Origin of the sequence: Planococcus halotolerans, assembly GCF_003289955.1 — a bacterium.
GTDB classification, from domain to species: Bacteria; Bacillota; Bacilli; order Bacillales_A; family Planococcaceae; genus Planococcus; species Planococcus halotolerans.
This window is the reverse complement of sequence record NZ_QLZR01000004.1, coordinates 173,015-230,685: the sequence shown is the minus strand read 5'-3', so window position 1 is coordinate 230,685 and position 57,671 is coordinate 173,015. Positions and strand designations below refer to the sequence as shown.

Sequence of the window (57,671 nt, the reverse complement as noted above, 5' to 3'; positions counted from 1 at the left end):
CACTTCAGGGTCAGTTTTTTCGCTTTCCGGTATTTCCCCTTCCCCTAGACCTGAACAGGTTGGATGGGTCCAGCCCACAAATGTACAGGGCATGAATTGCATATGGCCTTCCGCTCCAACAGGTGATAATAATGGATCCATTGTAGAAAATCGCGTTTCCACCCTGTGGTGAGCTGCAAGCAACGTCCACGGCACCCCATAGACTTCAGCCGTTTCTTTATACAATGGTATATATTCCTCGGGAACTTCCATTTCCCTGAATAAATTCGGAGTTTCCTTCAACGCGGTCATCACTGTATCAGGGTTAAAGGAATAATACACGATGACAAACAACGTAATACTGACCAGCAGCGCCGGCAATAAGGTGATAAGGAACAAAAGTCTCAGTATGCCGCCTTTTTTAAGTTTTCTTTTTTTCTTTTTCATTGTGTCACGTCCAACTGCTCATTTTCTACAGTTTAGCATAAACAGCGCTTTAATTCTGTTGCTGCAAGCACTATCTTTTCTGTAAGCCCAAATGTAAAGTAAAAGATGGAGGTGAAAATTGTGTGGGAAGATTTTAAAGCTTTTGCGTTGAAAGGCAATGTACTGGATTTAGCGATTGCTGTGGTTATCGGGACCGCTTTCGGAAAAATAGTAACATCTTTGGTGGAAGACTTGATCATGCCTGCAGTAGGATTGCTGCTTGGCGGCTTCAGTATGGCAGGTGCAACCTATACAGTCGGCGATGCCTCCCTGGAATATGGAGCATTTCTGCAATCGGTATTGGACTTTTTTATAATTGCTTTTTCTATTTTTATAGTTATTCGGATATTTATGAAATTCCGCCGAAAAGAAGAAATGCCAGAAGAAGAAGCTGTGCCGGAACTGGACAAGAAAGAGGAATTGCTCGTCGAGATTCGGGATCTCCTGAAGAAGCAGCAGCTTTAAAGCTGAAAAAAGGCTTATTCCCGATTGGAATAAGCCTTTTTATAACTTTCGCCTAGCTTTTCTACTTATCAATCAACACTTTTAGATCTTCAACAATTTCCTCAACCGGAACATCACTATAGCCATCATAGTTATGGGCAACTTCCCCGTTTTTATCGATCAAATAAAAGCTGGTGCCATGCACCACCTGGTTACTTGAAGGGTCATTTTTCACAAATGATTTGAAATTGTCTTTAGCGTACTCAGCAATATAATCCTGGGAATAGCCGGTCAAAAGATGCCATTTCGATTCATCAGGCACATTGAATTTCCCGAGATAATCAGCCAATACTGCCGGTTTATCGGTCCCGGGATCCACTGAAAATGCAACAATTTTATATTCTTCGATGCCCTGTTCCAACAGTGCCTCCTGGATTGAGACCATATTAAAAGTCATGGGCGGGCATACAGTCGTACAATTAGTGAACACAAAAGTTGCCAGCCAGGGCGTTCCTTTAAGGCTTTCAAGTGTAATTTCTTCTCCGCGCTGATCGGTGTGCGAAAAATCTTCGATTGAGGAATCACCGCAAGCTGCCAGAAATAACACAAGGGCGATCACTGCAATTCCCATTAATTTTTTCATGTGGCGCCTCCATAATACATACTGCCTTCATATTAAATGAAGAAAGCAGACCAGACAACTGCATTACGCAACCCTTTGTCACGAAATTGTGAAGTTACAGCCTGATGGCGATCAATGCTTCGTGAATTGCCACAAGTTTTGTTTCCACTCTGTGCATCAGATAAAATGACACAAAAATAGGAAACCCGACTTCCTGTATCAACCGCATCCAATCTTCCATGTCTTTTCCCCCCTTCTTTTTTAAGAAGATAAAAAGCCCTCCAATTCAGGAGGGCTCCAGTTCTTAAACTTCGTAATCGACGACGTTGCGCTCGACTACACGTGCGCCTTTGGCAACCGCAAAAGGCGACCCTTGAATTTCAAAGATGTTCTGGGTAATAATCGTCTGCATACCAGTCGCGAGCTCTAGAGCCGTCAGGTCTTCTCTCGGTTCTTCCACAGACAGTACAACATCTTTTCCTGCCCCTGTTTCAAATATCAGTTCCAATGTCTTAGCCATTTCCTATTCCCCCTTAGTAGTATTATGCAAAGATTGATTGATTAGACTGCTTTTCCAAATCCATCAACGGTTTCATTCCGAACTCCGTCAATACGCGTGCTGTTTCGAAAATCTCAGTTGCAGCAGCTGTATCAGTAACATTGTGGTACGCTTTCACTTTCTTTCTCGGTTTCCCGAGTGCATCAAAGCCGTTATCGAAAGTCAGCCGGATGCTTGCCTTTTTAAAGTTGCTGTTAGCCATTTTGTTTCACCTCCTCTCACCCGCTATATAGACAGTTAGGGCAAAAAGGGATACATTTTTAATGAATTTTTTTTATTTTGCTCTTATAATGGAGATATTGGAAGGTATGAGGTGAATAACGTGGCGTTAGAAGGTTGGTTTTTATGGTTCATCCTATTTTGGGTAGTGGTCCTTGTCGGTTTATTTGCGATTGGCGGGTATTTTATGTTCAGGAAGTTCCTGAAATCCATTCCCAAGAAAGACGGACTGTCGGATTTGAATTGGGAAGAGTATTACGTCGGCAAAACGATCCATTTATGGGGAGACCGGGAAAAAGAGTTATTGAACGAATTGGTGCAGCCAGTACCTGATCTGTTCAGACCGGTCGCAAAACAAAAAATAGCGGGCAGAATCGGACAGATCCTGGTGGAAGAAAAAGTTTCGAAAATGGAACATGAACATATCATCAGAGGCTATATACAGGCGACGCCAAAACGTGACCATAAATTTTTACGGAAAAAGCTGGACGAACTCAATATTGATGTTGCTCCGTACGAACATTATTTTGAACAATGAAGAAAAGCGCAGCACCCGTCAACTGGGTACTGCGCTTTTGTTTTTTTCTGCAAGTTTTTTAAATTGAAGGTACATAGCAAGACGCCACGGGATTATCATCCCGAATGCGAGTATCCAGAACATGCCTGCCAGTTCACCGATATCGATGGTTGAGCTTAGAATCACTTTAGCAAGCAGACGGACCAGCAGTAAGCCAATCAAGATAAAAATAAAAGCCTTGGATTGCTTTAAATAGATCTCTCCATCTCTTTCCTCAAATTTCGAAGTCCATATCAGGACCACCGAAAAAATGATTCCTGCTGCCAATGCTTCAGCAATCTGGGGAGGTTCAACCCTGAAAAACGGAAAGATGAACATCAATGCTCCAGTGGACATGAATAACGGAGGCAATAGAATTTTTTTAACGGAAGCTGGTTTTTTAGCTGAACGGGACCTCACAAAGATTGCAAATATCCCCATAAAAACTGCTCCAATTGTCGTTATTACCAGATAAACCTCCGGTGGAATCTGTTCAAACATCCAATCCCTCCTCCAGTTCATCCAAACGGCTTCGCAATTCTTCGATGCGGATAAAACGCACAAATCGATGAATTTCGCTGCCTTCATGGAATATTAGTACGATTGGGGCTGAAAACAATAGAAGTTCCCCTGCCAACTCTGGAAATCTTGCGCCGTTCACCAAATAAAAAGGGATTTCATAATCATCTTCGAATAGTTCAATCTGGGGACGCAATCCTTCACAGACTGAACAATTATCGGTTTTGACAAACAGCAGAAAAGTTTCTGCGCTGCTGGTCAGTTGTCGGTATTCGTTCATGGAATTAATGGTTTTCATCGGTTTCACCTGCTTTAAGATCAATTAGAATCCCTGGAAGTCACCGAATATCGGGCTCAGAATGCGGATTAAGTAAGTCATTCCATCAAAGAACAGCAGAATTCCAACTGCAATCATGATGAATCCACCGACTTTCATGATGGTATTATTGTGCTTGCGCAACCAGCCGAGACGGGTTACGAAGAACGAAAGAACAAAGAATGGAATCGCAAATCCGAGTACATATGCAAGCATATACCAGACACCTGAGCCTGGATTTGCTGCCGCCAACGTATAGATGGCTGCTGTGATAGGCCCTGTACACGGTGTCCAGCCCGCGGCAAACGCCAAACCGATTACAAAAGTTCCGAGAAAACCCGATGGGCGGTTCTTAAATGAAAACTTTTTATCAGCCATCAGGAATTTCGGCTGGAAAACGCCGACAATCATCAATCCGAATACGACGATGAATATGGCGCCGACTTGGCGGATCAATTCATCATATCGGATAAACCACTCATAGAAGAATGATGTGCTGAAGCCGAGTGCGATAAATATAGTTGAAAATCCAAGCAGGAAGAAAAGCGTATGGAACATGCCTCTTCGCTGCATGACTTTCTTATCGTTTTTTATTTCATCAAGCGACATGCCGGTAATATAGGATAAAAATGCCGGATATAAAGGCAAAGTGCATGGTGAAATAAAACTTAGGAATCCTGCTCCAAAAGCCAGGAATAGATTAATGTCACTTGCCACTGTTTCCACTCCTTCATTATACTCATCCCATCTTATCAAATTTAACATGAGAAAACTGCCCTTTTGCCTGTGAACTCTTTGTGAATGAGCCGGACAAAAGTATTTTGTCCGGCTCATTTGCGACGAAGCTAGCGCAGCGATACAGGAGCACAGGTTTTAGACAATATTAATTTACTCTACCAGGTATAAGTCAGAATTCAGGGACCAAATTTACCCCCTATACAAAAACAGGAGAGAAAGATGGGTATCTTTCTCTCCTCAGGCTGTCCAGAAACATTATCTACTTCAATCATTTCGCTGCATATCTTTTAATGTCTCGAAGCTAGCGCAATATCGATTACTTCCCTTTTATCTTTCTCTGCTGTCTGAATCTCTGCTCTCTTCAATTCCTTCTTGCTTTTGATCTCGCAACAAAAATAATAACAGCCATGATAATCAGGACAACAATCATCAAAATGCGGCCGTCCAATAGAAGATTCATAAAATGGAACTTCGCTTTCTGGCTGTAAACAGCCTTCAAATATTCCCCTTCCACATCCACAGCTATCGCTTCGCTTGTGCCTGTGTCCTTTATCGCATAATAGACCGTACCGACGGGATAAAAATTGGATGTGTTGCCGTAATAATCGCCTGACATATCATTCGCCAATGTCGCCACGCGTCCAATCGCTTCAGCAATTTCACCTTCCGACAGCCGCTCTTCTTCTTTGACTTCGTAAAGGGTCCCCTCCCAAACCACAAAAGGATAAGCCCAGGATAGAGCTTGAGCCGTGCCGCAGAACATAAACAACATCAGCAAGCAAAAAGGAATGATTTTTTTCATGACAGCCTCCAATGTTCATTTTCACATTCAATTCATCAATTGCCGACGTTTTCCACGATGCCGTTTTGGAGCAGGTACATTTTATGGTAGAGACCGCGTGCGGCCAATAATTGCTGATGGGTTCCGCGTTCGACAATTTCTCCTTGATGCAGCACCAAGATCAGCTCTGCATCCTGAATCGTGCTTAACCTATGGGCAATTGCGATGGTTGTCCGGCCTTTGCGCATCCTTTCGAGACTCGTCTGGATGGCGACTTCCGTCTCCGTATCGATGTTAGCCGTCGCTTCATCCAGCACCAGAATCTTCGGATCTGCCGCCATTGTTCGGGCGAAAGCCAGTAATTGTCGCTGGCCGCTTGAGAATGTGGACCCTCTTTCCGTCACTTTATGGTCGTAGCCATCCGGCAATTGGGCAATGAATTTATCCGCTTGCACGAATTCAGCAGCCGCCCGGATTTCTGAAAAAGGCATTTCCGGATTATAGAGGCGTATATTGCTTTCAATCGTTCCATAAAATAAAAATGGATCCTGCAGGACCAGCCCCATTTTTTTGCGCAGCTCACTTGAACGATAATCTTTGACGTTGACGCCGTCTATCAAAATATCTCCTTTTTCGAATTCATAAAATCGCATCAATAAATTGATGATTGAACTTTTCCCGCTCCCCGTATGCCCCACAAGAGCGACAGTCTGCCCGGGTTCGGCAGTAAACGAAATGTTTTTCAAAACTTCAGCCTTGCCGTCATAGGAAAAGCTGACATTCCTGAGTTCGATGCGGCCTTCCGTGATGTCAGCTGCTGCTTCTTTTTGAGCCGGAGCTTCGTCTGTCTCATCCAATAAATCGAAGACACGCGACGCCGCTACAATCGCCTGCTGGAAAATCGACAGCCGCTGCATGACCTGATTGATGGGTTCAAAGAAACGATCGATATACGTTACAAAAGCATAAATGACCCCTACTTCAATAGTAGAATTGAATGAAGTGATGCCGAAATAACTGAGGAGCATAATCAACGCCAATGTATAAACCAGGTCAATCGCCGGCCGCAAAAGCAGCCCGTCAATTTTAATATTGCGTTTTCCGGCGTTCCAGTGTTTTTCATTGATTTCGTTGAATTCATCCTGCATCCGGCCTTCTTGGCTGAAAGCCTGGATCATACCCATTCCCTGCACCGACTCGGAAATTTTGGCGTTTAGCTGCCCGAGCCGCTCGCGCAGATCCTGGTAAAAAATCGAGCTGTATTTGCGGTAGATGTACATGATCCAAAAAAGGATTGGCAGCAGGATCAACGTAATCAATGCCAGGCGCAAATTCAGGAAGAACATGGCGATGTATACACCGATAATCAGGAATATACTCTGAATAAAGCCAATGAGCACAGTAACGAACATTTCCTTGATCGCCTCTGTATCGTTGGTGACCCGGGAAACAATGCCGCCTGCAGGTGTCCGGTCAAAATAACGCATTCCCAGGCTCTGCACTTTTGTAAAGACATCGATGCGCATTTGCTGAATGATTTTCAGCGCCGCCTCCTGGAATTTCAACAATTGAAAATAACTGATGATGACATTTGAAACCTGGATGAATAGATAACCCAGCGCCAGGCCGGTCACCGGACCTGTCGGGAAATTACCCGGTGTCAAATAGCCATCGATGAATGTTTTGATGATCAATGGCCCCAAAACATCGCCCAAAACGGTCAGTATCAGCAACAGCATGGCAATGGACAGCATTTTCTTATGCGGAATCAGGTAAAGGAGCAGTCTTTTGAAGACAAGCCACTGATCTTTGCCGGTCAGTTCTTTTTGCTTTTCCATCATTGTGTCTCGCCTCCCTGCTCGACGAGTGCTTCAAGTTGCTGCAGCTCATACATTTCATAATAGATTCCTTTTTTCTTCATTAACTGGTCATGTGAACCGATTTCCGCCACCGTGCCGGCATCCATCACCACTATCTGATGGGCATGCTGGATGGCACTCAGCCGGTGGGATGTAATAATTGTCGTTTCCCCGGTGCGCATCCGTTTCAGTGATTCAAGAATCGCTTCTTCCGTTTTGGCGTCCACTGCAGACAATGAATCATCCAGTATCAGCAGTTCAGGCCGCATCATCAAAGCGCGGGCAATCGAAATTCGCTGCTTCTGTCCGCCCGATAACGAAACGCCCCGTTCTCCGACTACGGTATTATAGCCCTCTGTGAAATTTAAAATGTCCTGATGGATATGCGCAAGCTGTGCCGCTTCAAAGATCTCCTCTTCCGTAGCCTCTGGCCGCGCGAAGGCGATATTCCCAGCGACAGTCGTTGAAAACAGGAAATGATCCTGCGGTACATAGCCGATTGCCTGACGCAGTTTTTTCTTTTTATAGTCAGTGATGGAGCGCCCGCCGAATGTTATCGTTCCGCGGTAATTTTCAAATTCGCGCAGCAGGAGCCTTAAAATCGCTGATTTTCCGGAACCTGTTTTCCCGACTATCCCCAGGGTTTCTCCGCGTTTGAGTGTAAAACGGACATCCCGTAGTGCCGCACGGTCGTCATCAGTGAATTTAAACTCTTCCAAATCAAATATAATATCCCCTTCCGGATGGATATCAAGCGCACCTTTCCGGTCGTCAATATCCGCCGGTTCTGCGAGCAGCTGGCGGATCCGGTCATATGAAGCTCTTCCGCGTTCTACGATATTGAAAAGCCAGCCGAATGCCAGCATCGGCCATACCAAAAGCCCAAGATATGCTGTGAAAGCGATCAAATCCCCGATTGTCATATCTCCGTTTGTCACAAAATAGGAACCGAATCCGATGGCGAGGAAGTAACAGATGCCTATAATTGCTGAAATGGTGGGGTCGAATAATGAATCGACCCTTGCAACCCGAATGTTTTCATCCACCACTTTTTTTGACAGAGCGCGGAAATCTTCCACGTCTTCTTCCTCCTGGCCGAACGTCTTGATCACTTTCATACCTGAAATACTTTCCTGTGTTTTATCGTTTAGACCCGAAAACGCCGCCTGTGCATCGTGGAAACGGAGATGCATCAGTTTGCCGTAATAATTAGTCAGATAAGCCATCAGCGGCAGAGGCAGCAAAACGATCAATGTCAGTTTCCAATCGATGGTGATTGCCATTGCAGCAATGACGAAGCCTCCTGTCGCCAGTGAATCAAACAATGTTAAAACACCAGCTCCTGCTGTCATCTGTACAGCCTGCAGATCATTGGTGGCATGCGCCATCAAGTCTCCCACCCGCCTCTTTTGATAAAATGACGGGGACATTTGAGTAAAATGATGGAACAACTGCCGGCGCAGATTCCGCGCCAGAATGATTGATGAGCCGAAAATCATCAAGCGCCATGCGTAACGAAGCACGTACATAATCATCGCTGACCCCGCCAGGATACCGAGCCACTTCATCAGATACGCAGGAGTCAATGTCCCCCTGCTAATCTCATCAACAACGAATCCGATGATTCGCGGCGGCAATACACCGAGCAGCGCAACAATCATCAACAGGAAAATGCCGATGGCGTATTGCTTTTTCCTCTCTTTAAAAAACCAGCCTAATTCCAAAAAAACACGCATGTAAGTCTTCTCCCTGCTGTATATAATTGTAAGTACCGAACTTTTTAAGTTTATCAAATGTTTCGATAAAATAGGAAGAAGTATTTCGTAAAATGAAATAAATCAGCCTTCTGGTTGAACACCAACGAAAAGCGGAAGCGCCTGTCCAGCTCTGAAAGGCATAAGACGAATCAGCTAAGTGGCGTTCTTTGCCACGCAGCTGGGGCGGCTTATGATCCGAAGAGCTAGGCGCAGGAGTCTGGACAGCGCTACACTCGTTTTCAAGAACCTTCTGATTAAAAAAGTTTTACTTCTTATCAAAAGCAAAAAAGCCAATGCAAAATTTTTTCTGCATTGGCTCTTCATATAGTTACCGTTTTTTAATGCTTAACCAGCGTTTTCGCCTGTTCCATTTGCTTATGCACCTGTCCGAAACCGGTGCCGCCCAATGAATTTCGGCGTTCAACAGCTGTGCGCGGTTTAAGCGTTTCATAAATATCTTCTTCGATTAACGGGCTCGCCGCCTTCATGTCATCGAATGGAAGATCCTTCAAATAATATCCGCGCTGGATGCACGTGAACACCAATTTACCGGTGACATCATGCGCTTCCCGGAACGGCATTCCTTTTGCCGCCAGATAATCTGCGAGTTCAGTGGCATTTGAAAAATCAGACGACACCGCTCTTTCCATGGAATCCGTGCGGACAGTCATCGTGCGGACCATGCCCTCGAATATCGGCAATGACCCCATGAGAGTATGGACCGTATCGAACATTCCTTCTTTGTCTTCCTGCATATCTTTATTGTATGCCAGCGGCAAACCTTTCAGTGTGGTCAATAAGCCGAACAGGTTCCCGTAGACACGGCCTGTTTTGCCGCGGATCAATTCCGCCATATCGGGGTTTTTCTTCTGGGGCATAATGCTCGAGCCTGTCGAAAATGTATCATCCAGTTCGATAAAACGGAACTCCTCACTTGACCAAAGAATTATTTCTTCAGCAAAGCGGGACATATGCATCATCAGCATTGAAGCGTTCGACAGGAATTCTACGATGAAATCGCGGTCACTGACTGCATCGATGCTGTTTGGATAAACGCCGGCAAAACCTAGATATTCCGCTGCCAGCTCACGGTCAATCGGAAAAGTCGTGCCGGACATTGCTCCCGCTCCCAGTGGAGACATATCGATGCGCTTCAGGGATTCGCTTAAACGCTCTTTATCCCGCTGCAGCATCCAAAAATACGTTAACAAGTGATGGCCAAATGAAATCGGCTGAGCTCGCTGTAAATGTGTGTAGCCAGGGACTATCGTTTCGACATGGCTTTCCGCTTGTTCAACAATTGCCTGCTGGAAATTATCAACTGCTTCAATTATTTCACCCACACGGTTTTTCAGGTATAGATGCATGTCTGTCGCGACCTGGTCATTGCGGCTTCTTCCGGTATGGAGCTTGCCGCCGACCGGACCGATTTCTTCAATCAGGAATCTCTCGAGATTCAAGTGGATATCTTCATTGGCCGAACTATAGGCAAGATCGCCGGCAGCTGCTTTTTCTTTCAGCGTTTGGAGCCCGGATAGAATCAGCGCCGTGTCATCTTCCGTGAGAATTTCGCAGGCGCCGAGCATTTTGACATGCGCTTTGCTGCCTTCGATATCTTCCATCACCAGCTTTTGGTCAAATTCGATTGATGCCCCGAACTCATCGACCCATTGTTCGGCCGATTTTTGAAAGCGGCCGCCCCAAAGCTTGGTCATGATTTCACCTCTTCTTTTACCTGTTCTGTGACAGGCACCGGTTTTTTATTGACCACCGCGTTGACGACTGTCGGAAGGCCCCATAATTCGATAAAACCGACTGCTGACTGATGATTGAATGTGTCATCCGTAGAATATGTCGCCAATTGCTCGCTGTACAATGAATTCGGAGACTTGCGCCCTTCAACGATTGAGTGTCCTTTGAATAATTTCACACGCACTGTGCCGTTGACAAAATCCTGTGTTTCCTTCAGAAATGCTTCAAGTGCTGTGCGCAACGGCGAGAACCATAAGCCTTCATAGATAAGTTCTGTCAATTTTTTCTCGATGACCGGTTTGAAATGCGCCATTTCTTTTACAAGCGTGATGTCTTCCAGCTCTTTATGCGCGGCAATTAACGTCATTGCTGCTGGAGCTTCATAGATTTCACGTGATTTGATGCCGACGTGGCGGTTTTCCACGTGGTCGATGCGTCCGACGCCATGTTTGCCTGCCAAATGATTTAATTCGAATATCAATTCTTTGAATGTATAGGCAATGCCGTCCAGTTTTACCGGTACACCTTTGACGAATTCGATTTCTACGATATCAGGAGTATCCGGAGTATCCTCCAATGCGTTTGTCAGTTCATAGGCATCAGCTGGAGGCGTAGCCCAAGGATCTTCCAGTATGCCGCATTCATTGGCGCGGCCCCAGAGGTTCATATCGATCGAGAACGGGCTGTCCAGATTTACGGGAATTGGCACATTGTGCTGTTTGGCATAAGCGATTTCTTCATCACGTGACCAGCCCCATTGTCTGACGGGAGCCACGACTTCCAACTCCGGATTCAGGGACTTGATCGATACTTCAAAACGCACCTGATCGTTGCCTTTTCCTGTGCAGCCGTGTGCAACTGCTGTCGCGCCGCATTGTTCAGCGATTTCAACCAGTTTCTTTGAAATCAGTGGACGGGATAGCGCAGAGACAAGAGGGTATTTCCCTTCATATAACGTATGTGCCTGCATGGATATTAATGCATAATTATCAGCAAATTCATCTCTGGCATCCACCATATAACTTTCAACTGCGCCAACCTGAAGCGCTTTTTGTTTAATAAATTCAAGGTCTTTGCCTTCTCCGATATCCAAGCATACCGCCACTACATCGTAGCCTTCTGATTTAAGCCACGGAATGGCCACCGATGTATCAAGTCCACCTGAATAGGCCAGAACAATTTTCTTATTCAATAGAAAAACCACCTTTGTATTTTTATACATTAATTAAAATTAATATACATACAATAACACGCATAAAAATTTCGTGCAAGTGGTAACGGTTAAAAATTTGCAGAAAAAAATACGGTGGAATCCGGCTCCACCGTATTGCTTTTAACTTGCGTCTTCTGTATTTTCTTCTTCTGGTTCTTCTTCGCCATTGCCTACCGTATATTCATGAGTATCCATGTTTATGCGGACTTCCTGCATTTTACCCGTGTCCATATTATTGAACAGGAAGCCGATTTCATTGTCCCGTACAATCGGCTGGCCAAGAATCAGAAGGCTTGCGATCTGTTCTTTATTGATATAGGCCTGCAGTGCTTCTGTTTGCTTAAGCGATTCTTCATCACTCAGGATTGTGATGCTGTCTGCTTCAGCCTGTAATGGAAAAGCCTGCTCCAGCGGCCCCTTATAAGCGATATCCACTTTCATGCCTGTCCGGATATCACTCACTACCGCTTCTTTATTTTCTGTGCCATCGGCAGTTTCCACTTCAACCTCTTCACCGACCGCGAAATAGATATTATTGACAAGTACTTTATCGTTGCGGATCTGCGTGATAAAACCGCTTTCCGTCATTTCCGTTTGTTCCTGCTCTACTGCCACTTCTTCTTTTTCTTCAGTTTCAGCAGGTTTTGCTTCTTCTTCTGAACATGCTGACAAGAACAACATTCCAGCTAATAATAAACCCCATTTTTTCAAATTGATTCATTCCTTTTCCTGTTAATCGTGATGGCAAAAACTTATTTACTGACGCGTTTATTTTACACGCTGCTGCAAATAGTTGCAATAGAAACAATTAGCAGTAAATTTAGGCTTCTTTATAATAGAAAATCCCTTTACTATCCATGCTTTCTGTAATGAGGCCATCTTCCAATAGATAATCAATTTGCCCGATTGTTTCAGAAAGCGTCAGCCCCAGTTCCTTTTCATAGGCATGCGGAAATAACTGAACCGTTAGTTCATAGACCGTTTTCTCTTCATTGCCTATCATCGCCAGCACTTTCATCGCCCGCTGGTGCTGTTTGGCCAGGCGCTCCGTGATGAGTTCATGGACGTTGCGGACTTCTTCGCCGTGGCCGCTGTAAATTATGTCGATCGGCATTTTTAACAGGCGGGAAAGAGATGCATTATATTGGAGCAGCGATTTCGGCCTTCCCATCGATGGATCGAGTGGCGGCTCAATCAAAGGATTGGAAGATACTTTTGCGATAACATGATCACCGCCGATCATCTCTTTTGTTTCTTTATTCCAGAATGAAAGATGGCTTTGGGCATGTCCCAGTGTTTCCATTACCGCCCAATCCGCGTGACCCGGCAGAACATCTCCTTCATTGATCGTCATATCAAGCGGACGGCTGCCCATCAGGCTGAGCGGACGCTTCATGCGCTTAATCCAAAACAATTGGTCTTCCGGGACACCTTCTTCTTTAAGGCGTTCGAGATAAAATGTATCGTGAAAATCGAAAAATGCCTGATCTCTCCGGAGCCAAAAATCATTATAGGGATGACCGAACAATTTGGCATTGTCAAATCCGTCAATCCAGCCGGCATGATCAGGATGATGATGGGTAAGGACAACCTGTTCGACGTCTTCCGGCCGGACGCCGGCTTCATTCAGGCCAAATTTTAGAGCCTCCCATGCTTCCGGTGTTTTCGGACCGGCATCAATAAGGGTCAAAGCATCGCCTTTTAATAGATAGGAATTTACATCACCGACCGCAAATGGGGTAGGAATAATGATTTTATGTATGTGGTTATTTATATTCAAAGCTTTTCTCCCCTTTAAAATGAATGAGTATTCATCTATCATAACCTGAAACAGGAGTGGCGTCACCTGGGAATGCTATTTGACATTCAATTGGGCTGTACGTATAATTTATAGACATATGTGAGCGATGATAAAGATCAGTACAAAAGGTGATGGTGTAAAGAGAGTGCCGCTGAAGCTGAAATGCGCACCCCCTCTCCCTTTTCGAACCTGCTTTTGAGCTGCCGTGGAAACACGGCCGTAGATCCGCGTTAAGGATATCGAGTGGTGTCTTAATTGGCAAAGCTAGGTGGTACCGCGGAAACGAAGCGTTTTCGTCCTTGATCAACAGGGATGATTGCGCTTTTTATTATGATAAAAGGAAGTGGAGAAAGATGAAAATTGTATGTGTAGGAGCAGGATCGATGGCTGAATCCATGATTCATGGATGGATCAACAAGAGGATAATGAAACCTGAGGAAATTTCGGTGATGAACAGATCGGATCAGGACCGTTTGGAATTTTTGCATGACGAATACGGCGTCAATATCGTCGACGAAGACAAAACCGAATTGAAAGATGCAAACTTCATCCTGTTGGCGATGAAGCCTAAAGATGTGGCAGCCGCACTTGGCGGCATCAAGAAAAAATTGACTGGCAACACGGTGATAGTTTCCGTAGCTGCCGGAGTCTCTATTGACACGATTCAGCGCCATGTCGGAAACTTCCCTGTCGCACGGGCTATGCCGAATACCTCTGCGCAGGTCGGGAAGTCCGCGACTGGAGTAGCTTGGAGCAAATACGTAACAAAAGAACAGCAGCATGAGCTGCGCAAATTGCTGTCTTCCATCGGCAGTGTCACTGTTGTTGAAGAAGAGCAATTACATGCACTGACAGGTGTAGCAGGCAGCGGTCCCGCTTATCTGTATTATTTTGCAGAAGCTATGCGTGAAGCCGGTGTTGCCAACGGCCTGTCAGCAGCTGACTCAAAAAAACTTGTACGCCAGACATTCCTCGGAGCTGCCGAAATGATGCAGCAGGAAGATTTTGCGGAACTTCGCCGGAAAGTGACCAGCCCGAACGGCACGACTGCGGCAGGACTTGATTCACTGGCCGAAAATAATTTCAAGGACATCGTGGAACAATGTGTAAGTGCAGCGGCTGCACGTTCCCGGGAGCTTGGAAAGGAATTCAAATAATTCTTCCGGTATACTGAATTTATGTATAAAGGAGGATTCTTCATGGCAAAACTTTTTGAACCCTTGACCATAAAAGATGTGACTTTCAAAAACAGGATTGTAATGGCACCTATGTGCATGTATGAAAGCGACAAAGAGGACGGCCGCGTCACTGACTGGCACCGGATCCATTATCCGGCACGTGCAGTAGGCGGCTCCGGTCTTATCATTCTCGAAGCGACTGCTGTCCAGCCGAAGGGTCGCATTTCTGACCGTGACCTCGGCATATGGGATGACGAACATGTAGAAGGGCTGGCTGAACTTGTGCGCCTGATTAATATTTCCGGCGCCAAAACTGGTATTCAGCTGGCGCATGCCGGAAGAAAAGCGACAGTCGACGGCGAAATTCAGGCTCCCTCTTCCCTGCCCTTCAATGAAAAGTACAAAACTCCTGCAGAAATGACAAAACAGGAGATTGCAGAAACTGTAGAAGCCTTCAAACTTGGGGCGATCCGTTCAGATAAAGCAGGTTTCGATTGTATAGAACTGCATGCGGCCCACGGCTATTTGATCAACGAGTTTCTCTCACCATTGACCAATAAGAGAACGGATGAATACGGGGGCAGTGCTGAAAACCGTTACCGGATTCTGCGGGAGATTATCGACGCGGTAAATGACGTATGGAAGAAACCATTGTTTGTCCGGATTTCTGCCCATGATTATACGGATGGCGGCATGACCCCTGAACTGTATATTGAAATGGTTAAATGGATGAAGCAGCAAGGTGTCGATCTGATCGATGTCAGTTCCGGAGCACTTGTGCCTGCCCAAATTCCCGTCTATCCAGGTTACCAGGTGAAATTTGCTGAAACTATCAAACACGGGGCAGACATTCCGACTGGTGCAGTCGGCTTGATCACCAGTCCATTGCAGGCCGAGGAAATACTGCAGAATGACCGTGCGGATATGGTATTCCTTGCCCGTGAACTGCTCCGCGATCCTTATTGGCCCTACCGCGCATCCAAAGAGCTGGGAGCGAAGATAGAGGCTCCTGTGCCTTATAAACGCGGTTGGGTATAAGTCAGTTGCAAAATAGAGTAGATTTAGTATAATAAGAGTATATTGAGTATAATTAATGTAATGCAAAAAACCGAATGCTTTCGCATTCGGCCAGCTGTATGCCGCCTAGAGAGCGGTTGGCTGGAATTCAAGGCATTAAATAACCGTCATTCCACGCCACATGGGACGGTTATTTTTTTTTATTTGCGACTAAAATCATTGAAATGATCAGGCTCAAGCCGCTGATCGTCAGCCCGATGCTTGTAAAGACCAATCCAAATGATTCGTAAACCGTCATATTACCACCCCCTTTCCTGGGGAATGGCCAAACCGCCCTCATACAACTGTACCTTTATTTTATCACAAACCGAACGTTTGTTCTATTATTTAGCTAAAAATAATTAAAATTATCCATAATAATGAATATATTCTTAGTCGGAATGGAAATTATTCCTATACATTTTGAAATTTTATTACGTAATTAAATTTATCCGACAATACCCCTCTTTCTTTCCTCTGCAAAAAAGAAGCCTTCTTATATAGAAGGCTTCCCAAATTCATCGCTTATATTCTTTTCAGACGCCGTTCGTTAATCTTCCATTCAAATTCATCAAAATCATGTGCAATAAAAGCTTGTTCATGTACATCCCGCATTTCTTTTACCAGCTGCTTTTCATCTTCCGGTAAAAATCGGGAGCTCATATGATTGACGATCAGGGTATTGGCATTTGCCTGTTTTGCTGTCTCTGCCGCCTCTTTAATCGTTGAATGGCCATACTCACCAGCCAGTTTTTCTGTGCTGGAGTCAAAAGTCCCTTCATGGACCAGTACATCCGCATGCTGGCCGAGGTCTACTGCTGACCGGCAAAAACGGGTGTCTCCCAGTATAGTGACGACAAAGCCCGGTTGTCCCGGTTCTGTAACATCCTTACTTCTTATGATGGAGCCATCGTCCAAAGTGACATCTTTCCCGCTTTTCAGCTTTGCCAGCAACGGACCTTTAGGTACACCCAGGTCCCTTGCACGGTCAATCAGCAATTTCGGCGGGAGAGGTTTTTGTTCGATTCTGAAGCCATACGAAGGAATGACATGATCGAGTTTTGCAGTTGTGACCTTCATTAGATCATCTTCGAAAATAACCCCTTCCAGTTCTTCGATAAAATGAATCGTGTAATTGAGATGCGTTCTGCTGATGCGCAGAACACTCTCCACAAATTCCTTTATCCCTGGGGGACCATATATTTCAACCGGTTCATCGCCGCCCTGGAACGAGCGGGACCCAAGAAGTCCCGGCAACCCGTAAATATGGTCGCCATGCAGGTGTGTAATGAAAATCTTTTCGATTTTTCGCGGTTTTAAAGTGGTGTGCAGAATTTGATGCTGCGTCGCTTCGCCGCAATCGAACAGCCAGACAGCGCCTCTTTCCTCCAGGAGTTTTAGCGCTAAAGCAGAAGTATTGCGTTGTTTCGACGGCATGCCTGCGCCTGTTCCCAAAAATAATATTTGCATACATACCCTACTCTCTTTCGTGATCATCAAGAAAATCTTTGCTGAAACTGGTTTTGGAATCATAACTGGTTTTCTTCAATTTTGTCCCTTTCGACAAAACCGACTTACCGAATTTTTTTTCAAGTTTTGACATGAGATCGAGAATCGGCTCATCTTTTACATGTTCCTGAAAATTAAACAATGATAATTGTTCAGTCATTTCACCTTTATCCACCACATTTGACACTGTCACGCCCACAAGGCGCAGCGGCTCTCCGTTCCAATGCTTCATAAACAGATTCCATGCATTACGGTTGATATCGTCTGCTTTCCACACTGTGTTTTTTAGAGTCATGCTGCGCGTCCGGTTTTGCCAATCGGAACTGCGGGTCTGGATACTGACGGTCGGTCCTGCCAACTCTTTTGCTTCAAGCCGTTTGGCCACTTTATCGCTTAACTGCCGAAATATTTTTTTTAAGTTTTCTTCATCTGTTTCGTCTATTGGCAAAGTCGTGGACGTGCCGACACTTTTCGTGTCATATATGGAATCCGGATCCACTTCACGGCTGTCGATGCCATTAGCGCGTGCTTGCAGCCTGATGCCGTTCTTGCCCATCTTTTCTTTAATAAGCCCTGGATTCGCAGTCGCAAGATCCCCTATTGTCAAAATGCCGAGCCGCTTCAATTTTTCGGCCGTACTGTCCCCGATTCCATGCATTTCAATTACCGGCAGCGGCCAAAGCTTTTTTTGAATATCTCTCTTGCGCAGAATCGTGACGCCCATCGGTTTTTTCATATCCGAGGCTGTTTTCGCGAGGAATTTATTTGGCGCGATGCCAATGGAACAAGGTAAATCGAGTTCTGCCTTGATGCGCTGCTGCAATTCGTCCGCTAAACCAGGCGCTGTGCGTTCATCTAGCAGATTCGTTACGTCCAGATACGCCTCGTCAATGGAAACAGGTTCTACTTGTGAAGTATATGAGCGCAGAATATCGAACATCGCTTTTGACGCAGCACGGTACCGTTCGAAATTAGGCGGCAATAAAATCAATTCCGGATATTTCCGTTTCGCTTCATGCACCTGCATTGTTGTATAAATTCCATGGGCTCTCGCCTCATAGGAACAGGTGACGATGATTCCCCGTCTTTCTTTTGGATTTCCGGCAATGGCGAGGGCTTTCCCTTTTAATGCCGGGTCATGCGACTGTTCAACAGAGGCATAGAAACTATTCATATCGATATGGAATATAACTCGGCCAGCCATTGCAATCGCTCCAATTTGATTTTCTTTTATTTTAGCAAAAAAAGAGAGAACATACATCCTGTTCTCTCTTCCTTCTATAGCTTATTCTATTAAACCCTTGAAGTTTCTTTGATGATTTCAACCAAAAGTTCAGCTAGTTTTTCCAGTTCTTCAATCGGCATCCGTTCATTTTTAGTATGAATTTCTTCGTATCCGACACAAAGATTGACCGTCGGAATCCCGAAACCGTTGAAAATATTGGCGTCACTGCCTCCACCGCTTGTCAAAACCGGTGATGGGCGACCAATTTTATCAGCTGCGCGTTTCGCAATTTCAACAACTGGTTCGTCTTCTTCAAAATGGAACCCAGGATACATCAATTTTACTTCGGTTTTAGCCGTGCAGCCGAAGCTCTCTGCCGTATCTTCAAAAACACTTTCCATATGTGCCGTCTGTGCAGCCAGCTTATCTTCCCGGATCGAGCGTGCTTCCGACAGGATATTCACTTCTTCGCACACAATGTTTGTCGCACTGCCGCCTTCAAAACGGCCGATATTGGCAGTCGTTTCCGAATCGACGCGCCCCAGCTTCATTGAAGAAATGGCTTTAGCCGCGATATTGATGGCTGAAACGCCTTTTTCAGGCGCTACACCGGCATGAGCCGTTTTTCCGTAAATTGTCGTCCATAGCTTCGCCTGGTTCGGTGCAGATGTCACGATGCCCCCGACCTTGCCATCACTGTCGACAGCATAGCCGAATTTAGCGAACAATAAAGAGGAATCAAATTCCTTGGCACCAGCCAGTCCACTTTCTTCGCCAGCTGTGATGACCAATTGGATATCGCCATGTTCGATTTGCTCTTCCTGGATGGAACGGATCATTTCGAATAACGCAGCAATACCGGCTTTGTCATCCGCACCAAGAATCGTGGTGCCGTCAGAGTATACATAACCATCGCGGATTTGTGGTTTCACTCCGTTGCCTGGTACGACCGTATCCATGTGCACCGTGAAATAGATGGCAGGCACATTCGATGCCGCTCCGCGAAGTGTTGCGACCAGGTTATTGGCCCCGTGCCCATTGCGGAGTGATGAGTCATCTTCCGCGACATGGAATCCCATATCTTCAAGCTTCACTTTTAATACTTCAGCAATATGGCCTTCATCTTTAGTTTCAGAATTGATTTGAACCAATTCCAGAAATTCGTTCAATAATCTTTCTTTTTGCATTTGGTCCTCATCCTTTCCTTAAAGCGGCATATTGCCATGTTTCTTCGCTGGACGCGAATCTTTCTTATGGCGCATCATTTCCAGAGCCTGGATCAGCTTAATGCGCGTTTCACGCGGATCGATTACATCATCCACCATACCGCGGGCTGCGGCTACATATGGATTCGCAAACTTCACGCGATATTCTTCGATTTTAGCTGCCCGTGTCGCTTCCGGATCATCACTTGCGGCGATTTCACGCGCGAAGATGATATTCGCAGCTCCTTGCGGCCCCATTACAGCTATTTCGGCATTCGGCCATGAATAAACCAGGTCAGCACCGATTGACTTTGAATTGAGTGCCACATAGGCTCCGCCGTATGCTTTTCTTAGAATGACAGTCATTTTTGGCACCGTCGCTTCCGAGTATGCATACAGAATTTTAGCGCCGTGGCGGATAATGCCGCCATGCTCCTGTTTGATGCCCGGGAAAAATCCTGTAACATCTTCAAATGTGATCAGCGGTATATTAAACGAATCACAGAACCGGATGAACCGCGCCGCTTTATCCGAAGAATCGATATCCAGTCCGCCAGCCATGACTTTCGGCTGGTTGCAGACGAGTCCGACTGTTTCACCTTTGATGCGGGCCAGGCCAACAACAATATTGCGGGCAAACTCCGGTTGAACTTCCATAAAACTGTCTTTATCAACCACCTGTTCAACCACTTTACGCACATCGTAAGGGCGGATAGCTTCGTAAGGCACTACATCGGCAAGGTCCGGACGGTAATCGTCATCTTCATCCATTTCAAGTCTTGGCGGCAGTTCCTGATTATTTTGAGGCAAGAAGGCAATCAGTCGGCGGACCATTTTCAGTACTTCTTCTTCTGATTCGGAACGGAAATGGGCATTGCCGCTGATGGCAGTATGTACACGTGATCCTCCCAAATCTTCGGAGGAAATTTTTTCACCAGTTACGGTTTCAATAACTTTTGGTCCGGTTATGAACATCTGGCTTGTTTTGTCGACCATGAATACAAAGTCAGTAATAGCAGGCGAATAAACAGCGCCGCCGGCAGATGGCCCTAAAATTACTGAAATCTGAGGGATTACTCCGGAATAGATGGAATTGCGATAGAATATTTGGCCGTAACCATCGAGCGACAGTACGCCTTCCTGGATGCGTGCACCACCGGAATCATTCAAGCCGATAAACGGGGCGCCATTTTTTGCGGCCAGGTCCATGACATTGGCGATTTTCATCGCATGCATTTCACCCAAGGCCCCGCCAAAAACGGTGAAATCCTGTGAAAACAGATAGATTGGACGGCCGTCAACTTTACCGTATCCTGTTACAACACCTTCGCCAGGACCTTCAGCCATGTCGAAATCTACTGTCCGGTGTTCAACAAATGGGTTTAACTCGACAAAAGACCCTTCATCAACTAGCAAATCAATACGCTCACGGGCAGTCAATTTGCCTTTTTCGTGCTGTTTGTCAATTCTTTCTTCTCCGCCGCCAAGCTCGATTTTGCGTTTGCGGTCGTATAATTCATTTATTCTTTCATAGATATCCATACTAGACTAACACCCCTTATCTACTGTTTCTGACACAATTCATACAGCACGCCGTTTGATGATTTCGGATGCATGAAAGCGACTAAAGCTCCGCCTGCACCATTTTTCGGCTGCTCATTCAATAAACGGACGCCTTTTTCCTTCAACTCATCCATGCGCTGCTCGATGTTTTCGACACCGAAAGCGATGTGGTGAATGCCTTCCCCTTTTTTCTCAAGGAATTTATGGATTGCGCTGCTGTCATCCATCGGTTCCAGCAACTCCAACTTGATGTTGCCCGCATCGATAAATGCCACACGCACACGTTCAGATTCGACTTCCTCGATTTTTAAGAGCGGACAGCCGAGCGTTTCCGTGTAATAAGGAAGAACGTCATCCAGGTTTCGTACGGCGATGCCGATATGATCAACTTTCTTCATCTTTTATCCCACCTTCTTTTTGCTTCCTTCTTATTGTACCGATTCACGGAGAAAAACTCTAGTTGTTGAAGAATATTTGGCGCAAAGCACTTGCCTCTTCAAAATTACAGAGAATTATGTTATTCTACCTACAAGTTCAAATGCACATAAAGGAGATTATCTGCTAATGAGAAACCAAACATTCCGCAAAGTCATCGTCTACGCTATGGTTGCCCTAATGCTTCTGTCCAGCTTAATGATGGGATTAAGCTTTGTACTTTAATAAATTCTGAACACAAAAACGGCCGGGGAGATTACTCCTCGGCCGTTTTCTTGTTTGTAAAACCTCTATAAGATTGTTTGATTTCCAGATAGGAATCCAATTCTTCGATCACTTGGTATAAGGCAGCCATCGACTGGAATTCTTTATGGCTTTTCGGCAGCGGCAGCAGGGAAAATTCCTTCTTCACAACTTCCAGCTTATCGAGGTAATGGTAAGCGGTATTGCCGGCATGGACATGGTCCGCCAGATCGTTGAGGAAATCCGCTATCAATTGGGCGTGTTTAACAAGGACCGGCAAAGTCGAAATTTTGGGCAGAATGCGCTCGATAATTTCAAATTGATCCTGGCGCATATCGAAATACCGGTAGTATTTGTTTTCGAGCCGGGTGACGTGGTTCTCTACGTCCTGATACGCCAAAGCTTTTGCTTTGCCCAATAATTCTTCAGTTTCCATCAACTCTTTGCCATCCCAGTCGCTCTTGCCGTCTTTCAGATAAACAGCCATTTCATGAAGGATTTTAGCATACAGCACTTCTATTTGATAACGGTAATCGTCCAATTTCTTTTCGATGCTCGGCATGTACATATTGACCAGCAAAGCAGTTCCAAAGCCGACTACCATAAGCAGAATTTCATTCAAAAATAAACTTCCGGTCAAGTTTCCTGCACTATAGATATGAAAGACGATGACGGAACTTGACACGAATCCATCAGCTAAGCGAAGGCTGACGAGTACGGGTATGAACAGCAGGATCATTAATCCGACTACAGCCGGATGGTAAGCAATTCCTTCCAGAAATACAAATGCATAGCCAATTGCAATCAGGCTCGCTATGAATCTGGAAAGAGCAGCACGGATCGAGCGCTTCTTTGTCGGCTGAATGCAAAGGATTGTCAGAATTCCTGCAGATACGAAAAATTCGAGCTGCAGCAATTGCGCCAGTGAAATCGCGAGGATGACACCGACAGCCGTTTTTAATGTGCGGTAGCCGATCGATAGTCTTTTAAGTTTCAGATTCCTCGCCTCCTCTTATCCCCACATAAAAAAACGCCCCTTTTTGAGGGGCATTTTCTTTTTAGATTTCGTTGCAATGCTCTTCAAACAATGCCTGAATATGAGTAATTACTGACATTGGATCATGGCCTTCAATTTCGTGACGTCCAATTTCATCCACCATTTTTCCGTCTTTAACGATAGCGAAAGATGGAGATGACGGCAAGTGGTCGTCACCGAAGATTGCGCGTGCCTGCGCAGTTGCTTCTTTGTCCTGTCCGGCAAAAACCGTGTAAAGGTTATCCGGGCGTTTATCGTAATGGACTGCGTGAAGCGCCGCAGGTCTTGCGATGCCGCCTGCGCATCCGCAAACCGAGTTGATCATAACAAGGCTTGTACCCGGTTGAGTCAATGCCTCGTTAACATCTTCAGGCGTTGTCAGTTCTTTATAGCCGCCGTCGGTAAGTTCTTTACGGGCTTGTGTTGCTATATCATTCATAAGGAAATTAAAATCCATACTCAAAGCTATCACTCCTTCTATTATCTGTAACAATCATAGCAGGTGTTGGCGCGTTCTGCAAAAAAGCTTACTCGAATAATTCCTGGATTGCCTGTGCAACTGTCAATTTTTCAGCCAGTATTTGCTGCTCCAGATCTTTGACCATCCGGCGTTTGTCAGGGTCTTCGAAAAACCTGCCGTATAATTCATCTGTGATCATCGAGCGGAACCAATCCTTCGTCTGGGTTTGTCTGCGCTTATCGAAAATACCGTTTTCTTTGGCAGTGGATTCAAATTCTTTTGCCATTTCCCAGACATTCTGGATCCCGTTATTTTCAATCGAAGAAACAGCAATGGCACGTGTTTTCCAATTTTCGGTTGCCGGTTGCAGGAAATGCAGCATCTGCTTATATTCCCTCACCGTTTTTTCCGCCAAAGGCAGATTCCCACTGTCAGCTTTATGGACAAGAATGGCATCTGCCAGCTCCAGAATCCCTTTTTTCATTCCCTGCAGTTCATCTCCTGCTCCTGTAAGAACAAGCAGCAGGAACATATCAACCATTCCCCGGACCAAGGTTTCACTCTGCCCGACACCTACCGTTTCCACCAGAATGACGTCATACCCGGCAGCTTCGCAAACCAGCATCGTTTCACGGGTTTTTTTATGGACACCGCCAAGCGTTCCGGCTGTCGGTGATGGTCGAATAAAGGCTTTCGGGTTTTTAGCCAGCTGCTCCATCCTGGTTTTGTCACCCAGGATGCTGCCGCCTGTAACAGATGAACTCGGGTCAATGGCTAGTACCGCTACACGGAAACCCAGGCCGGTGAGCATTTCACCGAAGGTTTCGATGAACGTGCTTTTACCGGCACCCGGCACCCCTGTTATACCGATACGAAGGCTGTTGCCGGTGGACGGCAAAAGACTGTTCAACAGATTCTGCCCATCTCTTTTATCGGATGGGTTGGAACTTTCCAGCAAAGTGATGGCTTTACCGAGATGCAAACGGGAACCGCTTTTGACACCTTCAGCTATTTCTTCGATATTCAAATTCTTCTTTTCCGGCTTTTTGAATTTTTTCCGGGGCGCCGGCGCCATGCCGTCATGCGCAGCATTCACACCGTCCATGACACGTCTAGAGCCGTTGTTGCGCTCCATCAGTCCGCCACTTCCTCGTATCCGAGGCGTACATAGATTTCTTCTATCACTTTTTGGGCAGCGACCGGAATCACCGTACCTGGTCCGAAGATGGCACTTGCTCCGTTGTTGCGCAGGAATTCATAATCCTGTGCAGGTATTACTCCGCCTACTACAATCAGAATATCTTCACGTCCCAATTTTTTCAGTTCGGCTGCAAGATCCGGCACCAATGTACGATGTCCCGCTGCAAGAGAACTTACACCGATCACATGAACATCATTTTCAGCCGCCTGCTGGGCAGTTTCCGAAGGAGTTTGGAACAGCGGTCCGATATCCACATCAAAGCCAAGGTCAGCAAATGCAGTGGCAATAATCTTCGCGCCGCGGTCGTGGCCGTCCTGTCCCATTTTCGCAACGAGAATACGCGGTCTGCGGCCTTCATTTTCAATAAAGTCTTCCGTCATTTCTTTAACGACTTCAATTTCCTGCTGATTGGAGAAGTTTGAACTGTATACACCGCTCACTGAACGGATCACCGCCTTATGTCTGCCGGATGCGAGTTCGATTGCATCGGAAATTTCACCGAGTGTAGCCCGTTCACGGGCAGCTTTTACAGCACATTCAAGAATATTTTCATTTCCTTCTTTAGCTGCAGCTGTGAGTTCGTCGAGTGCCTGTTTCACTTTATCACTGTCTCTTTTCGCTTTCGCCATCTCGATGCGTTCAATCTGTTTCTTGCGCACCATCGTATTATCGATATTCAAAATATCAATCGGATCTTCCTGGTCAAGACGATAGCGGTTGACGCCGATAATCGACTCTTCGCCGGAATCGATTTGCGCCTGCTTTTTCGCTGCCGCTTCTTCAATCCGCATTTTCGGCAAGCCGGTTTCGATCGCTTTTGCCATACCGCCGAGCTCTTCGACTTCTTCGATCAATTCCCATGCTTTGTCGGTCAATTGCTTTGTCAGACTCTCTACATAGAAAGAACCTCCCCATGGATCGATGACATTGGTCATTCCTGTTTCTTCCTGTAAAAACAGCTGCGTATTACGGGCAATGCGGGCAGAGAAATCTGTCGGCAAAGCTATCGCTTCGTCAAGGGCATTGGTATGCAGCGATTGCGTATGACCCATCGCGGCTGCGTTCGCTTCGAGCAATGTACGGGTGACATTATTGAATGGATCCTGCTCGGTAAGACTCCAGCCGGAAGTTTGGGAATGTGTACGGAGTGCCAGAGATTTAGGGTTCTGCGGATCAAACGACTTCATCATTTTGGCCCAGATTTCACGGGCAGCGCGCATTTTTGCCACTTCCATGAAGTAATTCATGCCGATTCCCCAGAAAAACGACAACCGGGGAGCAAATGAATCGATGCCGATGCCCGCTTTCAAGCCGGTTCGCACATATTCCAATCCATCAGCAAGTGTATAGGCCAGTTCAATATCAGCTGTAGCTCCAGCTTCCTGGATATGATAGCCGGAAATTGAGATTGAATTGAATTTCGGCATTTTCCGGGATGTATATTCAAAAATATCCGCAATGATTTTCATCGACATTGCAGGAGGATAGATATATGTGTTGCGCACCATATACTCCTTCAAAATATCATTCTGAATCGTGCCGGCCAATTGGTCCGGCGTAACACCCTGTTCTTCAGCCGCTACGATGAAAAATGCCATGATCGGCAGGACTGCTCCGTTCATTGTCATGGAGACGGACATTTTATCAAGCGGAATGCCGTCGAACAGTATCTTCATATCTTCCACACTGTCTATTGCTACGCCAGCTTTTCCGACATCCCCGACAACACGCGGATGGTCAGAGTCGTAGCCGCGGTGTGTAGCCAGATCGAAAGCGACAGATAATCCTTTTTGCCCCATCGCCAAATTGCGGCGATAAAAAGCATTGCTTTCTTCTGCTGTTGAAAACCCCGCATATTGTCGTACTGTCCATGGTCTGGAAGCGTACATGGTTGGATATGGTCCTCGAATATACGGAGCATATCCTGGCAACGAATCTGCAACTCCCTCAGTATCTTCTGCAGAATATACCGGCTTTATGGAAATCCCTTCATTCGTCAGGAATGCATCTTCAGATAAGGTTTCACTATTATTAATGGTGAATTTTTTCAAATCGACTTTGGAAAAATCGGGTTTGGTCATATTAAAGCGCCTTCTTTCCTAAGTTCAGAATCTGTTCCAGCTTCGATACGATATTCTGTCCTGAATAGACAGCATCGGACAAAGCATTTGATTTCCATGAATCCATTTGCTCTGCTGGATATTTACCTGCCACATCCAGTACTGCAGAGCTGCTGATGCCCGGAATGATTGCCTCCAGCTTTTCCGGGGCTCCGCACAACACTGCATAATCGAATGCGTGTTCAGCCAGGTATTTGTTAACTGACTCTGCATCCTTCAGCTCGGGACTGATTTCCGGTTCAATCCCTCCGACTGCCAATAATCCTTCGACAAAATCGGATTTCGCCTTAACATCCTTTAAAGGACCCAAATGTATAATGGCCACTTTCAATTCGATTTCCCGGCTTTTGGCGCGAAGTTTTTCGAATGGTGTCGCCAGACGTTTAGCAGTAATATATTCCAGATGGCTGTTGTCGATGGAATGGTCTTTTACAGCTTCTTGCGGATTGGCATAAATATTGGTGCCGATCAGCGAAATTTTCCGTTCTGCTGCAAGTTTTTCCCGTTCAAGCCATTTCCCTTGAATATCGTCGGTCAGCCAGCCGGATTTGATGACTTCAGAATAGCCGCCCGCTTCTTCAATTTCAAGGAAGTAATTCCAAGAGGCTTCTATATATTCGTTTGTCAGATGTTCGATAAAGTAAGAGCCAGCTGAAGCATCCAGCACGCGTGATGCATGGCTTTCCTCTTTAATGACCAGCTGGACATTGCGCGCGATTCTTCGGCTTGACGGCTGTGACACCGTCAGAAAGTCATGCGGGTGAACTGTATGTGCATCCGTTCCACCGAGCACTGCTGCAAAACTTGCATTGCCGGCACGCAGCAGATTGACATACGGGTCCAGTTTCGAATAGGAACGGACAGAGGTTTCGGTATAAACAGGTATGCTTACCGCTTCTTCTCCGTACGCTTCACTGAAAGCTTTCCATAAACCGCGGAAAGCGCGAAGCTTAGCGATTTCCTGGAAGAATTGAGTATCCACGGCAAAACGGATCCACGTCTTCGCAGCTGTTTCCTTGTAACTGCCTTCTTTGATGGTTTCAGCAAGAATGCTCAAAGCCACACCCAATTCATGGATGATCGTGCCCCCTGCATGATGCACCGGAATCGTATCGACCAACCGTGTTCTGACTTTCCCTGGCGCAGTTGCTTCCTCTTCCGAGAAAATTACGCCTTTTAACTGGCCGTGATTTTTTTCATCAATAAGATCAAAGACACGTAAAATATCCGTATCTTCGCTGGTCAATTTAAAATAGAAAGGGTGTTTGACAAGAAGTTCCGCTAATTGTTTAAGCTCCCGGTCGGACCAGATAAACTCCTGTGAACTCGTATAAACAACCATATCATTGCCCTTTAAAAGATCCTCTTTTGTTTTCAGCAGAAAATCTTCCGGAGATTCAGACAGCACTTCCTGTGCTATCAGCCAGCCGGCTTCTTTTTTGCCGCTTCTTACAGCTTCCTGCTGAAAAGCTGGAAGTTCTCCAAGAGCATCAAGCATTTCTTTCGTATATAAGGGTTCTAATTCAACGCCTTCAATCGTCTGTGTTTTAAGTGTTGGATCAACAGGTTTGCCGCCAATAGCCTTTTCAGCAGCTTGCCGCCAATCTTCGTATGTATGCTTCGGAAATTCTGTTTGTTTCATCGAATCGATCGTCAAAATATTCCCTCCCTTATCTATCTCTTCTCCATTTTACCTGAGAACTCCGGTCTATTAAAGCCAAAAAAGCTTGAAGTCCGAAGACTTCAAGCTTTTTTCTTAATACACAGAAGTATTTTCTTTTGACATGTTCTCAAGGATTTCCTTGACGCGTCCAAGGAATTGGCCGCAAACAAGTCCGTCAAGCACACGATGGTCAAGTGAAAGACAAAGGTTAACCATGTCGCGGGCTGCAATCATACCGTTATCCATGATCATCGGACGTTTAACAATCGATTCCACCTGGACAATCGCCGCCTGTGGATGGTTGATGATTCCCATCGACTGGACAGAACCGAATGAACCTGTGTTATTGACTGTAAATGTGCCGCCCTGCATTTCAGCTGAACCGAGTTTTCCGGAACGCGCTTTCAAAGCCAGTTCATTGATTTCTTTACCGATGCCTTTAACAGATTTTTCATCCGCATCTTTGATGACCGGGACGAACAATGCGTTATCGGATGCAACGGCAATTGAAATATTGATGTCTTTCTTCTGGATGATCTTATCGCCAGCCCACATTGAATTCATCATCGGGAATTCTTTCAGTGCCTGGGAGATCGCTTTTACGAAGAAAGCGAAATAAGTGATATTGAATCCTTCTTTTTTCTTGAAATCGCCTTTGATGGAGTCGCGGTATTGAACCAGGTTCGTAACATCGACTTCAATCATCATCCATGCATGCGGAGCTTCGTGTTTGCTCTTCAACATGTTTGCAGCAATTGCACGGCGAACGCCGGTAACCGGAATTTCTACATCTCCAGGAGCACTTTGAATCGGTGCTGATGGAGCTTTCTGTGCAGGAGCAGAAGGTGCTGGCTGCTCCTGAGTTGTTTCCTCAGCCTGTTGAGAAGAAGCTGCTGGTGCGTCCCCTGCTTTTGGAATATTTCCGCTTTCAATCAGCGCCATAATATCCTTGCGGGTGATGCGCCCTTCATTGCCCGAACCTTCAACTTGAGTCAAATCGATGTCATTTTCCTGTGCCAAACGCATGACCGCAGGAGAATAACGCGCTTTTGAACCACTGGCCTTAGCCGGTTGTGAAGAACCTTTTTCGCCTTTCAGGCCATCAGTCGGTTTTGCCCCGGCAGCTGGCATCTCATTGGCTTTTTCATCTGCAGCCGGTTTCGCTTCTTCCACCGGTTCTGAATCTCCGCCTTCAGTTTCAATTGTGCAGACAATTTCACCGACAGACAGGGTGTCGCCTTCTGAAGCAACCAGTTCCTTGATCGTTCCTGTGAATGAAGAAGGCACTTCCGCTGTTACTTTATCAGTATTCACTTCAGCAAGAGCATCATACTTATTGACGTGGTCGCCAGGAGCAACGAGCCATTTTTCAATCGTTCCTTCAGTGACACTTTCGCCAAGTTGAGGCATCTTAATATTTTCAATAGCCAAAGGGATTCCTCCTTTTTCTTATAAATATGTTGAATTAATGATTCTATTCAGTCGATATTCCGCAAAACAGCTGCGAAGACATTAGCCGACGCTAGCGAGGCTAAGTCTTTGCGACGAAGTGCGGAGCACTGCAGGAGCACGTAAATTTAATTTGTGGTTGCTCGGTTTGAACCAATTTAAAATATTGCTCCTGCATCGCTGCGCTGCTTCGTCGCAAATAGTTGCCCTCGCAAGCTTCGGTCAATTATTCGCTGTTTTGCTCCATATCTTTAGAGAGTTCTCTCAGCAAAGGCGCGGCTCCGGACTGGCCGGAGCAATAAGACGAGTGCTCTTCTCGGCTTATTGCGGGAGGCTTGTCCATAGCGCCGAAGCGGCATAATAATACTGGTTCTTTACTTCACCCTATATATTTAAAAATAATTTTTAGTATTCAGCTAGCTCACGCATTGCTTTTTCAACTTTATCCGGGTTGATCATGAAGAATTTCTCCATGGTCGGAGCATACGGCATTGCTGGAATATCAGGTCCTGCAAGACGCATAATCGGGGCATCAAGATCGAACAGGCAGTTTTCAGCAATGATCGCTGCAACTTCGCCAATGATGCTTCCTTCTTTATTGTCTTCAGTTACAAGAAGCACTTTTCCTGTTTTCTTAGCCGCTTCAATGATAGCTTCTTTATCCAATGGATAAATTGTGCGAAGGTCAAGAATGTGTGCAGAATAACCGTCTTCAGCAAGACGCTCGGCCGCTTGCAACGCAAAATGCACAGCTAAACCGTAAGTGATGACTGTGATATCTTCACCTTCGCGTTTCACGTCAGCTTTACCGATTTCAATCGTGTAGTCGTCTTCAGGCACTTCACCTTTGATGAGACGGTACGCGCGTTTATGCTCAAAGAACATAACCGGATCATCGTCGCGGATCGCCGCTTTCAAAAGACCTTTTGCATCATAAGGTGTTGACGGGATGACAATTTTCAAACCTGGCTGGTTGGCGAATATCGCTTCAACTGATTGGGAATGGTAAAGCGCGCCGTGAACGCCGCCGCCAAATGGAGCGCGGAAAACTATCGGACATGACCAATCATTGTTTGAACGGTAACGGATGCGTGAAGCCTCGGAAATAATCTGGTTCACCGCAGGCATGATGAAATCGGCAAATTGCATTTCAGCAATCGGACGAAGGCCATACATGGCTGCACCGATTCCAACACCGGCAATAGCGGATTCAGCAAGAGGTGTATCTAGAACGCGGTCTTCGCCGAATTGATCGTAAAGACCGGCAGTCGCTTTGAAGACGCCGCCTTTTTTACCGACGTCTTCTCCGAGAACGAATACGTTCTCGTCACGTTCCATCTCTTCTTTCATGGCGAGCGTTATGGCGTCAATATAATTCATTACTGCCATTATTCGTTCCCTCCTTTTTCTGCATAGACATATTTCATAGCATCTTCAGGCGCTGCGTAAGGTGCATTTTCAGCATAGTCAGTTGCTTCGTTTACAATTACCATTATGCGGTCGTTGATTTCTTTTTCAAGCTCATCGTTCAGGATGTTATTTTCTTTCAGATACGCCCCGAATAAAAGAATTGGATCCTTATCTTTTTGTTCTGCCAGTTCATCTGCCGCACGGTATTGTCTGTGATCATCATCTGATGAGTGCGCAGTCATACGTTCTGAAACGGTTTCGATCAAACTTGGCCCTTCTCCGCGGCGAGCGCGATCAGCTGCTTCTTTAACATGTTTGTATACTTCAATCGGGTCATTGCCGTCGATTGTAACGCCCGGCATACCGTATCCGATTGCACGGTCTGATACATTCTTGCTCGCAATCTGGCGTTCGAAAGGAACAGAAATTGCGTATTTATTGTTTTCCACCATAATGATGACCGGCAGTTTATGGACGCCCGCAAAGTTCATGCCTTCATGAAAATCTCCCTGGTTGGATGAACCTTCACCAAGAGTTGTGAAAGTGATGAAATCCTGTTTTTTCATTTTCCCGGCCAATGCAACGCCTACAGCATGAGGAAGCTGAGTTGTTACTGGCGAAGAGCCTGTCAGGATACGGTTTTTCTTCTGTCCGAAATGGCCAGGCATCTGGCGGCCGCCGGAGTTAGGGTCTTCTGCTTTGGCAAATGCGGAAAGCATCAGATCTTTTGGCGTCATGCCGAAATGCAGGACTACACCCATATCGCGGTAATAAGGAGCAATATAATCTTTTTCGTTGTCCAATGCGAAAGCTGCACCAACCTGTGCCGCTTCCTGTCCCTGGCACGAAATTACGAACGGAATTTTACCCGCCCGGTTCAAAAGCCACATACGTTCATCGACACGGCGTGCCATAAGCATCGTTTCATACATTTTCAGTACATCATCATTCGACAAGCCGATTTCTTCGTGTTTAGCTGACATTCAAATTTCCTCCTTTAACTGTGGATTGCGTTGCCGTCAACGGCAAGAGCAGCTTCACCCATGACTTCGGACAATGTCGGGTGAGGGTGGATGGTGTCTGCAATTTCCCATGGAGTAGCATCGAGAACCATTGCAAGACCTGCTTCAGAAATCATATCCGTCACGTGCGGTCCGATCATATGGACTCCAAGGACGTCATTTGTTTCTTTATCAGCGATGATTTTGACAAATCCGTCACTTTCACCATAAACAAGCGCTTTACCGATAGCTTTGAAAGAAAATTTACCGACTTTTACGTCATGCCCTTTTTCTTTTGCCTGCTCTTCAGTAATGCCCACGCTTGCTGCTTCGGGATTTGAGTAGATGCACCGGGAAACTTTATCATAATCAATGGCATGCGGATTATTGCCTTTAATATGTTCAATCGCGGTAATACCTTCATGAGATGCAACATGCGCTAATTGCAGGCCGCCGATAACATCACCGATTGCGTAAATATGGGACTCTTTTGTTTGGAAAGTGTTTTTCACTTGAATAAACCCTTTATCCACAATTATGTCCGTATTTTCAATCCCGATATTTTCAACATTTGCCTGGCGTCCCACGGACACAAGCATTTTTTCAGCAGAGAAACTCTGGTTTTCACCATTGATTTCAGCCTGAATTGTAACGCTGTTATCGCCTTTTTCAAGGGTATCAGCCATCACTTTTGCACTTGTAGCAAAAGTGATGCCTTTTTTCTTCAATAATTTAAGCATTTCTTTTGAAATATCTTTGTCCTCAGTTGGAATGATGCGGTCAGCATATTCGATGACCGTCACTTCAACACCGAAGTCGTTGAGCATTGATGCCCATTCTATGCCGATGACACCTCCGCCGACAATCAGTATTGACTTCGGCAATTCCGTCATTGCCAGCGCTTCGTCTGAACTCATAACGAATTCGCCGTCAATTTCAAGGCCAGGCAAGCTGCGCGGACGTGATCCGGTTGCGATGATGACGTTATTCGGAATCAGCATTTCGTTTTCTTCGCCATTATTCATTTCGACAGAAATCGTGCCAGGATTCGGAGAAAAGATGGAAGGCCCCAAAATACGGCCGATTCCTTCATAAACATCAATCTTCCCTTTTTTCATCAATCCTTTTACACCATTGTGCAATTGATCGACGATTCCTTGTTTGCGCTCTTGAACTCTTGAAAAATCAAGGCTGACTTCTCCAGTATTGACTCCGAAATCAGCAGCATGGTTCTTCGCTGTCGAGTAAACTTCTGCGCTTCGGAGCAAAGCTTTGCTCGGAATACATCCTTTGTGAAGGCAAGTTCCGCCAAGATCGCCTTTTTCAACGATAGCGGTTTTCAAGCCAAGCTGGGCAGAACGAATGGCGGCAACATAACCGCCGGTTCCACCGCCAAGGATGACTACATCATAATTCTGTGCCATGTAAGCGTCCTCCTTCTATTATAAAGCTGGATAAATTTTAGCTGTTTCTTCATTATTCAATACTCTGACTGCACCTTCAGCAAGTGCCTGCAATTCATTTTCACCCGGGTGGACTGCTACATCCGCTATCCAGCTGATTCTGTCGGAAATCGCTTTTACAAAGCCTTTTCCGTATGCAAGGCCGCCGGTAAGGATAATGGCGTCTACTTTCCCTTGCAGCACTGCACTCGCTGAGCCGATTTCCTTTGCAACCTGGTAAGCCATCGCATCATAGACCATTTCCGCCTGCCGATCGCCTTTTTGGATGCGTTTTTCAACAGTCACGGCATCATTGGTGCCCAGATAACTGACAAGCCCACCCTGGCCGACGAGGCGCTTCATAATTTCATGGCGGTAGTATTGGCCGGAAAAGCATAGCTCGACCAAATCACCGGCTGGAACCGTACCGGCCCGCTCAGGGCTGAAAGGCCCATCTCCGTGCAAGCCATTATTGACTTCCACCACACGGCCTTCTTTGTGTACGCCGACTGTAATGCCTCCGCCCATGTGAGTGACAATGAGACGGAGATCTTCATATCGGCGGCCTTTCTCTTTTGCATATCTTCTGGCTACCGCCTTCTGATTCAAAGCGTGGAAAATCGATTTTCGTTCAATCAGGGAAAAGCCTGATATCCTGGCAATCGGGTCCAGCTCATCCACCACGACGGGATCCACGATAAACGCTGGGATGTTCAGTCCAGCGGCAATTTCATTTGCGATGATGCCGCCCAGGTTTGAAGCGTGCTGACCGGAAACCCCTTTTCGAAGATCCGCCAGCATCGCTTCATTTACTGCATACGTGCCGCCTTCAATTGGCCGCAGCAATCCTCCTCTCCCACAGACAGCGGAGAGTTTCGAAACGTTCATTCCTTCTTTATCCAAGGCTTCCAAAATGGTCTGTTTGCGAAAAGCATATTGGTCGATGATCGTTGGAAATTCATTGATCGCTTCTGTTGAATGGCGGATCGTTTTTTCCATGATCAGAATATCGTTGTCAAAAACGCCTATTTTTGTTGATGTGGAACCGGGGTTTATGACCAGTATGCGATAGGACTGTTCCTGCAAAGCGATCCCTCCATTTCAGATTAGCGTCTGCTAATGATATTGTGTTCATTGCGCAGGAATTGGCTGCGTGATTTACGGACGCGTTCGATACGCTCTTCAGCCATGCGGTCTGCTGCCTGATAGCTAGGAATGCCATCTCGTTTTGAAATTGCGAAGATGCGGGAAATGCTATCGTAGATTGTTTCCACACGCTTCATCGCACGTTCGTTATTGTATCCGTAAAGTTCATCAGCGACGTTGATTACACCTCCGGAATTGATTACGAAGTCAGGAGCATAAACGATGCCGCGAGCTTCAAGTTCATCACCGTGGCGTTCTTCTTTTAACTGGTTGTTTGCTGATCCAGCAACAACTTTCACTTTTAATTGCGGGATAGTATCGTCATTGATGATTGCACCCATCGCACATGGAGCGAAAATATCAGCTTCCTGTGAATAGATATCATTCGGTTCAACAGCTGTCGCACCGAAATTATCAACTGCGCGCTGAACTGCATCTTTATTGATGTCAGTAACGATAAGGTTTGCGCCTTCTTTGTGCAGATATTCACACAATGTGTAAGCCACGTTCCCTACGCCCTGGACAGTAACAGTTTTGCCTTCAAGTGAATCATCGCCGAATGCTTCAAGAGCAGCAGCCTTCATACCGATATAGCAGCCGTAAGCTGTTACAGGTGATGGATTGCCAGAAGAACCGAATGCAGGGGAAATACCTGTTACGAAATCTGTTTCTTCGTGGATCAAGTCCATATCAGCAACAGTCGTTCCTACATCTTCCGCTGTAATATAACGGCCGTTCAATCCTTGGATGAAACGTCCGAATGCACGGAACATTTCTTCGTTTTTGTCTTTCAACGGGTCTCCGATGATAACAGTTTTACCGCCGCCAAGATTAAGGCCGGCTGCAGCATTCTTATATGTCATTCCGCGTCCAAGGCGGATTGCATCTTCAATCGCTTCTTCTTCTGTTTCATAATTCCACATGCGCGTGCCCCCAAGAGCAGGCCCCAAAGTAGTATCGTGAATGCAGATGATCGCTTTCAAACCGGAATTTTTGTCCTGGCAAAATACCAATTGCTCGTAATCGTGTTCTTCCATTTTTTTAAATATTTCCATATTAAATTCCTCCTAATGATTTATTCAATGGCAGATGATTTAATTGCCAATGCTAGTGAAAACAATTTACTTTCTGCACTATCTGCCCGTGAAGTCAGGACAATGGGAGCTTTAGCGCCCGCAATGACTCCTCCGACTTTCGCTTTTGCGAAATAGACTAATGATTTATACAGGATATTGCCTGCTTCTATGTTCGGAACCACCAGGATATCCGCTTTTCCAGCTGTGGCTCCCATTATGCCTTTATGTTCAGCGGCAATGGTTGATATTGCATTATCCAAAGCCAATGGCCCATCAACTATACAATCCGTGATTTGCCCTCTCCGGTTCATAGCAGTCAAAGCTGCAGAATCCAGAGTTGCCTGCATTGCAGGATTTACAACTTCAACTGCGGCAAGAGGTGCAACAACAGGGATTTCTATGCCTGTGGAGCGTGCAATTTGGACAGCATTGCGGATAATCTGTGCTTTTTGCATAAGATCAGGCGTGATATTCATGCCGGCATCCGTAACAAAGATGAGCCTGTTAAAACCGGCAATTTCAAATGCCGCAACATGGGACAGGATATTCCCTGTCCGCAAACCATAATCTTCATTCAATACGGCCTTTAGAAGCACTGCCGTTGGAATATGGCCTTTCATCAAAACATTCGAATCCTTGACGAAAACGGATTTCACTGCGGCATTTGCAGCTTGTACCGCTCCTTTTACGTTGACCAGCCTGACCTTCGGATGATTCAGCAAATGAGGAAAATGTTCACTGATCATCCCCTTGAGCTTGGCTTCTTCATCGAAAAGACTGAAACTGGCTATATTGCGCGTAATTGCCATATTAACCGCTTCCAAAACTTCCATATCAGCAGCAGCGGCAACCGCCACATCATTTTGTTTTACTTCTAAAGAAATCTGTTCAACTATTTCATTTAATGTGGTCATTGATTATCACCTCATTCTATTTAATTAAAGCAGAAAAAAGCCCGTAATATAAGGGATGTAAGCGTTTTATCAAGTGAAAACAGCCGAACTCTTTGCAAATTCTTGCAAAAACGTGCAATTAGTTGCAATTCAGGTCAACCCGAACTTTTCCAGCTTGTAATATAAAGTTCTCAAAGATATATCCAGTGATTTGGCAGTCTTCGATTTGTTTCCATTGTTTTCTTCGATGGCCCGTTGCAGGATTCCCCTTTCAACAGTATCCAGCTGCTCTTGGAGAGGGCTGCCACTTTCGATGGCAACTTCGTTTTTGGCTTCTGCCGCTTTGATCATATTCAATGGTATATTTTTTTCTGTCAGTACTTTTTCATTGATATTCATAAAGATCATAGCTCGGCTGATGACATTCTCCAGTTCCCTGACGTTCCCGGGCCAATCGTATAAACGCAAAAGCTGCAATGCTTTATCGGTGACACTTTCAACGTTTCTGCCATACTCCTGATTCAATTTCATCAGCAGCCGGTCCACTATACGTGGAATATCCTGTTTTCTGCTCCGAAGAGGGGGAATAAGGATCGGCATTCGGTTGAGGCGGTAATAGAGGTCTTCCCTGAAAGTTCCGTCAAGCAATGCTTTCTCCATATTCGCGTTTGTTGAAGCGATGACCCGGACATTAACAGGAACGGGTTTGCTCCCTCCTATCCGGAGAGTTTCGTGTTCCTGCAGCACCCTCAATAACTTACTTTGTATGGCTGGCGATAATTCACCGATTTCATCTATAAAGATACTGCCGTTATTCGCCTCTTCAAACAACCCTTTCTTTTCACCGCTTTTGACTCCAGGCATTGCACCTTCCTCATAGCCAAAAAGCTCACTCTCCAGCAATTCTTCAGATAAAGCCGCACAGTTTACACGGACAAATTTATTGTATTTCCGGTCACTCGCACTATGTATGGCGTGAGCGAACAACTCTTTGCCTGTACCGGATTCCCCGCGGAGCAATACAGTGACAGGCGTTTGTGCAGCCAGCTTGGCCTGTTGCAATGACAGTTGCATTTCAGGAGATAAGCCGATGATATCGTCAAAAGTGTATTTTGATTCCAGTGTCCGGATAATGCTTCTTGCACGGTCAAGCTCTTTCATAAGAGACCTTATTTCTGTCGTGTCATGAATGACACCCACACTGCCTTTCAGGATATTATCCACAATGATGGGTGCTACATTGACGATTACTTCCCGATTTGCAGGACCTACTTTAAGATTTACACCGCGCACCGGCTTTCTCGTCTGCAAAGCCCTTAAATGCATGCTTTCCCCTTCGGAAATATCGGCAGAGGCAGGCTGCCCGACGACATCCTCCATCTGCAAACCGGTGATTCTTGTATAAGCAGGGTTAACAAGCAGGCCATAGCCGTTCTCATCCACAACTGAAATGGCGTCATCACTGGACTGGATAATTGCCTGAAGCATGGTCTGTATTTCTTTCAGATCCGTTATTTCTTCCGCCAGTGAAACCACTTCCGTAATATCCTGAAAAACAGCAAACGCCCCTATGATTTCACCATTCTCATCAATCATCGGGAAGCGGGATGTCACAATTTTCAACCCGTTTTTCAATTGCAATTCCCGGTTCAATTCGATTCTTCCTGTTTCATAGATGCGCGGGAGTTCACTCGTGGAGATCAATTCATGGATGTGTTTGCCGATGACATCCCCTGAATCCTTTTCAAGCATCCGGGAAGCGGAGCGGTTCATGAAAATGATATGGCTGGTTTGGTCAATGCCTATCATTCCTTCTTCGATCGAATTAAAGATGATGTTTTGCTTATGGCTTTCGCCGCTTAGTTTTTTGATGAAATGTTCTTTCTCATTAATCAGCTTTACGATGAAGTTAGCAATACTTCCGGGAATGATGACCGTACTGCCGGGAAAATAATCTTCCAGTTGCCGCTGCACTTCGTTGCTTCCAGAAACATTGATGACGATGTCAAAATCGTTTGTACCAAAATCCTTATAGCTGTTTTTTATGGTGATGCCCAGTTCTTTCGCAAGATCCAGTGCCGGAGCTGCAGGATTGATATCCGCAATGCCAACCATATCCAGATTCTCTGAATCACGAAGCAATTCAAGAACGGCCGAGCCGCCTGCGCCGCCGCCAATAATTAATACTTTTTGCAAGATAATTCAAACTCCTTTACTGACCATGCAATAGATTGCAATCCTTATTTAAGGGTACCTCAGGTATGAATTCTTGACAACTTTAATGGAAATCGGAACAATAGACAAAGAAGGAGTGGAAACATGGGACGTCTAATTGCATTCATCATTCTTTTAATTCCCGGAATTATGGCCGCTTACGGCATTAAACTGATGAGGGATTCCGTATTCAATAAATTGCTGGAACCATATCCTGTACTTTGGCTTCAATTCTCGCTTGGTCTTCTTTTTACTATTTTGGGCATCGGCTTTTTCGCCGGCTTCCTGTTAAACCGGGACCGGAAAAAAGGGACAGTATCAAAGAGATTTCAAAAGTAGTCTGGGTAAAGAAAAGCGAAACCGCCCATTAAAAAATGCGTCTGCCTTATTCCGGCAGACGCATTTTTTCTTTTATTTTCGCTGGGTAATCAGTTATGACCCCTGAAAGATACTGCGAAGGCTGTTTTACAGCTTGTTCTGTTCCCACAATTCCATAAACCCTTATCGTCTTCTCCATGTCCTTCAGTTTGGCTATAAGATTTTCTGAATAAAGGCGTTTATGAAGATGGATACCGTCAATCCATGGCAGCTGTTTCAATAGCATTAAAGAAAAATTCCTTTTGACTACCAGAGCTGTTTCGATATCCGGTTTTAATCTTTTCATTTCCTTCAGAAGCCCGCTGTTGAAAGAAGACAAATGGATATCCTTCAGTCCTTCAAGCATGGCAGCCAAAATTTCCGGGCCTTCCGGGTGTACAGCGAACGATTCTTTAATCTCTATATTCAATGGAACCTTTTTTTCTTTTGCCCAATGAAAAACTTCATATGCCAGAGGAATGCGATCATCCGAAAACTTCCGCCGACCCCGTTTGCCAATTTTTAAATCTTTCACTTTTTCATAATCAATATCGGCTATATTCAGGTTTTTGCCACCCAGCCTTTTCAAGTTATCATCGTGGAATACCAGCACGACTCCGTCTTTCGTAATCTGCACGTCCAGTTCAATACCTACATCAAGCTCACAAGCTCTTCGAAAAGCAGTCCATGTATTTTCGAGTGCTGAAGAAGAAGCACCGCGATGGCTGTATATTTCAATAGTCTGCACCTATATCACGCTTTCTGCTTAAGGATTTTCAAATGACAAATAGTTAATGCCGTCCGTAGCCATTTTATCATGCCTGCCAAGGATGTACAGTTATCCGTATAGAAAAAGGGCTCCAGAAATAATATTTTCTGATGCCCTCTTAGAAGTGGAAAACTTGTTGCCGCTACTCTGCATTGGCACTTTCATTTTCCATATTACGGCTGACCGTGTCATACAGCATAGCAATAAACTCTGAATTTGCCGGCCGATTTTTCAAATATTCTTCACTGTATCCGAAGGTTTGTGCTATAGCTTTAATATCTCCGCGATTCCAGACAAGCTCAATCGCGTGACGGATAGAACGTTCAACACGTGTGGAAGTCGTATCAAACCTTTCAGCTATTCCAGGATAAAGCGACTTGGTCACTTTATGGATTATATTCGGGTCTTCCAAAACCAGGTTGACAGCTTCCTTTAAGTAGATATAACCGTTAATATGTGGCGGAATCCCGATTTCCTTGATGACAGCAGTAATTGGGTCATCTTTAACTTCCGGCTCCCTGGCCTGCTCTTCCATAATATGTTCAATCTGCAAAGCCAGCCGGTCGAGCTCAAACGGTTTCATGATGAAATAAGAAGCACCATTTTGAGCAGCCTGGCTCATTAAAGTGTCCTGGCCGAATGCGGATAACATGATGACCCGCACATCCTTCAGTTCCTCTTCTCCTTTGATGACGTCCAAAACACCGATGCCATCAAGGAAAGGCATGATATTATCCAAAAGGAGAATGTCCACTTTTTGCTTCTTCAGCATTTCGATGCATTCTTTTCCGTTATGGGCTACTGCTACGACTTCCATATTTTCTTGCAAGTTCAGGTATTCTACCATCATATCCGCTAATTGGCGATTATCATCGGCAATCGCGATAGTTATCTTTTCCATTATTTCTCGTCCTCCTGTAACTGCCCGGTGGAGTTTTATCTCATCGCAAGCTTCCGGTCTTTAGCAAGCTTAAGCAGTTCATCTGCGTGCTGCAAAGTCAATTCTGTAATTTCTGCTCCAGAGAGCATCCTGCTCATCTCTTCCGTCCGCTCACGGCCGTCCAATTCATGGACCGCTGTTATAGTGCGTTTCTTCTCGATTCGTTTTTCAATGAATAGATGCTGGTCGGCCATTGCAGCAACCTGCGGCAAGTGAGAAATGCACAATACCTGGGAATGCACGGATATAGCCGCAATTTTTTCTGCTATCGCCTGTGCTACGCGGCCGCTGACCCCCGTGTCGACTTCATCGAAAATGATGGAAGTGATTCCTTGGTGCTTCGAAAAAATCGTTTTTAGAGCAAGCATCATTCGGGATAATTCACCGCCTGAAGCGACTTTCGTCAAAGGCTTTAAGGGTTCGCCCAAATTTGTTGAAATATGGAACGCAATTGAATCCCCGCCGTTTCGGTCAAATTTGCCCGGTGCAAACGGTTCGAAAACCACTTCAAATGCAGCCTTGCCCATATGCAATTCGCGAAGCTGCTCCATAATGTCCTTACTTAACCGAGTAGCTGCTTTCTTTCTAAGTAAAGTCAGCTCTTCTGCCTCGACTTTTAAATCCTCATTCAATTCTTTCAGTTTTTGCTGGTCAAGTTGAAGACGCTGGTCACGGTTTAATAATTTATCCAATTCGTCGGTCTGGGTCTCCTGATACAACAGGATATCTTCCACGGAGGCGCCGTATTTCCTCTTCAGTCCTTGAATAGCGGCGAGACGCTGCTCGATTTCGTTAAGCCGTGCAGGATCGAACTCCATTTGGTCGAGCATCCGTTTGATCTCTGTCGCTGTATCCTGCAATTGATAAAAAGCCCCACTGACCATTTCCGAATGGCTTTGGTATGTTTCGTCTACAGAGGCGGCATGTTCGAGTTCTGACATTGCAGATCCTACCCAATCCAGACCTTTGGTTTCACCTTGAATCGCCTCATGTGCTGCAGCCACTGATTCATAGATTTTATTGAAGTTCTGCAGTTTTTTTCGTTCCATTGCCAGTTCTTCTTCTTCCCCGGCAACAAGTTCAGCTGCTTCGATTTCCCTTAACTGAAAGGTCAATAAATCAATACGCTGTGCAATCTGCTGCTCATTTTCATTATACGAAGAAAATTCGCGTTTAAGCTTCATGTACTTTTCATAAGTATTTGAGTAACTGGCTTTCGCTTTTAAAAGGCTTTTTCCTGCGTATTGGTCCAAAAGATGCAGATGCCGTTTTTCATCCATCAATTCCTGTGTTTCATGCTGGCCGTGAATATCGATCAAGGCACCGCCGACTTCCCTTAAAATGGAAATCGTCACCATTTTACCGTTTATCCTGCATACGTTTTTCCCTTTATCATTCAGCTCGCGGCGCAACAATACATCACCTTCAGCAGAATCGATTCCCAGCTCATCCATTTTGCGAAAAACGGGATGTTTAGGATTCTCAATGGAAAAAAGCCCTTCAATCTCGGCTTTATTCGCTCCATGCCGGATAAATTCCTGGCTGCCCCTGCCGCCTGCCAAAAGGTTGACAGCATCGATGATTATTGACTTTCCTGCACCCGTTTCGCCGGTTAATACGGTAAGTCCATCGGTAAAACTGACTGTTAAATTATCTATAATAGCAAAATTTCGTATATCCAATTCACGAAGCATACCATTTCACCTCTTTATCAAAGCATTTCAATCAATCGCTGTTTTAATATGTCACGATGTTCGATATCCCTGCAGATAATCAGACAGGTATCGTCTCCGCATATGGTTCCCAAAATTTCCGGCCAGTCAAGATGGTCGATCAAGGAACCGATTGCATGGGCATTGCCGGGCAAAGTTTTCATGATCAGAAAATGGCTGGCGCCGTCGATGCTGACAAAAGCATCGGTAAGTGCCCGATGCAACTTTTGCATGGGATTAAAGCGCTGGTCTGCTGGCAAACTGTATTTATAGCGTCCATCCTGCAAAGGCACCTTCACAAGATGCAGCTCTTTAATGTCTCTGGATACCGTAGCTTGAGTAACTTCATACCCTCCGGCTTTCAATATATCCACCAATTCATCCTGTGTTTCAATCTCTCGGTTCGAAATGAGATCGCGGATCTTTATATGGCGTTGTCCTTTATTCATAATGCGCCCCCTGAATGAATAATTATTCTAATTCTTTTATATCGTAACCTTAAATGTTTGTAAAAACAAGAAAACACATGCCCGAAGGAATGTGTTTGCCTGCTAGAGATTTTCATGAGCCAGTTTCACAGTCTGGTCTGCCAAGGGTTCCGAAATACCATCGATTTCTTCGCCTTCGAAAGCAGATTGCAAATGGAAGAGAAATTCAATATTGCCTTCCCCTCCAGTAATAGGGGAAAAAGACATATTCCGGATATGGAAACCAGCTTCAGATGCAAACCGGCCTACTTTGATAAGAACATCCTTATGGATTTTCGGATCTCGTATAATGCCTTTTTTGCCGACATTTTCTCTGCCTGCTTCGAATTGAGGTTTTACAAGGGCTATTACGTCCCCGCCAGGCACCAGGATTGTTTTCAATACTGGAAGGATAATCTTCAATGAAATAAAAGATACATCGATACTGGCGAATTCAGGCAGTCCTTCTGTAAAATCTTCCGGTTTGGAATGGCGGAAATTCGTCCGCTCCATAACCGTTACACGTTCGTCCTGCCTGATTTTCCACGCCAGTTGGTTATAGCCAACGTCGAGGGCGTAACAATGGGCAGCGCCGTTCTGCAAAGCGCAGTCCGTGAAGCCACCGGTGGAAGAACCGATATCCAGCATCAGTTTCCCTTCTACAGACAAGTCGAATTCAGCCAGGGCTTTTTCAAGTTTCAAGCCGCCCCGGCTGACATATTTCAAATCATTGCCTTTCATTTGGAGAGGAGCATCCGAAGAGATTTTTTCTCCCGGTTTATTCATCCGCTCAGAACCGGAATAGATGATTCCAGCCATGATGGCCCGTTTTGCTTTTTCACGTGTTTCACATATTCCCCTGTCAACAAGGAGAACATCCACACGCTCTTTTTTTATCTTATTCATAGAGCTTTGTAACCTGCCTGTGATTTTTCAGGAATCTGGCTTTTTACAGTGCTTATGATTTGATCGCTGTTCAAGTGAATTTCATCCATCAATTCAGCTACATCTCCATGTTCTATGAATTGGTCAGGTATTCCCATACGATCGATAACGGCATCGTGATAACCATTTTCATGGGCAAATTCCAGAACAGCACTGCCGAAACCGCCTTGCAGAATCGCTTCTTCAACTGTCAGCACGGGAATATTGCGTTTGAAAATACCATGGAGCATTTCTTCGTCCAACGGTTTAATGAATCTTGCATTGACCACCTCTGAATTGATGCCGTTTTCTGCAAGTTTTTCAGCGGCATCCATCGCCATCGGAATTGTCGTGCCGAAAGTAAGAATGGCGGCATCGCTGCCTTCTCTTAAAACTTCCCAGCTGCCGATTTTCAAGGCTTTAAGCTCATCATCCATTTCTACACCAAGACCATTGCCCCGCGGATAACGCAATGCAATGGGACCTCCGTTATAGTCGATGGCTGTTTTGACCATATGCTGACCTTCGTTTTCATCTTTCGGCATCATGACCACCATATTTGGCAGGTTGCGGAGGAATGCGACATCAAATACACCCTGATGCGTCTCGCCGTCTGCCCCTACCAAACCGGAGCGGTCAATGCCGATAAAGACATTCAGATTCTGGCGGCAAATATCATGGACAACCTGGTCATAAGCGCGTTGAAGGAATGTCGAATAGATGGCAAGGAAAGGTTTCATGTCCTGTGTAGCGAGTCCGGCAGACATGGTTGTGGCATGCTGTTCAGCGATTCCCACATCATAGAAACGATTCGGGAATTCGGAAGCAAAGCCTTCAAGCTTGGAACCTACAGGCATTGCCGGTGTAATTGCCACGATGCGCTCGTCTGTGCGAGCCAGCTTGCGGACAGTTTCCGCAATCAAACCGCTCCAAGAAGGTGCTTTCGATGATGATTTTACAAGATCACCGGTATCGATTTTATAAGGGCCAGTTCCGTGCCATGTGCCGATTTTATCCTGTTCTGCAGGCAAAAAGCCTTTTCCTTTTTTCGTAACGACGTGCAGCAGGACAGGTCCGCCCACTTTTTTGGCATATTGAAGATTGTCTTCCAATTCTTCCAGATCGTGACCATCAATAGGACCAAGATAAGTGAATCCGAGCTCTTCGAAAAACATACCGGATACCAATAGATATTTCAGGCTGTCTTTAACCCGCTCTGCTGTAGAGGCAAGCTTGCCGCCAACTGCCGGTACTTTCTTAAGAAGGTACTCAAGATCATCTTTGACTTTATTGTATTTTCCGGCAGTCCGCATTCTTCCAAGCATCGAATGCAAAGCACCAACGTTTGGTGCGATTGACATTTCGTTGTCATTCAGAATAACTACCATATCGGTATTGGCGTGGCCGATGTGATTCAATGCTTCCAGGGCCATTCCGCCTGTCAGCGCACCGTCTCCGATAATTGGTATAACATGGTTTTTGGCTTTCTTAATATCACGGGCAGCTGCCATCCCCATTGCTGCAGATAACGATGTTGAACTATGGCCGGTTTCCCATACATCGTGGTCGCTCTCATTGCGCTTCGGAAAACCGCAGAGGCCTTTGAACTGACGCAATGTATCAAACTGCGAAGCTCTCCCGGTAAGAATCTTATGAACGTAGGACTGGTGCCCTACATCCCATATCAATTTATCGGACGGGCTGTCGAAAACACGGTGAAGTGCAATCGTCAATTCGACAACACCGAGATTGGGGCCGATATGGCCTCCGGTTTTTGATAAGTTCTCTATTAAAAATCGTCTGATATCTTCACTTAATTCGACGAGCTGCTCGTTGTTCAGCTCTTTTAAGAAAGATGGACTAGTAATCGTATGAAGATCCATTCCATCACACACCTTTTTAAAAATTTTTCCGTCTTTATTTCTCTCTACATTATATCAATTGTCAGCGAATGTACAAACGGGAGGAACTATTGTCAGTTTTTTCTTTTGACAATCATGGCGGTCAATTCTTTCAATAACGCCATTTCCCCGTCCAGCCCTTCAATTGCAGCCAATGCTTCAGACGCATGATAATCCAGTTTTTCTTTGGCTCTCGGCAAAGTCAAAATGCCGGGATACGTACTTTTTTCACTATTTTCATCTTTTCCTGCCGTCTTGCCGAGTTCTTCCGAGGTACCAGTCACATCCAGGATATCGTCCTGTATTTGGAATGCAAGGCCCAGATGTTCTCCAAAACGCGTCAACGACATAATGGTTTCAGGTTTTGCCTGCGCAAGAATCGCTCCTGCCAGAATACTGAAAGTCAGCAATGCGCCGGTTTTCAACCGGTGCACCTGTTCAAGTTCCTTCAATTCCAGCTTTTTCTCTTCGCCTTCAATATCGAGTATTTGTCCGCCTACCATTCCTTCGGCACCGGCGGATACACTCATCAGGTCGATCAATTGCACTTTGTCGTCGCTTGAAACATTTTCAAGGCGCGCAATCAAGCCGAAACTGTATGTCACTAATGCATCACCGGCAAGGATGGCTACTGCTTCACCAAAGACCTTATGGTTGGTTGGCATGCCTCTTCTTAAATCATCATCATCCATACTTGGCAAGTCATCATGAATCAGCGAGTAGGTATGGATCATTTCAACAGCTGCGGCAACTTTCAACGCATCCGGATGATTATGGCCAAGCTCGTGCATTACTGCCAGCAAAAGAATCGGACGGATGCGCTTGCCTCCTGCCTGCAGCGAATAGTTCATGGATTCCTTGAGTGAATCCGGAATTGACAGGGAAGAAATCTGATCCAGCAATTCCTGCTGGATCAACGGTTCATAATAGCTGCGAAAGTCATTCAGCTTCATTTCGGGGTACCGTCCTTTCCAATATCAACAGGCGTTTCTTTCCCATCTTTCATCATCGTTACTAATTGCTCTTCTGCATTCTGCAATTTATCGTGGCACACTTTGGATAATTCCATGCCTTTTTGATACAAAGTCAATGCTTCTTCAAGAGGCACATCCCCTTGTTCCAATTGGCGGACGATCTCTTCCAATTGCTGCATCGCATCGTTGAACATGATTTTCTTTTCAGCCATTATTATGCTCCCCTTTTGTTGTTGGAATGGTTTTTACGACGGTCGCTTCAACAGTACCGTCCTGCATTGTCACTTTTAGCTCGTCTCCAGCTTTTACTTGATGGATGCTTTTAACCACTTCTCCGTCTTTATACGGTATAGTATAGCCCCGTTCCATCAGCTTTAATGGGCTCAGTGCATCAAGTGTCCGGATGGCGGATGTCAATTTCATTTTATTGTTGTTCATTGACTGCAGCGTGGATTGCTCCAATCTTTTCTGCAATTGGCTTATATCCGACTGGGATTGTCTGATCCGCTGGGCCGGGATGCGATTGGCCAATTGGCGGTCAAGGTTTGTAAACCGTTCCCTCGACCGGTTAAGGTGCTGGAACACTTCCCGCTGAAGCGAATCCGTCGCACGTTCTACCCTTTCAATGAACGGTCGGTATAAGCGGTCGGGATATGCGAAAGGCATTGAGGTCGTCAGTTTTCTTAGCGCCGTCTTCTCTCTGTCAAGGATGTTCGAAATGATACGGTACATGCCGCTTTGCTGGGTAATAACCCTGTCGAGCAATTCTGACCGGCTCGGAACAGCTAGTTCAGCTGCAGCAGTCGGTGTTGCTGCACGCAGGTCGGCGACAAAATCAGCAATGGTCGTATCAGTTTCGTGGCCGACGGCGGAAATGACCGGAATGCGGGAATCGAAAATCGCCCGGGCAACCGCTTCTTCATTAAAAGCCCAAAGGTCTTCAATCGATCCGCCTCCACGCCCAACGATCATGACATCAAAAGCTGAGTCATTGGCAGCCTGTATCGACTGGACAATCGATCTTGTGGCCTGCTCCCCTTGCACCAGCGTCGGAAAAATCGTGACTTTTGCCATCGGGTAGCGCCGATTCAGGGTGATGATGATATCTCTGACCGCTGCTCCAGTAGGCGCAGTAACAACTGCTATCTTTTCCGGATATTTCGGTAATTGCTTTTTATGGGATGGATTAAAAAAACCTTCTGCTAAGAGTTTTTTCTTCAACTGTTCAAAAGCCAGGTAATAATCCCCTATGCCGTCCGGTTGCATTGACTGTGCATAGAGCTGATACTGTCCGGAAGCTTCATAGACGGAGACATCCCCGCGTATCAATACGGTCATGCCACTTTCGGGTTTGAATTTTACAGAGCGTGCATTCGTTGCGAACATCACCGCCGGAAGCCGGGAAGAACTGTCTTTCAATGTAAAGTAAATGTGGCCGCTTGTATGGATCTTCACATTTGAAAGTTCCCCTTTTACATAAACATCGCGCAAATGGGGATCAGCATCAAACTTCTTTTTTATGTATTTCGTTAACGCTTTTACACTTAAGTATGGGTCGGACGTCAAGTTTTCAGCCCCTATCTTCCATATTAAAAAGCTGTCTTTCTTTCGAAAAACAGCTTTGTTTCTTATTATTTTACATGCTCAGGCTCATTTTGTCTCCGTTAATCCTCTTTCAGCCGAAAGAAGCGTGTTCTCCATGAGCATAGCGATAGTCATCGGACCGACGCCGCCGGGCACTGGGGTAATATGGGAAGCCGTGTCCAGTACATCTTCAAAATCCACATCACCGCATAATTTCCCATTTTCGTCACGGTTCATGCCGACATCAATCACCACAGCACCCGGCTTAATGTACTCTTTTCCGAGAAACTTGGCCCTGCCCACCGCCGAAATGAGTATGTCCGCCTTGCGGGTATACTCGGCCAGATCTACGGTTCTGGAATGGCAGTAAGTGACAGTCGCATCCCTTTGCAGCAGAAGCTGCCCTGCCGGCTTTCCGACGATATTGCTTCTGCCGATGACGACCGCGTGCTTGCCTGCCGGATCGATATGATATTCTTCAAGAAGTTTCATAATCCCATGTGGTGTGCACGGCAGAAATGCCTCACGGCCAATCATCATGTTCCCTACAGAAACGGGGTGGAACCCATCAACATCTTTATCAGGATCAATTGCCAGTATCACTTTAAATTCATCAATATGCCCTGGAAGCGGCAATTGTACAAGGATGCCGTGGATTTCCGGGTCATTGTTCAAATTGCTGATCACTTCCAGCAGTTCGCCTTCTCCGAAGGATTCCGGGAACTCCAATAAATCAGAGCGCATGCCAAGGGCTTCACATGTTTTCTTTTTATTTTTGACATATGTATGGGAAGCCGGGTTGTCGCCGATCAGGACGACCGCCAATCCCGGAACAATTCCTTGTTGCGCTAATTGTTCAACGCGAACTGCTATTTGGCTTTTGATTTTCTGGCTGGTAGCTTTTCCATCGATTAAAGTGGCTGACAAGTAAATCCCTCCAAATTAATTTTCTAGTTCGTCTGTAAACTTTGATAAAACACCATTGACGAAGCGGCTAGATTTTTCATCGCCGAAGGTTTTGCTCAGTTCGATCGCTTCGTTCATGATGACGCGGGATGGAGCATCTTCCATATAAGCCAGTTCGAAAACCGCCATTCGGAGGATTGTACGTTCAATTTTCGGCAATCTTTCCAACGACCAATTTTCCAGATGCCCTTTTAATTTATCATCGATATCAGCCATGTTTGAATAGGTTCCTTCGACCAACAGTGTATAGAAATTGTCGTTTTCTCCGTTCATAACGTGCTCGATCGCTTCGGCCATCGTAAGTTCCGTGCCCTCCAATTGAAATAGAGTCTGGAGTGCTTTTTCACGTGCTTCATGTCGTTTCATAATAAACCCGGTCTCCTTTTCACTGCTAATTACCCCTCATTATACAGATAATACACCGGAACTTCCATGTTTGAAATGTTCGGAAAATAGAGCAGCAGCCAGCGGGCAGAATAATTTGCCTGCTGGCTGCCAAATCTCTATCCGCAATGAACCCAGCCAAATCAAAAAAGCCGCCCCTTCACACCGGTTCGGTGCCTGGGCTGGCTTTTTCTTATTAATCGATATGCTGCTGGGATTCAAACTGGATGCCTGTAATATGGACATTCACTTCCTGCGTCTGCAGTGAAGTCATATTTTCAAGAGTCTGGCGAACCTGCTCCTGAATTTTTTGAGCAGTTTGCGGAATTGAAACACCATAATTGATGACACAATAGACATCAATCATCAAACCGTCTGCTGCAAGCTCGGTTTTTATGCCTTTGCCATGCACCTTTTTACCAAGACGCTCGACTACGCCTGAGGCAAAATTACCGCGCATGCTGGCAACGCCTTCAATATCTGATGCTGCTATGCTTGCGATGATTTCCAAAACTTCAGGAGCCACTTCGATGTTTCCAAGGTCCTGTTTATTAGTCGGTTTCATTTTTACATACGGAATCGTTTTTTCTGCCATTTTGACATTCCTCCCTAGGAATTCAATACATCGTATTTCTCAAGGAATTTCGTGTTGAAATCGCCTGATTTGAAAACTTCGTGATCCATTAATTTTAAATGGAATGGGATTGTCGTGAATACGCCTTCGATGACAAACTCACCGAGTGCACGTTTCATCTTAGCAACCGCCTCTTCGCGTGTATCAGCAAATGTGATCAGTTTTGCGACCATCGAGTCATAATATGGAGGGATGCTGTATCCCGAATACATTGCAGAGTCGATGCGGACACCTAGGCCGCCCGGAGGAAGATACATATCTACGCGTCCCGCTGACGGCATAAAATTCTTCGCCGGATTTTCAGCGTTGATGCGGCATTCGATCGACCATCCTTTGAAAGTGATATCTTCCTGGCCGAAACTTAATGTTTCACCGGAAGCTACTCTCAATTGCTGCTGGATCAAATCTACGCCGGTGATCATTTCCGTTACCGGATGTTCCACTTGAATCCGTGTATTCATTTCCATGAAATAGAATTTCTGGTTTACAGCGTCGAAAATGAATTCCACCGTACCCGCTCCGCGGTAATCCACTGCAAGAGCAGCTTTGACTGCCGCGTCTCCCATTTCAGTGCGCAGTTCAGGAGACAGGGCAGGCGAAGGTGCTTCTTCCACCAATTTTTGCATGCGGCGCTGAATCGAACAATCGCGCTCGCCTAGATGAACAGCATTGCCATGTGAATCTGCCAAGACTTGAATCTCGATATGTCGGAAATCTTCGATGAATTTCTCAATGTAAACGCCTGGATTCCCGAAAGCGGCAGCCGCTTCTTTTTGCGTCATCCGAAGGCCAGTAATGAAATCTTCGCGGCTTCTCGCCACGCGGATTCCTTTACCTCCGCCGCCGGCAGTCGCTTTGATGATGACCGGAAAACCGATTTTTTCTGCAATTTCAAGGCCATCTTCTTCACTTGCAACAATCCCTGTAGAACCGGGAACAACCGGAACCCCAGCTTTGCGCATCGTTTCACGGGCTACATCCTTAGTTCCCATTTTTGAGATGGCATCTGAAGTAGGGCCGATGAACATAATATCGCATTCTTCACAAAGCTCAGCAAAACTGGAATTTTCCGCCAAAAAACCGTATCCAGGGTGGATCCCGTCACAATTTGTCAGTTTTGCGACGCTGATGATATTGGAAAAGTTCAAATAGCTGTCTTTCGATAGTTTCGGGCCGATGCAATAAGCTTCGTCAGCCAATTCAACATGCAAAGCCTCTTTGTCAGCTTCCGAATATACAGCAACCGTTTCGATATCCATTTCTTTGCATGCACGGATAATCCTTACGGCGATTTCACCGCGGTTTGCTATCAACACTTTTTTCATCGTCATTGGTCAAATCCCCTTTCCTCAGTTTGTTTTAACGAGGAATAAAGGCTGGCCATATTCGACGAGTTGTCCGTCTTTTACAAGAATTTCAGCAATTTCCCCATCCACTTCCGCCTCAATCTCATTGAAGAGTTTCATGGCTTCTACAATACATACTACCTGATCAGCAGTTACTTTTGTCCCAACCTGTACATATGCTGGTTCCTCCGGTGATGGCGATTGATAGAATGTGCCGACCATCGGTGACAAGATCTGATGTGTATTGGCATCCGAACTGCCGGTTTCAGCAGCCTGGTCTGCAGCTTTCTCTTCTTTTGCCGGAGCTTCCGGTGCTGCCGGAGCGGCAGGTGCAGCAGGTGCTTGCGGTGCTGCTGCTGCAGACTGTACTGGCGCTGCAGCCGAACTTTCAGCTGAAACTCCCACATTTTTTTTCAATTTAATTTTCGTGCCTTCTGCTTCGTATGTGAATTCGTTAATCGAAGAACCATCGACCAATTTAATAATTTCGCGGATTTCCTGAATTTTCAAATTACCCTACTCCCCTTATGTACAAAATTTAATTGTGTTGCAAATTTAATCTGCAGCTTTTCTAAAAAACGGCCCCCCCGCTAAGGAGGCCACTATTCATTATTGTCCAGACTCAAGCAGCCCAGCTCTTCGGGTCATAAGCCACTTTGGCTATACGGCTGAATAGACGCCGCTTCGCCAAATCGTCTTATGCCTTTCAGAGCTTAACGGGCGCTTTCGCATTTCTTTATTGTCCAGACTCCGGCGATCCAGCTCTTCGGGTCATAAGCCAGCCCAGCTGCGCGGCTAATCGCCACTACGCTGGTCCGTCTTACGCCTTTCAGAGCTTAACGGGTGCCGTCGCATTTCTTTATTGTGCGCGTGAAACGTAAGAAGCATCAGTCGTATTAATAATCAATTGATCGCCTTCATTGACAAAGAACGGCACCTGAACAGTCAAGCCGGTAGAAAGATGTGCAGGCTTCGTTCCGCCGCTTGCTGTATCTCCCTTGATACCCGGATCTGTTTCAGTCACTGTAAGAACCACCGTGTTCGGCAATTCGACCCCAAGAACTTCACCCTGGAACTGAATGACTTGAACTTCCATATTTTCCTGAAGGAATTTCAATTCATACTCGATGCTTTTTTCCGGCAGTTCGATCTGGTCATAAGTTTCAGTGTCCATAAACGCATGGACATCGCCATTCGCATATAAATACTGCATTTTTTTGTTGTCAATTTGTGCTTTGGCTACTTTTTCACCAGCACGGAAAGTTTTCTCCGTGACACTGCCTGTACGCAGATTGCGCAATTTTGAACGGACAAAAGCTGCACCTTTACCTGGTTTAACGTGCTGGAATTCCATTACACGCCAGATGCCGCCATCCACTTCGATTGTTACACCTGTTTTAAAATCATTTACAGAAATCATTTAATTTCCTCCGTTTTTATAAAATGCGTAGCTCTTTTGAAGACTTGGTCAGTCTTTCGTTTCCGGACTCGGTAATCAGTATATCATCTTCAATGCGCACTCCGCCAATACCCGGCAAATAAATACCCGGTTCAACAGTCACAGCCATCCCCGGTTCGAGGACCGTCTGGGATTTGAATGATAAAGCAGGTCCTTCATGCACTTCAAGGCCGATGCCATGGCCAGTGGAATGCCCAAAAGCATCACCGTAGCCTTTTGACTTGATATAATCCCTGCCGATTGCATCTGCGTCGAATCCTGTCATTCCCGGACCGATTTTCTCAACGCCCATTTCCTGTGCTTCAAGTACGACCTGGTAGATTTCCTTCAATTTTTCGGAAGGTTTCCCTACAGAAACGGTGCGTGTGATATCAGAGATATAGCCTTTATACAAAGCGCCAAAATCCATTGTGACAAAATCACCGGATTCAATCACTTTGTCTGACGCCACGCCGTGAGGCAATGCCGAGCGGTAGCCTGAAGCGACTATGATATCGAACGAAGAAGAAGTCGCGCCCTGTTTGCGCATGAAGAACTCCAGCTCATTTGAAACTTCCAGTTCAGTCATTCCTGGTTTGATGAAAGTACAGATGTATTCAAAAGCATCATCTGCAATTTTAGCTACTGCTTTAAGTATCTCCACTTCTTCAGGAGTCTTGATCATACGGATTTTTTCGATAATGCCGCTCACCGGTTTTAACTCGGCATCCATTTTTTCACCGTATTGTTCAAATGATGAGTATGTAACAAAGTCTTTTTCAAAACTCAGCGTTTTGACACCTAATTTCTTCACTTGCTCCGCTGCTTCTTCCAGCAGGTTTGTTTTCGCCTTGATTATTTCAAAATCTTTGATTTGGTCCGCTGCCTGTTCGGTATAACGGAAATCCGTAATGAAAAGCGCATTGTCTTTTGTAACAATCGCCAAACCTGAAGATCCGGTGAATTCAGTAATATAACGAAGGTTGAATTCGCTCGTGATCAGGAATGCTTCAATTTCATTTTGAGCCATTTCGTTGCGAAGTTTTTGCAGTTTCAAAATAGTCATCCTCTCTGATTTCGTAAAAGTAAGGCATGCAGACCAAGGAAATAAACATCTTTCCCAAACCCGGTGATCTGCCCTTCCACTACCGGTGCCAAATAGGAATGGTGGCGGAATTCTTCTCGCTTGTGAACGTTTGAAATATGTACTTCAATAACGGGTACCTGGATGGAGGCGATGGCATCGCGAATCGCGATGCTTGTATGTGTATAAGCACCTGCATTCAACACGACTCCGTCAAAACTTTGGCGTTCCGCCTGTTGGAGCCAGTCTATGATTTCACCTTCGTGATTGGACTGGCTGCAGGTCAATTTAATGTCATTTGCGTATGCGAACTGTTCCAGCTCCTGTTCCAGTTCAGCAAGCGTAAACGTGCCGTATGCGTCCGGCTCTCTTTTGCCCAGCCGGTTCAAATTGGGCCCATTCAATATCAAAGCGCGCATCTTCTCCACTCCCCGTCGGTAACTTCTTCATTATTTTATCATACGAGAAGAATCGAGCAACTATAAGCGGGAAATTGAATCTTCTTGGAACCCAAGACCATCTCCATATAAAAAAGCGGAAGCCTTGGCTCCCGCTTTTCCATCAATATTTTATAGTCCGCATTTCAATTGCGCGGCGCAATTCGTGCAGGTGTTGCAGCCACCCATTTCTTCGACTGTCCCTTTACGGCAGACCGGGCAGGTGTCGCCCACTTCAGAACCGATAGTGACATTCGTTGAGCGAAGGTCCTGAATCGTATCAATCAAAACGATCGGACGTTTTGTCTGTACTTCTTCAGGTGCTTCATCTTCAAACGTATTTTCTTCTGCTTTTAAAGTCAGAACCTGTGAATCACGGCTTCCATCGACGTAAACTGTCCCGCCTTTGGCACCACCTTTATAAAGTCGTTCGTAAACGCCTTCCACTTGTTCGACAGTGTATCCGCGCGGTGCGTTGACTGTTTTCGAAATGGATGAATCGATCCAGCGCTGGATGATGCATTGAACATCCGCGTGTGCTTCCGGTGCTAAATCCATTGATGTGACAAATGCTTTCGGAAGGTTTTCTTCATTTGCTTCCGGATTATTTTTCAAATATTCACGGACGATATCCGCTTTCACTTCGATGAACTTGCCTAAGCGCCCACTGCGGTAGTAAGTGAATGAATAATAAGGCTCAAGCCCTGTCGAGACGCCGACCATCGTTCCAGTGGATCCGGTAGGTGCCACTGTCAGCAAATGCGAGTTGCGGATACCGTTTGCCAAGATGCCTTCTCGGATTTCTTCCGGCATGCCCTGCATAAAGCCGGTTTCAGTAAACGCTTTGCGAAGAGCAGCTGTCTGCTCTTCCGTTTCCCCTTCAAGGAATGGGAAGCTTCCGCGTTCAGCAGCCAGTTCAGTCGAAATTTCATAAGCTGCTACGGCGATTGTTTTGAAAATCTGATCAACGAGTTCATTGCCCTCAGGAGAACCGTATTCTTTGTCGCAGTAGATCAATAGATCAGCAAGTCCCATGACACCTAGTCCGACACGGCGTTCTCCCAGTGCCTGGATGCGGTTATCTTCAAGGAAGTAAGGAGTTGCATCAATTACATTATCCTGCATACGGACACCTACACGCACCGTTTCCTTCAACGATTCGAAATCGACTGTTTTCGTTTTCGGATCGGCGAATTGCGCCAAATTCACTGCAGCCAGGTTACACACTGAGTATGGTGCCAAAGGCTGCTCGCCACATGGGTTTGTAGCAACGACTTTTTGGCCGTATGCTTTAGCATTCGTTTTTTCATTGGCATTATCGATGAAGAAAATACCGGGTTCTGCTGAATAAGTTGCGCAAACATTGATGAGATTCCATAGATCCCGTGCTTTCATCGTACGGTATGTGCGGACTTTATGCCCCATCTTTTCCCATTCGCGGACATCTCCGACTTCCTGCCATTGTTCATTGTAGACAGCCATTTCTTCTTTGGAATAAGATTCTACAGCCGGGAACCGCAAATCGAAATCCTCGTCATTTTCCACAGCTGTCATAAAGTCGCTGGTCAATGTAACGGAAATATTTGCCCCTGTGAGGAATTCTTCGTTGTGAACAGAATAAGTTCCGCCGTCACGAAGCTTCGTTTCTGCGTCACGCATGATCTTTTCATTGAATCCGCCCATACCCGGAATCGCGCGGTAGTTAAGGACGCCTTGGTACATTGCTTCTTCCTGTTCCGTCAACGGCTTGAACTTCAATTTATCTTTCGCCAATTTCTTGATCGTCTCATCTTCCGTGTTTTCAATCAGGTATCTGAGAATGCGCGGGTTCTGCATTTTGGAAATGATGAATTCCGCAATATCCGGATGCCAGTCGGCAAGCATGATCATTTGTGCTCCGCGGCGTGAACCACCCTGTTCAACCAGGTGAGTCAGTTTAGCGATATCATCAAGCCACGATACTGAACCCGAGGATTTGCCGTTTACTCCGCGTGCCAGTGTATTGCGCGGACGCAAAGTCGATCCGTTGGTCCCCACACCGCCTCCGCGGCTCATGATTTCCATCACTTGTTTACGGTGATCGGAAATGCCTTCGCGGGAATCTGCAACAAATGGCATTACATAACAATTGAAGTAAGTGACATCTGTATCAGCACCCGCTCCGTAAAGGACGCGTCCTGCAGGTATGAATTTCAGGCCTACCAGCTGCTCATAGAATTTCGTGAACCATTCCTGGCGTTTTTCTTCTGTTTTTTCAACAGCCGCAAGCCCTGTAGCATTTCGTTTTGCGATCTGTTCATAGTAAACCTCAAGAGGTTTCTCGATAACGTCAAGCGACCTGACAACAATGCCGTTTTCAAGATCATCCTGGTTATCAATCGCGCTGCGGTAGTCTTCCTCAATCCATACTTCCGCCTGATTCGCCGCATGATTAACCGATACGATGAATCCTAACCCGCGTGCCGGAAATTTCGGGTCCTCCTTTACCGTAAGAACAACAAAATCTCCAGCTTTTAATGTTTTCTTTTCCGTATCCTTAAAAGAATAACGGTCGATCATTACCAGTCTCGAAACGCCTTTATGCGTCGTCGACATGTCTGGTGTGATCGGGTGCACTTGCGGAAACTG

At 45.7% G+C, this 57,671-nt stretch carries 57 protein-coding genes (2 of these 57 running past the window's edge); 6 read left to right on the top strand and 51 right to left on the bottom strand.

Annotated elements, in window-relative coordinates; translation table 11 throughout:
• Positions 1–426 carry the 5' portion of a lytic transglycosylase domain-containing protein gene (locus DP120_RS11955; RefSeq protein WP_112223903.1) on the bottom strand. 222 nt of this gene lie to the left of the window's left edge, so only the first 426 of its 648 coding nucleotides appear in the window; it begins with the start codon at positions 424–426; the stop codon falls past the left edge of the window.
• Between the two features lie 120 nt (positions 427–546).
• Here DP120_RS11955 and mscL point away from each other — a divergent pair, with 120 nt between their 5' ends.
• On the top strand, positions 547–930 hold the full coding sequence (mscL, locus tag DP120_RS11950) for a large conductance mechanosensitive channel protein MscL (protein ID WP_112223902.1): 384 nt from the start codon (positions 547–549) through the stop codon (positions 928–930).
• Between the two features lie 61 nt (positions 931–991).
• On the opposite strand, the gene DP120_RS11945 is transcribed toward mscL, so the two are convergent.
• The 4 genes from DP120_RS11945 to DP120_RS11930 all read right to left on the bottom strand — a co-directional run bounded on the left by DP120_RS11945 (position 992) and on the right by DP120_RS11930 (position 2,292).
• Entirely contained in the window at positions 992–1,552 is a 561-nt protein-coding gene (locus tag DP120_RS11945; RefSeq protein ID WP_112223901.1) for an SCO family protein, read from the bottom strand.
• 94 nt (positions 1,553–1,646) lie between these two features.
• Entirely contained in the window at positions 1,647–1,772 is a 126-nt protein-coding gene (locus tag DP120_RS11940; protein ID WP_084245964.1) for a YvrJ family protein, read from the bottom strand.
• Positions 1,773–1,835: 63 nt separating this feature from the next.
• On the bottom strand, positions 1,836–2,051 hold the full coding sequence (locus DP120_RS11935; RefSeq protein WP_112223900.1) for a DUF2922 domain-containing protein: 216 nt from the start codon (positions 2,049–2,051) through the stop codon (positions 1,836–1,838).
• A gap of 22 nt (positions 2,052–2,073) precedes the next feature.
• Positions 2,074–2,292, bottom strand: a complete 219-nt coding sequence (locus tag DP120_RS11930) for a DUF1659 domain-containing protein (protein ID WP_112223899.1) — start codon at positions 2,290–2,292, stop codon at positions 2,074–2,076.
• A 120-nt stretch (positions 2,293–2,412) separates the two neighbouring features.
• On the opposite strand from DP120_RS11930, the gene DP120_RS11925 reads away from it, so the two are divergent.
• On the top strand, positions 2,413–2,847 hold the full coding sequence (locus DP120_RS11925) for a DUF2621 family protein (RefSeq protein WP_112223898.1): 435 nt from the start codon (positions 2,413–2,415) through the stop codon (positions 2,845–2,847).
• A gap of 18 nt (positions 2,848–2,865) precedes the next feature.
• Here the strand turns inward: DP120_RS11925 and DP120_RS11920 are convergent, their stop codons facing one another.
• The 10 genes from DP120_RS11920 to DP120_RS11875 all read right to left on the bottom strand — a co-directional run bounded on the left by DP120_RS11920 (position 2,866) and on the right by DP120_RS11875 (position 13,580).
• On the bottom strand, positions 2,866–3,366 hold the full coding sequence (locus DP120_RS11920) for a CcdC family protein (RefSeq protein ID WP_112223897.1): 501 nt from the start codon (positions 3,364–3,366) through the stop codon (positions 2,866–2,868).
• A complete protein-coding gene (locus tag DP120_RS11915) occupies positions 3,359–3,682 on the bottom strand; it encodes a thioredoxin family protein (protein ID WP_112223896.1) in 324 nt (107 codons plus the stop codon). Before DP120_RS11915 ends, DP120_RS11920 begins: the two co-directional genes overlap by 8 nt.
• Before the next feature lie 24 nt (positions 3,683–3,706).
• A complete protein-coding gene (locus DP120_RS11910; RefSeq protein WP_112223992.1) occupies positions 3,707–4,417 on the bottom strand; it encodes a cytochrome c biogenesis CcdA family protein in 711 nt (236 codons plus the stop codon).
• A gap of 382 nt (positions 4,418–4,799) precedes the next feature.
• Positions 4,800–5,240 carry a hypothetical protein gene (locus DP120_RS11905; protein ID WP_112223895.1) on the bottom strand — a complete coding sequence of 147 codons (441 nt, stop codon included), beginning with the start codon at positions 5,238–5,240 and terminating at the stop codon, positions 4,800–4,802.
• 35 nt (positions 5,241–5,275) lie between these two features.
• On the bottom strand, positions 5,276–7,057 hold the full coding sequence (locus DP120_RS11900; RefSeq protein ID WP_112223991.1) for an ABC transporter ATP-binding protein: 1,782 nt from the start codon (positions 7,055–7,057) through the stop codon (positions 5,276–5,278).
• A complete protein-coding gene (locus tag DP120_RS11895; RefSeq protein WP_112223894.1) occupies positions 7,057–8,814 on the bottom strand; it encodes an ABC transporter transmembrane domain-containing protein in 1,758 nt (585 codons plus the stop codon). The genes DP120_RS11900 and DP120_RS11895 overlap by 1 nt, the downstream gene beginning before the upstream one ends.
• A 359-nt stretch (positions 8,815–9,173) precedes the next feature.
• The gene (argH, locus tag DP120_RS11890; RefSeq protein ID WP_112223893.1) at positions 9,174–10,550 is read right to left on the bottom strand and encodes an argininosuccinate lyase; all 1,377 of its coding nucleotides are present in this window, start codon (positions 10,548–10,550) and stop codon (positions 9,174–9,176) included.
• Positions 10,547–11,809, bottom strand: coding sequence for an argininosuccinate synthase (locus DP120_RS11885; protein ID WP_205854535.1), 1,263 nt, complete (start codon positions 11,807–11,809; stop codon positions 10,547–10,549). The genes argH and DP120_RS11885 overlap by 4 nt, the downstream gene beginning before the upstream one ends.
• 111 nt (positions 11,810–11,920) lie before the next feature.
• Positions 11,921–12,481, bottom strand: a complete 561-nt coding sequence (locus tag DP120_RS11880) for a hypothetical protein (RefSeq protein WP_240612013.1) — start codon at positions 12,479–12,481, stop codon at positions 11,921–11,923.
• 139 nt (positions 12,482–12,620) lie between these two features.
• The gene (locus DP120_RS11875) at positions 12,621–13,580 is read right to left on the bottom strand and encodes an MBL fold metallo-hydrolase (RefSeq protein WP_240612012.1); all 960 of its coding nucleotides are present in this window, start codon (positions 13,578–13,580) and stop codon (positions 12,621–12,623) included.
• A 374-nt stretch (positions 13,581–13,954) separates the two neighbouring features.
• On the opposite strand from DP120_RS11875, the gene proC reads away from it, so the two are divergent.
• Both proC and namA read left to right on the top strand, forming a co-directional pair.
• The gene (proC, locus tag DP120_RS11870; protein ID WP_112223889.1) at positions 13,955–14,758 is read left to right on the top strand and encodes a pyrroline-5-carboxylate reductase; all 804 of its coding nucleotides are present in this window, start codon (positions 13,955–13,957) and stop codon (positions 14,756–14,758) included.
• Between the two features lie 42 nt (positions 14,759–14,800).
• Positions 14,801–15,817: an NADPH dehydrogenase NamA gene (namA, locus tag DP120_RS11865; protein ID WP_112223888.1), complete on the top strand. Its 1,017-nt coding sequence runs from the start codon at positions 14,801–14,803 to the stop codon at positions 15,815–15,817.
• A gap of 543 nt (positions 15,818–16,360) precedes the next feature.
• Here namA and rnz read toward each other — a convergent pair.
• The 5 genes from rnz to mce all read right to left on the bottom strand — a co-directional run bounded on the left by rnz (position 16,361) and on the right by mce (position 21,735).
• On the bottom strand, positions 16,361–17,305 hold the full coding sequence (rnz, locus tag DP120_RS11860; RefSeq protein WP_112223887.1) for a ribonuclease Z: 945 nt from the start codon (positions 17,303–17,305) through the stop codon (positions 16,361–16,363).
• Positions 17,306–17,312: 7 nt separating this feature from the next.
• Positions 17,313–18,548 carry a DNA polymerase IV gene (locus DP120_RS11855; RefSeq protein ID WP_112223990.1) on the bottom strand — a complete coding sequence of 412 codons (1,236 nt, stop codon included), beginning with the start codon at positions 18,546–18,548 and terminating at the stop codon, positions 17,313–17,315.
• An 89-nt stretch (positions 18,549–18,637) separates the two neighbouring features.
• Positions 18,638–19,756 (bottom strand): M20/M25/M40 family metallo-hydrolase, encoded by a 1,119-nt coding sequence (locus tag DP120_RS11850; RefSeq protein WP_112223886.1) that lies wholly within the window; start codon positions 19,754–19,756, stop codon positions 18,638–18,640.
• An 18-nt stretch (positions 19,757–19,774) separates the two neighbouring features.
• Positions 19,775–21,316, bottom strand: a complete 1,542-nt coding sequence (locus DP120_RS11845; protein WP_112223885.1) for an acyl-CoA carboxylase subunit beta — start codon at positions 21,314–21,316, stop codon at positions 19,775–19,777.
• Between the two features lie 20 nt (positions 21,317–21,336).
• On the bottom strand, positions 21,337–21,735 hold the full coding sequence (gene mce / locus DP120_RS11840; protein WP_112223884.1) for a methylmalonyl-CoA epimerase: 399 nt from the start codon (positions 21,733–21,735) through the stop codon (positions 21,337–21,339).
• A gap of 166 nt (positions 21,736–21,901) precedes the next feature.
• On the opposite strand from mce, the gene prli42 reads away from it, so the two are divergent.
• A complete protein-coding gene (gene prli42 / locus DP120_RS18495) occupies positions 21,902–21,997 on the top strand; it encodes a stressosome-associated protein Prli42 (RefSeq protein WP_158241215.1) in 96 nt (31 codons plus the stop codon).
• A gap of 31 nt (positions 21,998–22,028) precedes the next feature.
• Here the strand turns inward: prli42 and DP120_RS11835 are convergent, their stop codons facing one another.
• The 13 genes from DP120_RS11835 to DP120_RS11775 form a co-directional block, all read right to left on the bottom strand.
• Positions 22,029–23,012 carry an aromatic acid exporter family protein gene (locus DP120_RS11835; protein WP_112223883.1) on the bottom strand — a complete coding sequence of 328 codons (984 nt, stop codon included), beginning with the start codon at positions 23,010–23,012 and terminating at the stop codon, positions 22,029–22,031.
• 61 nt (positions 23,013–23,073) lie between these two features.
• A complete protein-coding gene (locus DP120_RS11830; protein ID WP_112223882.1) occupies positions 23,074–23,514 on the bottom strand; it encodes a BrxA/BrxB family bacilliredoxin in 441 nt (146 codons plus the stop codon).
• Positions 23,515–23,578: 64 nt separating this feature from the next.
• Positions 23,579–24,646, bottom strand: a complete 1,068-nt coding sequence (meaB, locus tag DP120_RS11825; RefSeq protein WP_165843785.1) for a methylmalonyl Co-A mutase-associated GTPase MeaB — start codon at positions 24,644–24,646, stop codon at positions 23,579–23,581.
• The gene (scpA, locus tag DP120_RS11820) at positions 24,646–26,793 is read right to left on the bottom strand and encodes a methylmalonyl-CoA mutase (protein ID WP_112223881.1); all 2,148 of its coding nucleotides are present in this window, start codon (positions 26,791–26,793) and stop codon (positions 24,646–24,648) included. The genes meaB and scpA overlap by 1 nt, the downstream gene beginning before the upstream one ends.
• A 1-nt stretch (position 26,794) precedes the next feature.
• Entirely contained in the window at positions 26,795–28,489 is a 1,695-nt protein-coding gene (locus tag DP120_RS11815; RefSeq protein ID WP_112223880.1) for a methylmalonyl-CoA mutase family protein, read from the bottom strand.
• Positions 28,490–28,588: 99 nt separating this feature from the next.
• On the bottom strand, positions 28,589–29,926 hold the full coding sequence (locus tag DP120_RS11810; protein WP_112223879.1) for a dihydrolipoamide acetyltransferase family protein: 1,338 nt from the start codon (positions 29,924–29,926) through the stop codon (positions 28,589–28,591).
• A gap of 423 nt (positions 29,927–30,349) precedes the next feature.
• On the bottom strand, positions 30,350–31,333 hold the full coding sequence (locus tag DP120_RS11805) for an alpha-ketoacid dehydrogenase subunit beta (RefSeq protein ID WP_112223878.1): 984 nt from the start codon (positions 31,331–31,333) through the stop codon (positions 30,350–30,352).
• Positions 31,333–32,337, bottom strand: a complete 1,005-nt coding sequence (locus DP120_RS11800) for a thiamine pyrophosphate-dependent dehydrogenase E1 component subunit alpha (protein WP_112223877.1) — start codon at positions 32,335–32,337, stop codon at positions 31,333–31,335. Before DP120_RS11800 ends, DP120_RS11805 begins: the two co-directional genes overlap by 1 nt.
• Before the next feature lie 14 nt (positions 32,338–32,351).
• Positions 32,352–33,779, bottom strand: a complete 1,428-nt coding sequence (gene lpdA / locus DP120_RS11795) for a dihydrolipoyl dehydrogenase (RefSeq protein ID WP_112223876.1) — start codon at positions 33,777–33,779, stop codon at positions 32,352–32,354.
• A gap of 18 nt (positions 33,780–33,797) precedes the next feature.
• Entirely contained in the window at positions 33,798–34,883 is a 1,086-nt protein-coding gene (gene buk, locus DP120_RS11790) for a butyrate kinase (protein ID WP_112223875.1), read from the bottom strand.
• A gap of 20 nt (positions 34,884–34,903) precedes the next feature.
• On the bottom strand, positions 34,904–35,998 hold the full coding sequence (locus tag DP120_RS11785; RefSeq protein WP_112223874.1) for a Leu/Phe/Val dehydrogenase: 1,095 nt from the start codon (positions 35,996–35,998) through the stop codon (positions 34,904–34,906).
• Positions 35,999–36,018: 20 nt separating this feature from the next.
• Positions 36,019–36,933: a phosphate butyryltransferase gene (gene yqiS, locus DP120_RS11780; protein ID WP_112223873.1), complete on the bottom strand. Its 915-nt coding sequence runs from the start codon at positions 36,931–36,933 to the stop codon at positions 36,019–36,021.
• 129 nt (positions 36,934–37,062) lie between these two features.
• Positions 37,063–39,108, bottom strand: a complete 2,046-nt coding sequence (locus DP120_RS11775; protein WP_112223872.1) for a sigma-54 interaction domain-containing protein — start codon at positions 39,106–39,108, stop codon at positions 37,063–37,065.
• Between the two features lie 123 nt (positions 39,109–39,231).
• Between DP120_RS11775 and DP120_RS11770 the strand changes: the two genes are divergently transcribed.
• Complete coding sequence (locus DP120_RS11770) at positions 39,232–39,465, top strand: DUF2627 domain-containing protein (RefSeq protein ID WP_112223871.1); 234 nt, start codon at positions 39,232–39,234, stop codon at positions 39,463–39,465.
• A gap of 46 nt (positions 39,466–39,511) precedes the next feature.
• Here DP120_RS11770 and DP120_RS11765 read toward each other — a convergent pair whose 3' ends face one another.
• From DP120_RS11765 to DP120_RS11680, 18 genes are all read right to left on the bottom strand, one after another.
• Positions 39,512–40,231 carry a glycerophosphodiester phosphodiesterase gene (locus DP120_RS11765; RefSeq protein ID WP_112223870.1) on the bottom strand — a complete coding sequence of 240 codons (720 nt, stop codon included), beginning with the start codon at positions 40,229–40,231 and terminating at the stop codon, positions 39,512–39,514.
• Between the two features lie 163 nt (positions 40,232–40,394).
• Positions 40,395–41,153, bottom strand: a complete 759-nt coding sequence (spo0A, locus tag DP120_RS11760; protein WP_112223869.1) for a sporulation transcription factor Spo0A — start codon at positions 41,151–41,153, stop codon at positions 40,395–40,397.
• Between the two features lie 35 nt (positions 41,154–41,188).
• Positions 41,189–42,886 carry a DNA repair protein RecN gene (recN, locus tag DP120_RS11755; protein ID WP_112223868.1) on the bottom strand — a complete coding sequence of 566 codons (1,698 nt, stop codon included), beginning with the start codon at positions 42,884–42,886 and terminating at the stop codon, positions 41,189–41,191.
• Positions 42,887–42,903: 17 nt separating this feature from the next.
• Positions 42,904–43,353: a transcriptional regulator AhrC/ArgR gene (gene ahrC, locus DP120_RS11750; RefSeq protein WP_112223867.1), complete on the bottom strand. Its 450-nt coding sequence runs from the start codon at positions 43,351–43,353 to the stop codon at positions 42,904–42,906.
• Between the two features lie 102 nt (positions 43,354–43,455).
• Positions 43,456–44,277 carry a TlyA family RNA methyltransferase gene (locus DP120_RS11745; protein WP_112223866.1) on the bottom strand — a complete coding sequence of 274 codons (822 nt, stop codon included), beginning with the start codon at positions 44,275–44,277 and terminating at the stop codon, positions 43,456–43,458.
• Positions 44,274–46,178, bottom strand: coding sequence for a 1-deoxy-D-xylulose-5-phosphate synthase (gene dxs, locus DP120_RS11740; RefSeq protein ID WP_112223865.1), 1,905 nt, complete (start codon positions 46,176–46,178; stop codon positions 44,274–44,276). Before dxs ends, DP120_RS11745 begins: the two co-directional genes overlap by 4 nt.
• A gap of 92 nt (positions 46,179–46,270) precedes the next feature.
• Entirely contained in the window at positions 46,271–47,149 is an 879-nt protein-coding gene (locus DP120_RS11735) for a polyprenyl synthetase family protein (RefSeq protein ID WP_112223864.1), read from the bottom strand.
• On the bottom strand, positions 47,146–47,382 hold the full coding sequence (locus tag DP120_RS11730) for an exodeoxyribonuclease VII small subunit (protein WP_112223863.1): 237 nt from the start codon (positions 47,380–47,382) through the stop codon (positions 47,146–47,148). The genes DP120_RS11735 and DP120_RS11730 overlap by 4 nt, the downstream gene beginning before the upstream one ends.
• Positions 47,375–48,736, bottom strand: coding sequence for an exodeoxyribonuclease VII large subunit (gene xseA, locus DP120_RS11725; RefSeq protein WP_112223862.1), 1,362 nt, complete (start codon positions 48,734–48,736; stop codon positions 47,375–47,377). The genes DP120_RS11730 and xseA overlap by 8 nt, the downstream gene beginning before the upstream one ends.
• An 84-nt stretch (positions 48,737–48,820) precedes the next feature.
• On the bottom strand, positions 48,821–49,681 hold the full coding sequence (gene folD, locus DP120_RS11720) for a bifunctional methylenetetrahydrofolate dehydrogenase/methenyltetrahydrofolate cyclohydrolase FolD (protein ID WP_112223861.1): 861 nt from the start codon (positions 49,679–49,681) through the stop codon (positions 48,821–48,823).
• A gap of 15 nt (positions 49,682–49,696) precedes the next feature.
• Positions 49,697–50,086, bottom strand: a complete 390-nt coding sequence (gene nusB, locus DP120_RS11715) for a transcription antitermination factor NusB (RefSeq protein ID WP_112223860.1) — start codon at positions 50,084–50,086, stop codon at positions 49,697–49,699.
• Positions 50,087–50,300: 214 nt separating this feature from the next.
• Positions 50,301–50,699, bottom strand: a complete 399-nt coding sequence (locus tag DP120_RS11710; RefSeq protein WP_112223859.1) for an Asp23/Gls24 family envelope stress response protein — start codon at positions 50,697–50,699, stop codon at positions 50,301–50,303.
• Positions 50,700–50,713: 14 nt separating this feature from the next.
• Positions 50,714–52,063 carry an acetyl-CoA carboxylase biotin carboxylase subunit gene (accC, locus tag DP120_RS11705; protein WP_112223988.1) on the bottom strand — a complete coding sequence of 450 codons (1,350 nt, stop codon included), beginning with the start codon at positions 52,061–52,063 and terminating at the stop codon, positions 50,714–50,716.
• 24 nt (positions 52,064–52,087) lie between these two features.
• Entirely contained in the window at positions 52,088–52,594 is a 507-nt protein-coding gene (accB, locus tag DP120_RS11700; protein ID WP_112223858.1) for an acetyl-CoA carboxylase biotin carboxyl carrier protein, read from the bottom strand.
• Between the two features lie 349 nt (positions 52,595–52,943).
• The gene (efp, locus tag DP120_RS11695) at positions 52,944–53,504 is read right to left on the bottom strand and encodes an elongation factor P (protein ID WP_084246060.1); all 561 of its coding nucleotides are present in this window, start codon (positions 53,502–53,504) and stop codon (positions 52,944–52,946) included.
• A gap of 16 nt (positions 53,505–53,520) precedes the next feature.
• Positions 53,521–54,582 carry a M24 family metallopeptidase gene (locus tag DP120_RS11690; protein ID WP_276310403.1) on the bottom strand — a complete coding sequence of 354 codons (1,062 nt, stop codon included), beginning with the start codon at positions 54,580–54,582 and terminating at the stop codon, positions 53,521–53,523.
• Positions 54,583–54,584: 2 nt separating this feature from the next.
• Positions 54,585–55,025, bottom strand: a complete 441-nt coding sequence (aroQ, locus tag DP120_RS11685) for a type II 3-dehydroquinate dehydratase (protein ID WP_112223856.1) — start codon at positions 55,023–55,025, stop codon at positions 54,585–54,587.
• 150 nt (positions 55,026–55,175) lie between these two features.
• On the bottom strand, positions 55,176–57,671 hold the 3' portion of the coding sequence (locus DP120_RS11680) for a vitamin B12-dependent ribonucleotide reductase (protein ID WP_112223855.1). Its footprint extends 63 nt past the window's final position; only the last 2,496 of its 2,559 coding nucleotides appear in the window; its start codon lies off the right edge, out of view — the gene reads right to left on this strand; its stop codon occupies positions 55,176–55,178.

Excerpts from the sequence above, each read along its gene's own strand:
- DP120_RS11945 (WP_112223901.1), bottom strand. The coding sequence starts at position 1,552 with ATGAAAAAATTAATGGGAATTGCAGTGATCGCCCTTGTGTTATTTCTG.
- DP120_RS11940 (WP_084245964.1), bottom strand. The coding sequence starts at position 1,772 with ATGGAAGATTGGATGCGGTTGATACAGGAAGTCGGGTTTCCTATTTTT.
- DP120_RS11935 (WP_112223900.1), bottom strand. The coding sequence starts at position 2,051 with ATGGCTAAGACATTGGAACTGATATTTGAAACAGGGGCAGGAAAAGAT.
- DP120_RS11930 (WP_112223899.1), bottom strand. The coding sequence starts at position 2,292 with ATGGCTAACAGCAACTTTAAAAAGGCAAGCATCCGGCTGACTTTCGAT.
- DP120_RS11920 (WP_112223897.1), bottom strand. The coding sequence starts at position 3,366 with ATGTTTGAACAGATTCCACCGGAGGTTTATCTGGTAATAACGACAATT.
- DP120_RS11915 (WP_112223896.1), bottom strand. The coding sequence starts at position 3,682 with ATGAAAACCATTAATTCCATGAACGAATACCGACAACTGACCAGCAGC.
- DP120_RS11905 (WP_112223895.1), bottom strand. The coding sequence starts at position 5,240 with ATGAAAAAAATCATTCCTTTTTGCTTGCTGATGTTGTTTATGTTCTGC.
- DP120_RS11900 (WP_112223991.1), bottom strand. The coding sequence starts at position 7,057 with ATGGAAAAGCAAAAAGAACTGACCGGCAAAGATCAGTGGCTTGTCTTC.
- DP120_RS11895 (WP_112223894.1), bottom strand. The coding sequence starts at position 8,814 with ATGCGTGTTTTTTTGGAATTAGGCTGGTTTTTTAAAGAGAGGAAAAAG.
- argH (WP_112223893.1), bottom strand. The coding sequence starts at position 10,550 with ATGACCAAGCTTTGGGGCGGCCGCTTTCAAAAATCGGCCGAACAATGG.
- DP120_RS11885 (WP_205854535.1), bottom strand. The coding sequence starts at position 11,809 with ATGTATAAAAATACAAAGGTGGTTTTTCTATTGAATAAGAAAATTGTT.
- DP120_RS11880 (WP_240612013.1), bottom strand. The coding sequence starts at position 12,481 with ATGTTGTTCTTGTCAGCATGTTCAGAAGAAGAAGCAAAACCTGCTGAA.
- proC (WP_112223889.1), top strand. The coding sequence starts at position 13,955 with ATGAAAATTGTATGTGTAGGAGCAGGATCGATGGCTGAATCCATGATT.
- namA (WP_112223888.1), top strand. The coding sequence starts at position 14,801 with ATGGCAAAACTTTTTGAACCCTTGACCATAAAAGATGTGACTTTCAAA.
- rnz (WP_112223887.1), bottom strand. The coding sequence starts at position 17,305 with ATGCAAATATTATTTTTGGGAACAGGCGCAGGCATGCCGTCGAAACAA.
- DP120_RS11855 (WP_112223990.1), bottom strand. The coding sequence starts at position 18,548 with ATGGCTGGCCGAGTTATATTCCATATCGATATGAATAGTTTCTATGCC.
- DP120_RS11850 (WP_112223886.1), bottom strand. The coding sequence starts at position 19,756 with ATGCAAAAAGAAAGATTATTGAACGAATTTCTGGAATTGGTTCAAATC.
- DP120_RS11845 (WP_112223885.1), bottom strand. The coding sequence starts at position 21,316 with ATGGATATCTATGAAAGAATAAATGAATTATACGACCGCAAACGCAAA.
- mce (WP_112223884.1), bottom strand. The coding sequence starts at position 21,735 with ATGAAGAAAGTTGATCATATCGGCATCGCCGTACGAAACCTGGATGAC.
- prli42 (WP_158241215.1), top strand. The coding sequence starts at position 21,902 with ATGAGAAACCAAACATTCCGCAAAGTCATCGTCTACGCTATGGTTGCC.
- meaB (WP_165843785.1), bottom strand. The coding sequence starts at position 24,646 with ATGGAGCGCAACAACGGCTCTAGACGTGTCATGGACGGTGTGAATGCT.
- scpA (WP_112223881.1), bottom strand. The coding sequence starts at position 26,793 with ATGACCAAACCCGATTTTTCCAAAGTCGATTTGAAAAAATTCACCATT.
- DP120_RS11805 (WP_112223878.1), bottom strand. The coding sequence starts at position 31,333 with ATGGCAGTAATGAATTATATTGACGCCATAACGCTCGCCATGAAAGAA.
- DP120_RS11800 (WP_112223877.1), bottom strand. The coding sequence starts at position 32,337 with ATGTCAGCTAAACACGAAGAAATCGGCTTGTCGAATGATGATGTACTG.
- lpdA (WP_112223876.1), bottom strand. The coding sequence starts at position 33,779 with ATGGCACAGAATTATGATGTAGTCATCCTTGGCGGTGGAACCGGCGGT.
- DP120_RS11785 (WP_112223874.1), bottom strand. The coding sequence starts at position 35,998 with ATGGAAATATTTAAAAAAATGGAAGAACACGATTACGAGCAATTGGTA.
- yqiS (WP_112223873.1), bottom strand. The coding sequence starts at position 36,933 with ATGACCACATTAAATGAAATAGTTGAACAGATTTCTTTAGAAGTAAAA.
- DP120_RS11770 (WP_112223871.1), top strand. The coding sequence starts at position 39,232 with ATGGGACGTCTAATTGCATTCATCATTCTTTTAATTCCCGGAATTATG.
- spo0A (WP_112223869.1), bottom strand. The coding sequence starts at position 41,153 with ATGGAAAAGATAACTATCGCGATTGCCGATGATAATCGCCAATTAGCG.
- recN (WP_112223868.1), bottom strand. The coding sequence starts at position 42,886 with ATGCTTCGTGAATTGGATATACGAAATTTTGCTATTATAGATAATTTA.
- ahrC (WP_112223867.1), bottom strand. The coding sequence starts at position 43,353 with ATGAATAAAGGACAACGCCATATAAAGATCCGCGATCTCATTTCGAAC.
- DP120_RS11745 (WP_112223866.1), bottom strand. The coding sequence starts at position 44,277 with ATGAATAAGATAAAAAAAGAGCGTGTGGATGTTCTCCTTGTTGACAGG.
- dxs (WP_112223865.1), bottom strand. The coding sequence starts at position 46,178 with ATGGATCTTCATACGATTACTAGTCCATCTTTCTTAAAAGAGCTGAAC.
- DP120_RS11735 (WP_112223864.1), bottom strand. The coding sequence starts at position 47,149 with ATGAAGCTGAATGACTTTCGCAGCTATTATGAACCGTTGATCCAGCAG.
- DP120_RS11730 (WP_112223863.1), bottom strand. The coding sequence starts at position 47,382 with ATGGCTGAAAAGAAAATCATGTTCAACGATGCGATGCAGCAATTGGAA.
- nusB (WP_112223860.1), bottom strand. The coding sequence starts at position 50,086 with ATGAAACGACATGAAGCACGTGAAAAAGCACTCCAGACTCTATTTCAA.
- DP120_RS11710 (WP_112223859.1), bottom strand. The coding sequence starts at position 50,699 with ATGGCAGAAAAAACGATTCCGTATGTAAAAATGAAACCGACTAATAAA.
- accC (WP_112223988.1), bottom strand. The coding sequence starts at position 52,063 with ATGAAAAAAGTGTTGATAGCAAACCGCGGTGAAATCGCCGTAAGGATT.
- efp (WP_084246060.1), bottom strand. The coding sequence starts at position 53,504 with ATGATTTCTGTAAATGATTTTAAAACAGGTGTAACAATCGAAGTGGAT.
- aroQ (WP_112223856.1), bottom strand. The coding sequence starts at position 55,025 with ATGCGCGCTTTGATATTGAATGGGCCCAATTTGAACCGGCTGGGCAAA.